This is a genomic window from Pseudomonas sp. P4_C8 (genome assembly GCF_056401975.1).
Genome location: NZ_JBFUIH010000035.1, coordinates 1 through 54,118 on the forward strand (window position 1 = coordinate 1; position 54,118 = coordinate 54,118).

At 59.5% G+C, this 54,118-nt stretch carries 60 protein-coding genes and 1 pseudogene (1 of these 61 cut by a window edge); 30 read left to right on the forward strand and 31 right to left on the reverse strand.

Going from position 1 to position 54,118, the window contains the following annotated elements; translation table 11 throughout:
- Positions 1-320: 320 nt before the first annotated feature.
- On the reverse strand, positions 321-770 hold the full coding sequence (locus AC1DWM_RS21035) for a cupin domain-containing protein (protein WP_223515924.1): 450 nt from the start codon (positions 768-770) through the stop codon (positions 321-323).
- Positions 771-1,012: 242 nt separating this feature from the next.
- Between AC1DWM_RS21035 and AC1DWM_RS21040 the strand changes: the two genes are divergently transcribed.
- Positions 1,013-1,459 (forward strand): hypothetical protein, encoded by a 447-nt coding sequence (locus AC1DWM_RS21040; protein WP_452626048.1) that lies wholly within the window; start codon positions 1,013-1,015, stop codon positions 1,457-1,459.
- Between the two features lie 71 nt (positions 1,460-1,530).
- Here the strand turns inward: AC1DWM_RS21040 and AC1DWM_RS21045 are convergent, their stop codons facing one another.
- Positions 1,531-2,061 (reverse strand): winged helix-turn-helix transcriptional regulator, encoded by a 531-nt coding sequence (locus AC1DWM_RS21045; protein ID WP_477796027.1) that lies wholly within the window; start codon positions 2,059-2,061, stop codon positions 1,531-1,533.
- 100 nt (positions 2,062-2,161) lie between these two features.
- On the opposite strand from AC1DWM_RS21045, the gene AC1DWM_RS21050 reads away from it, so the two are divergent.
- Together AC1DWM_RS21050 and AC1DWM_RS21055 are read left to right on the forward strand one after the other, a co-directional pair.
- Positions 2,162-2,797, forward strand: coding sequence for a cysteine hydrolase family protein (locus AC1DWM_RS21050; protein ID WP_477796028.1), 636 nt, complete (start codon positions 2,162-2,164; stop codon positions 2,795-2,797).
- Positions 2,794-4,359 carry an aldehyde dehydrogenase (NADP(+)) gene (locus AC1DWM_RS21055; protein ID WP_477796029.1) on the forward strand — a complete coding sequence of 522 codons (1,566 nt, stop codon included), beginning with the start codon at positions 2,794-2,796 and terminating at the stop codon, positions 4,357-4,359. The genes AC1DWM_RS21050 and AC1DWM_RS21055 overlap by 4 nt, the downstream gene beginning before the upstream one ends.
- A gap of 16 nt (positions 4,360-4,375) precedes the next feature.
- Here the strand turns inward: AC1DWM_RS21055 and AC1DWM_RS21060 are convergent, their stop codons facing one another.
- The 3 genes from AC1DWM_RS21060 to AC1DWM_RS21070 all read right to left on the reverse strand — a co-directional run bounded on the left by AC1DWM_RS21060 (position 4,376) and on the right by AC1DWM_RS21070 (position 7,431).
- Complete coding sequence (locus AC1DWM_RS21060) at positions 4,376-5,311, reverse strand: Ppx/GppA phosphatase family protein (RefSeq protein ID WP_477796030.1); 936 nt, start codon at positions 5,309-5,311, stop codon at positions 4,376-4,378.
- Positions 5,312-5,504: 193 nt separating this feature from the next.
- A complete protein-coding gene (locus AC1DWM_RS21065; protein WP_223515932.1) occupies positions 5,505-5,855 on the reverse strand; it encodes a BON domain-containing protein in 351 nt (116 codons plus the stop codon).
- Positions 5,856-5,928: 73 nt separating this feature from the next.
- Positions 5,929-7,431, reverse strand: a complete 1,503-nt coding sequence (locus AC1DWM_RS21070; protein WP_477796031.1) for an aldehyde dehydrogenase family protein — start codon at positions 7,429-7,431, stop codon at positions 5,929-5,931.
- Positions 7,432-7,785: 354 nt separating this feature from the next.
- Here AC1DWM_RS21070 and AC1DWM_RS21075 point away from each other — a divergent pair, with 354 nt between their 5' ends.
- From AC1DWM_RS21075 to AC1DWM_RS21085, 3 genes are read left to right on the forward strand one after another with little or no spacing between them, the layout of a single operon-like run.
- Entirely contained in the window at positions 7,786-7,989 is a 204-nt protein-coding gene (locus AC1DWM_RS21075; protein WP_223515938.1) for an HvfA family oxazolone/thioamide-modified RiPP metallophore, read from the forward strand.
- Positions 7,990-8,046: 57 nt separating this feature from the next.
- Complete coding sequence (locus AC1DWM_RS21080; RefSeq protein ID WP_223515941.1) at positions 8,047-8,562, forward strand: HvfX family Cu-binding RiPP maturation protein; 516 nt, start codon at positions 8,047-8,049, stop codon at positions 8,560-8,562.
- Between the two features lie 55 nt (positions 8,563-8,617).
- Positions 8,618-9,316, forward strand: a complete 699-nt coding sequence (locus AC1DWM_RS21085) for a dienelactone hydrolase family protein (RefSeq protein WP_223515944.1) — start codon at positions 8,618-8,620, stop codon at positions 9,314-9,316.
- A gap of 53 nt (positions 9,317-9,369) precedes the next feature.
- On the opposite strand, the gene AC1DWM_RS21090 is transcribed toward AC1DWM_RS21085, so the two are convergent.
- From AC1DWM_RS21090 to AC1DWM_RS21120, 7 genes are all read right to left on the reverse strand, one after another.
- Positions 9,370-9,732 carry a copper-binding protein gene (locus tag AC1DWM_RS21090; RefSeq protein WP_223515947.1) on the reverse strand — a complete coding sequence of 121 codons (363 nt, stop codon included), beginning with the start codon at positions 9,730-9,732 and terminating at the stop codon, positions 9,370-9,372.
- Positions 9,729-12,887: an efflux RND transporter permease subunit gene (locus AC1DWM_RS21095; RefSeq protein WP_477796032.1), complete on the reverse strand. Its 3,159-nt coding sequence runs from the start codon at positions 12,885-12,887 to the stop codon at positions 9,729-9,731. The genes AC1DWM_RS21090 and AC1DWM_RS21095 overlap by 4 nt, the downstream gene beginning before the upstream one ends.
- A complete protein-coding gene (locus AC1DWM_RS21100; protein WP_477796033.1) occupies positions 12,884-14,104 on the reverse strand; it encodes an efflux RND transporter periplasmic adaptor subunit in 1,221 nt (406 codons plus the stop codon). The genes AC1DWM_RS21095 and AC1DWM_RS21100 overlap by 4 nt, the downstream gene beginning before the upstream one ends.
- Positions 14,101-15,357: a TolC family protein gene (locus AC1DWM_RS21105; RefSeq protein ID WP_223515956.1), complete on the reverse strand. Its 1,257-nt coding sequence runs from the start codon at positions 15,355-15,357 to the stop codon at positions 14,101-14,103. Before AC1DWM_RS21105 ends, AC1DWM_RS21100 begins: the two co-directional genes overlap by 4 nt.
- A gap of 95 nt (positions 15,358-15,452) precedes the next feature.
- Positions 15,453-15,794, reverse strand: a complete 342-nt coding sequence (locus tag AC1DWM_RS21110; RefSeq protein WP_223515958.1) for a hypothetical protein — start codon at positions 15,792-15,794, stop codon at positions 15,453-15,455.
- 285 nt (positions 15,795-16,079) lie between these two features.
- Positions 16,080-17,048 carry a nitrilase-related carbon-nitrogen hydrolase gene (locus AC1DWM_RS21115; RefSeq protein ID WP_477796034.1) on the reverse strand — a complete coding sequence of 323 codons (969 nt, stop codon included), beginning with the start codon at positions 17,046-17,048 and terminating at the stop codon, positions 16,080-16,082.
- A 104-nt stretch (positions 17,049-17,152) separates the two neighbouring features.
- A complete protein-coding gene (locus AC1DWM_RS21120; protein ID WP_263288252.1) occupies positions 17,153-18,109 on the reverse strand; it encodes a GlxA family transcriptional regulator in 957 nt (318 codons plus the stop codon).
- A gap of 292 nt (positions 18,110-18,401) precedes the next feature.
- Here AC1DWM_RS21120 and AC1DWM_RS21125 point away from each other — a divergent pair, with 292 nt between their 5' ends.
- On the forward strand, positions 18,402-18,896 hold the full coding sequence (locus AC1DWM_RS21125; RefSeq protein ID WP_477796035.1) for a PaaI family thioesterase: 495 nt from the start codon (positions 18,402-18,404) through the stop codon (positions 18,894-18,896).
- Between the two features lie 27 nt (positions 18,897-18,923).
- Here AC1DWM_RS21125 and AC1DWM_RS21130 read toward each other — a convergent pair whose 3' ends face one another.
- Complete coding sequence (locus AC1DWM_RS21130) at positions 18,924-19,544, reverse strand: cell wall hydrolase (RefSeq protein WP_477796036.1); 621 nt, start codon at positions 19,542-19,544, stop codon at positions 18,924-18,926.
- Between the two features lie 139 nt (positions 19,545-19,683).
- Here AC1DWM_RS21130 and AC1DWM_RS21135 point away from each other — a divergent pair, with 139 nt between their 5' ends.
- A complete protein-coding gene (locus AC1DWM_RS21135; RefSeq protein WP_223515970.1) occupies positions 19,684-20,544 on the forward strand; it encodes a CAP domain-containing protein in 861 nt (286 codons plus the stop codon).
- A gap of 22 nt (positions 20,545-20,566) precedes the next feature.
- Here the strand turns inward: AC1DWM_RS21135 and AC1DWM_RS21140 are convergent, their stop codons facing one another.
- Positions 20,567-20,803: a phage GP46 family protein gene (locus AC1DWM_RS21140; RefSeq protein ID WP_223515973.1), complete on the reverse strand. Its 237-nt coding sequence runs from the start codon at positions 20,801-20,803 to the stop codon at positions 20,567-20,569.
- 202 nt (positions 20,804-21,005) lie between these two features.
- Here AC1DWM_RS21140 and AC1DWM_RS21145 point away from each other — a divergent pair, with 202 nt between their 5' ends.
- Together AC1DWM_RS21145 and yghX are read left to right on the forward strand one after the other, a co-directional pair.
- Entirely contained in the window at positions 21,006-22,769 is a 1,764-nt protein-coding gene (locus AC1DWM_RS21145; RefSeq protein ID WP_477796037.1) for an L-lactate permease, read from the forward strand.
- Between the two features lie 102 nt (positions 22,770-22,871).
- Complete coding sequence (gene yghX / locus AC1DWM_RS21150; RefSeq protein WP_223515979.1) at positions 22,872-23,759, forward strand: YghX family hydrolase; 888 nt, start codon at positions 22,872-22,874, stop codon at positions 23,757-23,759.
- 47 nt (positions 23,760-23,806) lie between these two features.
- Here the strand turns inward: yghX and AC1DWM_RS21155 are convergent, their stop codons facing one another.
- Entirely contained in the window at positions 23,807-23,950 is a 144-nt protein-coding gene (locus AC1DWM_RS21155) for a hypothetical protein (protein WP_223515981.1), read from the reverse strand.
- A gap of 8 nt (positions 23,951-23,958) precedes the next feature.
- Entirely contained in the window at positions 23,959-24,747 is a 789-nt protein-coding gene (locus AC1DWM_RS21160; RefSeq protein ID WP_477796038.1) for a DeoR/GlpR family DNA-binding transcription regulator, read from the reverse strand.
- Between the two features lie 112 nt (positions 24,748-24,859).
- Here AC1DWM_RS21160 and AC1DWM_RS21165 point away from each other — a divergent pair, with 112 nt between their 5' ends.
- From AC1DWM_RS21165 to AC1DWM_RS21175, 3 genes are all read left to right on the forward strand, one after another.
- Positions 24,860-25,738, forward strand: coding sequence for a serine hydrolase domain-containing protein (locus AC1DWM_RS21165; RefSeq protein ID WP_223515987.1), 879 nt, complete (start codon positions 24,860-24,862; stop codon positions 25,736-25,738).
- A gap of 118 nt (positions 25,739-25,856) precedes the next feature.
- Positions 25,857-26,663, forward strand: a complete 807-nt coding sequence (locus AC1DWM_RS21170; protein ID WP_223515990.1) for a DUF2092 domain-containing protein — start codon at positions 25,857-25,859, stop codon at positions 26,661-26,663.
- Positions 26,660-26,845 carry a hypothetical protein gene (locus AC1DWM_RS21175; protein ID WP_223515993.1) on the forward strand — a complete coding sequence of 62 codons (186 nt, stop codon included), beginning with the start codon at positions 26,660-26,662 and terminating at the stop codon, positions 26,843-26,845. The genes AC1DWM_RS21170 and AC1DWM_RS21175 overlap by 4 nt, the downstream gene beginning before the upstream one ends.
- 31 nt (positions 26,846-26,876) lie before the next feature.
- Here the strand turns inward: AC1DWM_RS21175 and AC1DWM_RS21180 are convergent, their stop codons facing one another.
- Positions 26,877-27,545: an ATPase gene (locus AC1DWM_RS21180; RefSeq protein WP_477796039.1), complete on the reverse strand. Its 669-nt coding sequence runs from the start codon at positions 27,543-27,545 to the stop codon at positions 26,877-26,879.
- A 173-nt stretch (positions 27,546-27,718) separates the two neighbouring features.
- Between AC1DWM_RS21180 and AC1DWM_RS21185 the strand changes: the two genes are divergently transcribed.
- The 3 genes from AC1DWM_RS21185 (at position 27,719) to AC1DWM_RS21195 (ending at position 29,808) form a co-directional block, all read left to right on the forward strand.
- Entirely contained in the window at positions 27,719-28,213 is a 495-nt protein-coding gene (locus AC1DWM_RS21185; RefSeq protein ID WP_223515999.1) for a hypothetical protein, read from the forward strand.
- A 384-nt stretch (positions 28,214-28,597) separates the two neighbouring features.
- Positions 28,598-28,846, forward strand: a complete 249-nt coding sequence (locus tag AC1DWM_RS21190) for a hypothetical protein (protein ID WP_477796040.1) — start codon at positions 28,598-28,600, stop codon at positions 28,844-28,846.
- A gap of 221 nt (positions 28,847-29,067) precedes the next feature.
- A complete protein-coding gene (locus AC1DWM_RS21195; RefSeq protein ID WP_477796041.1) occupies positions 29,068-29,808 on the forward strand; it encodes a hypothetical protein in 741 nt (246 codons plus the stop codon).
- A 39-nt stretch (positions 29,809-29,847) separates the two neighbouring features.
- Here the strand turns inward: AC1DWM_RS21195 and AC1DWM_RS21200 are convergent, their stop codons facing one another.
- Both AC1DWM_RS21200 and AC1DWM_RS21205 read right to left on the reverse strand, forming a co-directional pair.
- Positions 29,848-30,651, reverse strand: coding sequence for a hypothetical protein (locus tag AC1DWM_RS21200; protein WP_223516009.1), 804 nt, complete (start codon positions 30,649-30,651; stop codon positions 29,848-29,850).
- 190 nt (positions 30,652-30,841) lie between these two features.
- Positions 30,842-31,042 (reverse strand): YbdD/YjiX family protein, encoded by a 201-nt coding sequence (locus AC1DWM_RS21205; protein WP_477796042.1) that lies wholly within the window; start codon positions 31,040-31,042, stop codon positions 30,842-30,844.
- A gap of 419 nt (positions 31,043-31,461) precedes the next feature.
- Here AC1DWM_RS21205 and AC1DWM_RS21210 point away from each other — a divergent pair, with 419 nt between their 5' ends.
- The 4 genes and pseudogenes from AC1DWM_RS21210 (at position 31,462) to AC1DWM_RS21225 (ending at position 33,881) form a co-directional block, all read left to right on the forward strand.
- Positions 31,462-32,067 (forward strand): SCO family protein, encoded by a 606-nt coding sequence (locus AC1DWM_RS21210; RefSeq protein ID WP_477796043.1) that lies wholly within the window; start codon positions 31,462-31,464, stop codon positions 32,065-32,067.
- Complete coding sequence (locus AC1DWM_RS21215; RefSeq protein WP_477796044.1) at positions 32,067-32,540, forward strand: copper chaperone PCu(A)C; 474 nt, start codon at positions 32,067-32,069, stop codon at positions 32,538-32,540. The genes AC1DWM_RS21210 and AC1DWM_RS21215 overlap by 1 nt, the downstream gene beginning before the upstream one ends.
- 332 nt (positions 32,541-32,872) lie before the next feature.
- Positions 32,873-33,073: pseudogene (locus AC1DWM_RS21220) on the forward strand (PLD nuclease N-terminal domain-containing protein); the annotation flags it as partial.
- Between the two features lie 496 nt (positions 33,074-33,569).
- Positions 33,570-33,881 (forward strand): fructose-bisphosphate aldolase, encoded by a 312-nt coding sequence (locus AC1DWM_RS21225; RefSeq protein ID WP_477796045.1) that lies wholly within the window; start codon positions 33,570-33,572, stop codon positions 33,879-33,881.
- A 91-nt stretch (positions 33,882-33,972) separates the two neighbouring features.
- On the opposite strand, the gene AC1DWM_RS21230 is transcribed toward AC1DWM_RS21225, so the two are convergent.
- The 5 genes from AC1DWM_RS21230 to AC1DWM_RS21250 all read right to left on the reverse strand — a co-directional run bounded on the left by AC1DWM_RS21230 (position 33,973) and on the right by AC1DWM_RS21250 (position 40,307).
- The gene (locus tag AC1DWM_RS21230; RefSeq protein WP_477796046.1) at positions 33,973-34,590 is read right to left on the reverse strand and encodes a LysE family translocator; all 618 of its coding nucleotides are present in this window, start codon (positions 34,588-34,590) and stop codon (positions 33,973-33,975) included.
- Positions 34,591-34,839: 249 nt separating this feature from the next.
- Complete coding sequence (locus AC1DWM_RS21235) at positions 34,840-35,388, reverse strand: cupin domain-containing protein (protein ID WP_007946335.1); 549 nt, start codon at positions 35,386-35,388, stop codon at positions 34,840-34,842.
- Positions 35,389-35,893: 505 nt separating this feature from the next.
- Positions 35,894-37,177 carry an NAD(P)/FAD-dependent oxidoreductase gene (locus tag AC1DWM_RS21240; protein WP_452629069.1) on the reverse strand — a complete coding sequence of 428 codons (1,284 nt, stop codon included), beginning with the start codon at positions 37,175-37,177 and terminating at the stop codon, positions 35,894-35,896.
- 72 nt (positions 37,178-37,249) lie between these two features.
- The gene (locus AC1DWM_RS21245) at positions 37,250-38,740 is read right to left on the reverse strand and encodes an aldehyde dehydrogenase (protein ID WP_223516030.1); all 1,491 of its coding nucleotides are present in this window, start codon (positions 38,738-38,740) and stop codon (positions 37,250-37,252) included.
- 190 nt (positions 38,741-38,930) lie between these two features.
- Complete coding sequence (locus AC1DWM_RS21250; RefSeq protein WP_223516033.1) at positions 38,931-40,307, reverse strand: glutamine synthetase family protein; 1,377 nt, start codon at positions 40,305-40,307, stop codon at positions 38,931-38,933.
- A 284-nt stretch (positions 40,308-40,591) separates the two neighbouring features.
- Between AC1DWM_RS21250 and AC1DWM_RS21255 the strand changes: the two genes are divergently transcribed.
- From AC1DWM_RS21255 to AC1DWM_RS21275, 5 genes are all read left to right on the forward strand, one after another.
- Complete coding sequence (locus tag AC1DWM_RS21255) at positions 40,592-41,353, forward strand: gamma-glutamyl-gamma-aminobutyrate hydrolase family protein (RefSeq protein ID WP_452626013.1); 762 nt, start codon at positions 40,592-40,594, stop codon at positions 41,351-41,353.
- A gap of 331 nt (positions 41,354-41,684) precedes the next feature.
- On the forward strand, positions 41,685-42,827 hold the full coding sequence (potA, locus tag AC1DWM_RS21260; protein WP_477796047.1) for a polyamine ABC transporter ATP-binding protein: 1,143 nt from the start codon (positions 41,685-41,687) through the stop codon (positions 42,825-42,827).
- Between the two features lie 29 nt (positions 42,828-42,856).
- Positions 42,857-43,738: an ABC transporter permease subunit gene (locus AC1DWM_RS21265; protein ID WP_477796063.1), complete on the forward strand. Its 882-nt coding sequence runs from the start codon at positions 42,857-42,859 to the stop codon at positions 43,736-43,738.
- Positions 43,735-44,619, forward strand: a complete 885-nt coding sequence (locus tag AC1DWM_RS21270) for an ABC transporter permease subunit (RefSeq protein WP_223516040.1) — start codon at positions 43,735-43,737, stop codon at positions 44,617-44,619. Before AC1DWM_RS21265 ends, AC1DWM_RS21270 begins: the two co-directional genes overlap by 4 nt.
- Before the next feature lie 217 nt (positions 44,620-44,836).
- Entirely contained in the window at positions 44,837-45,934 is a 1,098-nt protein-coding gene (locus AC1DWM_RS21275) for a polyamine ABC transporter substrate-binding protein (RefSeq protein WP_223516043.1), read from the forward strand.
- Between the two features lie 254 nt (positions 45,935-46,188).
- Here the strand turns inward: AC1DWM_RS21275 and thpR are convergent, their stop codons facing one another.
- Positions 46,189-46,728, reverse strand: coding sequence for an RNA 2',3'-cyclic phosphodiesterase (gene thpR / locus AC1DWM_RS21280; protein WP_477796048.1), 540 nt, complete (start codon positions 46,726-46,728; stop codon positions 46,189-46,191).
- Positions 46,729-46,788: 60 nt separating this feature from the next.
- Between thpR and AC1DWM_RS21285 the strand changes: the two genes are divergently transcribed.
- Positions 46,789-46,983 (forward strand): hypothetical protein, encoded by a 195-nt coding sequence (locus AC1DWM_RS21285; protein WP_223516048.1) that lies wholly within the window; start codon positions 46,789-46,791, stop codon positions 46,981-46,983.
- A gap of 14 nt (positions 46,984-46,997) precedes the next feature.
- Here AC1DWM_RS21285 and AC1DWM_RS21290 read toward each other — a convergent pair whose 3' ends face one another.
- Both AC1DWM_RS21290 and AC1DWM_RS21295 read right to left on the reverse strand, forming a co-directional pair.
- Positions 46,998-47,351 (reverse strand): DUF1428 domain-containing protein, encoded by a 354-nt coding sequence (locus AC1DWM_RS21290; RefSeq protein WP_223516051.1) that lies wholly within the window; start codon positions 47,349-47,351, stop codon positions 46,998-47,000.
- A gap of 2 nt (positions 47,352-47,353) precedes the next feature.
- Entirely contained in the window at positions 47,354-48,442 is a 1,089-nt protein-coding gene (locus AC1DWM_RS21295; protein ID WP_223516055.1) for a hypothetical protein, read from the reverse strand.
- 421 nt (positions 48,443-48,863) lie between these two features.
- Here AC1DWM_RS21295 and AC1DWM_RS21300 point away from each other — a divergent pair, with 421 nt between their 5' ends.
- Positions 48,864-49,133 carry a hypothetical protein gene (locus tag AC1DWM_RS21300; RefSeq protein WP_477796049.1) on the forward strand — a complete coding sequence of 90 codons (270 nt, stop codon included), beginning with the start codon at positions 48,864-48,866 and terminating at the stop codon, positions 49,131-49,133.
- Here AC1DWM_RS21300 and AC1DWM_RS21305 read toward each other — a convergent pair.
- From AC1DWM_RS21305 to AC1DWM_RS21315, 3 genes are all read right to left on the reverse strand, one after another.
- Positions 49,130-49,768 carry a Vgb family protein gene (locus tag AC1DWM_RS21305; RefSeq protein WP_223516061.1) on the reverse strand — a complete coding sequence of 213 codons (639 nt, stop codon included), beginning with the start codon at positions 49,766-49,768 and terminating at the stop codon, positions 49,130-49,132. The two genes, AC1DWM_RS21300 and AC1DWM_RS21305, sit on opposite strands and share 4 nt — an antisense overlap.
- A gap of 36 nt (positions 49,769-49,804) precedes the next feature.
- The gene (locus AC1DWM_RS21310) at positions 49,805-51,016 is read right to left on the reverse strand and encodes a helix-turn-helix domain-containing protein (RefSeq protein WP_477796050.1); all 1,212 of its coding nucleotides are present in this window, start codon (positions 51,014-51,016) and stop codon (positions 49,805-49,807) included.
- 87 nt (positions 51,017-51,103) lie between these two features.
- The gene (locus tag AC1DWM_RS21315) at positions 51,104-51,934 is read right to left on the reverse strand and encodes a cupin domain-containing protein (protein WP_477796051.1); all 831 of its coding nucleotides are present in this window, start codon (positions 51,932-51,934) and stop codon (positions 51,104-51,106) included.
- Between the two features lie 135 nt (positions 51,935-52,069).
- Here AC1DWM_RS21315 and AC1DWM_RS21320 point away from each other — a divergent pair, with 135 nt between their 5' ends.
- From AC1DWM_RS21320 to AC1DWM_RS21330, 3 genes are all read left to right on the forward strand, one after another.
- Entirely contained in the window at positions 52,070-52,588 is a 519-nt protein-coding gene (locus AC1DWM_RS21320) for a carboxymuconolactone decarboxylase family protein (protein ID WP_477796052.1), read from the forward strand.
- Positions 52,589-52,618: 30 nt separating this feature from the next.
- The gene (gene grxC / locus AC1DWM_RS21325; RefSeq protein WP_477796053.1) at positions 52,619-52,870 is read left to right on the forward strand and encodes a glutaredoxin 3; all 252 of its coding nucleotides are present in this window, start codon (positions 52,619-52,621) and stop codon (positions 52,868-52,870) included.
- A gap of 115 nt (positions 52,871-52,985) precedes the next feature.
- Positions 52,986-53,417, forward strand: coding sequence for a nuclear transport factor 2 family protein (locus tag AC1DWM_RS21330; protein WP_477796054.1), 432 nt, complete (start codon positions 52,986-52,988; stop codon positions 53,415-53,417).
- Between the two features lie 65 nt (positions 53,418-53,482).
- Here AC1DWM_RS21330 and AC1DWM_RS21335 read toward each other — a convergent pair whose 3' ends face one another.
- On the reverse strand, positions 53,483-54,118 hold the 3' portion of the coding sequence (locus AC1DWM_RS21335) for an NAD(P)/FAD-dependent oxidoreductase (RefSeq protein WP_477796055.1). It continues 567 nt past the right edge of the window; the window shows 636 of its 1,203 coding nt (coding positions 568-1,203); its start codon lies beyond the right edge, outside the window — the gene reads right to left on this strand; its stop codon occupies positions 53,483-53,485.

Consider the following 54,118-nt stretch of genomic DNA (forward strand, 5'->3'; position numbering starts at 1 on the left):
CCCCAGGTCAGACCCCAGGTCAGACCGTCGCGGATTGATGCCTGCGCTCCTACCGGCCTTCGAGGCCTGAATGTAATCGGCATACCGTGAGCTCAACCAATGTTGGCCAGAAGCCAAAGATGGCTTCCTCGAATAGGCCTTATACATAGATGCAACCGGGTAGCAGTGTTTGAAAAGCAGGTAGACAGTGGGGGCGAGTCCATACATAGGAGTGAGCCTGCTCGCGATAGCGGTGTGTCAGTCGATATCAATATTGAATTATGAATCGCCATCGCGAGCAGGCTCGCTCCCACATTTGCAGCGCATCAGGCAAACACTGCTTAGTCCTCCAGCACCAGCAGCGGCGTGCCTTTCTTCACAATGTACGTCGCCAGCTCTGACGCCTTGCCGCCACCAACGTTCTTCGCCAAATGCGCCGTACCCGCGGGGATGTACAGCGAATCGCCAGCCTTGAGCGTGACCGGTGGCCGGCCTTCCAGTTGGTACTCGAACGTGCCGTCGATGACGTATGCCACTTCCACGCCTGGATGCGAGTGTTTCGGCGAGACCACGCCCGCGTCGAAATCAACACGTACCTGAATCACCTCACGCTCAGCGACGTCCAGGTCCTGGCGCACCAGGTCTGTACGATGAATGCCTGACTGCCAGCTTTTGCCAGGCTGCGCTTCATGGCTTGCCTCGGCAGCCTGCGAAAAGCTCGCGAAGGTAACCAGTGTTACAGCGGCTAGCGCGATGCCGAGCCGGGTGTGACGGGAAGTGATACGGGACATCGCAATTCTCCAATGATGACCGCCGATGCGGTGTGTTCATTTAGAGGGCGCGGTGTATCCCGCTCGTGTCGCATAACCCATGGTTTTGTATGCCAAGTTGGCTGTCGGCACAGGAGATACGTTGCGATACAAGCACCCGTGTGCGCCAGGACCGACTATCCGAAGAAATGTCCTCTGTCACCGGACAGCTAAAATTGACAGGGGGATCACTTCAACGCGTCCTTACAAGCGGGAGTTTCACGATGAAAATCGTATCTTCGCTGGCGTCGGTGGTGGTGGCGGTCGGGTGGCTCTGCGGGTGTTCGACGGTGCCTGACAGTCAGATCACCAACGTTCCCCTGCACGCTACGCCCGTCAATGCCGGGAATATCGCCCGGCCCATCATGATGCCCAACGGCAATACGACGGAGTTCTGGTTTGCCGTCAGCGGTGAAACCATGGGCAGCGCATTACCCGGTCGTTTGTCGGCTTACATCTATCCCGGAAGCTGTGCCAATTTAGGTTCAAAACCGGCCTATGACCTGAACGACGGACCGAATGCGCGGTTCTATTCAATGGCATCGATGCAGTACTTCTGGAAAAGTGCGCCGGTGTCTGTCGAAACGCTTCGAGCCGGCGGCTATGCCTTGGTGGTGCGTGAAAACCCGGCCGATGGTCATCAAAACATTTTCTGCGGCAATCTGAGCTGAAGCCATTGGACTTCCCTGCGTTCCCGCCTGTTGTGCGGGAACGTTTTTTTCAGCAATTGCCACAGGTGCTGTCACTGGTCCTGAGCCGCGACCGGGTCCGCCCCGCGACCACCCTTGAAGGCGTCACGCCGGGCTTTTCGTTCAGCGGCGTAGGCTTCGCTGGGCGTGCTGTTCAACTCCCCGCGACGCAGCGGTTCGCCGCAATGCGCGCACAACGGCCCCAGCCCGGCGGGCTGGCGACAGGTGGTGTGGGTGTAAACGACCGCCAACCCCTCCTCCTCTGACTTGCACCAGGTTTCCCCCCAGGCACGCAACGCCAGCACCACGCAATAGAAAGCGTCGCCTTTGGGCGTGAGGTGGTACTCGTAACGCGGTGGCCGCTCGCTGTAGGCGCGACGGACGACCAACCCGTCAGCCTCCAGACGCTTGAGGCGTGTGGCGATCATTTGCGGAGTCCCGGCGGTCTGCGCCTGGATCTCGTCGAATCGATGGCTGCCCATGAACAATTCGCGCAGCACCAGGACCGTCCAGCGGTCGCCGACGACGGCCTCAGCCCGCGAAATCGGGCACAGGGTTTCGGGAACAGGTGTGTTTACCGACATGCGGTCTTGCCTCATTTACAGTTACTATGATTATCATATCAACGTGATGCACGGACAAGCCCCGAACATCGGTCACTCAACATTCCTGGAGAACACAGCCATGTCAGAAGCGCTCTATCCCCTTGGCAGAACCGCTTATCTGTTGGTCGATCCTTACAACGATTTCCTCAGCGAAGGCGGCAAAGTCTATCCGCTTATCGAACCGATCGCAGCGCAAGTCGGCCTGCTCGACAACTTGCGCGCACTCGATCGCACCGTTCGCGCCCTCAACATTCCGGTGGTCATCGTACCGCACCGCCGCTGGGAACAAGGCGACTATGAGGGCTGGGATCACCCAAGCCCCACCCAATGCAAAGTCATGCACATGCATCACTTTGCTCGCGGGGAATGGGGCGGCGACTGGCACCCGGATTTCGCGCCAAAGGAGGGCGATATCGTTGTTCAGGAACATTGGGGATCGAGCGGTTTTGCCAACACCGACCTTGATTTTCGTCTCAAGCAGAAAGGCATCACCCACGTGATCATCGTTGGCCTGCTGGCCAATACCTGCATCGAGGCCACCGCCCGATACGCGGTGGAACTGGGCTATCACGTGACACTGGTGCGCGACGCAACGGCCGCCTTCAAGCCAGAAATGATGCACGCGGCGCATGAGCTGAACGGCCCGACGTTCGCCCACGCCATTGTGACCACGCCAGAACTCATCGCCACCCTGACCCAAGGTGAGCGCCCATGACATTGACAGGCAAACTCATGATCGGCGCCCGCGATGTCCCCGCAATTGAAGGGACGATGAAGGCGCTAAACCCTGCCACGAACCAATTGATCGAACCGGACTTCGCCCTGGGTGGCGTGGACGACGTCGACCGGGCCGCAACCCTCGCCGATGAAGCGTTCGATGTTTACAGCCACACCTCGCTCGCCCGGCGCGCATCGTTCCTCGACAGCATTGCCGACAATCTGGATGCAGTCCGCCAGGCGCTGGCGGCCAGAGCAGCACTCGAAACCGGTGTGCCGCAGGCGCAACTTGAGGGCGAAGCGATAAAAGCCGCCACCCAGTTCCGTCAATTTGCCGAGGTCGTGCGTAAAGGCCGCTTCCTGCAACTGGCCATCGATCCGGCACAGCCTGATCGTCAGCCGCGTCCGCGCATGGACCATCGGCTACAGAAGATCGCCCTCGGCCCGGTGGCGATTTTCGGCGCGAGCAACTTTCCGATTGCGTACTCGGTCGCAGGCGGCGATACCGCATCGGCACTGGCCGCCGGCGCGACCGTCATCCTCAAGGCGCATAACGCGCATCCCGGCGCTTCGGAAATTCAGGCGCGGGCCATTCGCGACGCCATACAAGCGCACGATCTGCCCGAAGGCGTGTTCTCGATGGTGCGCGGTGGCGGTAACGCCATCGGTGAAGCCCTGGTCGATCATCCGCTGATCAAAGCGGTGACGTTCACCGGTTCGGAACGTGGCGGCATGGCGCTGTATCGCCGTGCGCAGCTACGCCCCGATCCAATTCCGGTGTTCACCGAGATGACCAGCGTCAACCCCACATTCATCTTGCCCCATGCACAGGCGGCGAAAGGCGCGCAGATCGGTGACGGCTTTATCGAGCGCATGCTGGTCAACGTCGGGCAAGCCTGCCTCAAACCCGCGCTGCTGATCGCCATCGAAGGGCCTGGTTTTGAGGCGATGCGCGCCGCGATGGTCAAACGCGTCGACGAAGCCCCAGCGCGGCCGATGCTGACACCGGGCATTCACGCGTCGTATGTGAACGGTCTCGAACTGATGGAGGACACAGGGGCACGGCGCATTGCCGAGGGCTCGGCGGCCAGTGCAGTACTGGAGGGTGTATCCGCGTTGCTGGAAGCCGATGGCGCGCAGTTCCTGACCGAAACACTACTGGCCGAAGAGGTGTTCGGCCCGTCAGCGCTGCTGGTGAAGGTCAAGGATGAGGCTGAAATGCTCGCCGTTGCTCGCTCGCTGCGTGGCCAACTGTCGGCGGCCATGCACCTTGAGGACGAGGATTTGCCCTTGGCACAGCGCTTGTTACCCGTGCTGGAGCGACGTACCGGGCGCATCGTCATCAACGCCTTCGCGCATCCGCAGGAAGTGACGTTTGCCACCGTTCACGGCGGGCCGTTTCCGGCCACGTCGGACAGCCGTTTCACGTCGGTCGGCATGAGCTCGATTGAACGTTTCTTGCGCCCGGTGGCTTACCAGGGTTTTCCGCAAGCGTTGCTGCCTGACGTGCTGCGAGACGCAAACCCGCTGGAGTTGCCTCGACTCATTGACGGAGTATAGAAAAGGGGTTCGGGGGTCAATGTCTGGACATCAAGCCATGCAGGACCCCGAACCTCAAACCCGCCTCCGAAGGCGTCATCTGCAAGATCCCGAAGACCTTGAACGCCGCCAGCATCACCACCAGCCCACCCGGCAAGGTGCTCAAGCGATGGTTTTGCAGACCGGCCAGTTTGAGCTGTTTGACATGCCCCACTTCCAACAGTCGTAACGACAGGCGCAGCAGACCGCTGTAAGTGATACCGCTTTCGCCGTCGTCGTTCATCCCGTTGGCCTTGAGCACCTTGGCGAGCATCCGTGCCGTCCCCGAAGACCCGATGGCCTGTTGCCAACCCAAGGCCCGGTAACGCCGCGCCACTGTTTCAAATTGCAGCGTGGCCACACGCTCCGCCTCCAGCAACGCCGGGGCGGTGATGCAGCCACCGGAAAAATACCGCGCGCCAAAAGTACCGCTGCCAATGGCAATGCTTTCGGTCAACAGCGGTTGAGCGCCCTGCCCCAGAATCAACTCGGTGGACCCGCCACCGATGTCCACGACCAGTCGCATGCTTTGCGGGCTGGGGATCGAATGGTTGACACCGGCGTACACCAGCTGAGCCTCTTCGTGCCCGGAGATGACGTCAATCCGGAACCCGAGGTGGCGCTCGGCGCTGTTCAGGAACAGCTGCGCATTGTCGGCCTCGCGCACAGCACTGGTCGCCACCGCCCGCACCCGGCCGGCTTCAAAGCCGCGTATTTTTTTGCCAAATCGCGAAAGCGCCTGCCATCCACGATCCAGCGCCATTTCGTCCAGCGCACCGCCCTGAAAACCTTCCGACAAACGGACAGGTTCACGCAGGGTTTTCACCTCGTGGATCATCCATTTCTGGTTCCGTTTGACCGATTGGCCAATCATCATGCGAAACGCATTGGAGCCCAGGTCAATGGCTGCAAACAGGGAGGCGTCTCCTTTCATGGCGGGGATTCCTGGCAATTTCATCGGCCTGCGGAGGGAGTTCCGCGAAGCGTTCAAGATGGTTTGCAAGGATGCTGCCATGGGTTAGGTGACACCAAGATGACACCGCCGTTTTTTCTACGCCCCGGAGGCCAGCCGCCCCCCCGGGCAGCGCTTCCGGTTTACAGAAGCGCTGCTTACAGGGTCGCCTTGGTCATTTGTCGTCCGGTTTGGTTGACGATTGAGGCCGCTGTTCAGCGCTTTCTTCGGCGTTGGGCGGTTCGGGATAACTGCCTGGCATGAACACGTGAGTCAGCAATTCCCTGGCATCGACGTCGACAACGCCCTGAACTGAACGGGTCACTGCAACAACCTGCTCACATTGCCGATGGGTATTGACCCGGCCACTCAACGCCACCGTACCCGCATGGGTCTTGACGTGAATGTGCATGGCAAGGGTGGGCTCGGCCATGGCCAGGGCCGACTTCACCCGGGCCGTCAGCCATGTATCGTGAGCGACCGCTTCCAGTTGATGAGAATACTGCTCGAAGGAACGAAGTTTCATGGTGGATCCCTCTTTCAGAACGAAGGAGCAAACACCTTAATTATAGTGCGCCCCCCGCCTGCGGTCGGGATACCTAGCGTTTGACCGACAAATCGGTCTGCGTCATGCGACTACGAATAGTAAACACGCCGTCTCCGGAGAGAATCGCGCTGCGAGCAAACAGCCGACCGCTCTCCCAGTTCGAAAGACCCAGCTCCGGCTTGTTCAGCGCGTACTGTCCATCGACCCAGCGAGTAATCCCGTTGCCGACAAACGGAGCGTTGACCGCGTTGTAGAAACGCTCATGCGCAGCGTCATCCGCACTGATCAACGACACTGTGAACTGCGGGCTGTAGCGATTGAACAAGGCAATGGCACAGTCCAGATCGACGACGATCATCAGGCTGACTTCCGGGGTTTCTTCCCATTCCCACTCGCGGCCCAATTGATCCTCTGGCAATGGCTCGACCATTGCCTCGGTCCGGTAGCCTTCGGCGCGGTATACCTCGACGTTTGCACCCAACCACTGAGCCGGCAAGTCCCCCTCGCTGCCTTCGACAATATGCAACTTGCAGCCCTGGCCCCGTGCGTTGCCGGCCTGTTGCAACGCATCGAGAAACAGCGGCACCAGTTCGGCGGCACGGTCGCGCTGGATCAGGCAGACGTTCAAGGTGTTGCAGACCTTGCGGTCCAGAGAGTTGCGTACGACGGCGGCGAAGCGAGTCGCGTCGGCATCCTTGTCGGCGATCAGCCAGGCACCGCCGGTGCCGTGCAGGCTGACGGCGGTGCCGGCCTGTTGGGCGATGCTGCCCAATTGGCTGACCGCACGCCCCGAACCGCGGGCCACGGCCAGGGACAGACGCCGGTCGGCGAACATCGCCCAACCGGCCGCGTGGTTGACGCTTTCGACCAGCGACACCGCGCCGACCGGCAACCCGGCGTCGCTCAGTGCCGGATTCAGGGCATGGGTGACGATGGCTTGGGCGGTGCTCAATGCATCGCTGCCAATGCGCAGCACGGCGGTGTTGCCAGTGCGTAAGACACCGGCAGCGTCGGCGAACACATTCGGTCGGCCTTCAAAGACAAACGCGACGATGCCCAGCGGCGACACCACTTGTTCGACTTTCCAGCCGTCATGCTCAACGCAACTGATCACCTTGCCCCGTGTGGCGGGCGCATCGCGCCAGGCGCGCAGGCCGGCGATCATGTCACTGCGCATGCGTTCATCCGCCAGCAAGCGCGTGGTGGAACGCCCACGGGCCTTGGCGCGTTCGATGTCGGCGAGGTTGGCGGCCGCGATCAAGTCCCAGCACTGCGGGGTTTCCAAGCGCTGGGCAAACAGATCGAAGAAGGCGCTGATTGCTTGATCCGACACCGCCGAAATCGCGCTGAACGCCACTGCTGCACGTTCGATCGCAACGCTGGCCGCTTGCTGGTCAGCCACCGGAATCAGCAACAATTCGCCGCTGACCTGTTCTACCAACAGGTGGTCTCCGGGCTGAAAGCGCGCGGCCAGTTCGGGGCTGACCACCGTGACACGATTACCGGCAAAAGGAATCGGCGTGCCAGCGACTAGACGTTCGAGCGCAAGAGACATGAAGCGGTTCACCATGCAGGGGGCGGCTGGAAAATGTATAGGAAATTTTCCGGAGCGTCATTCACCACTAATCCCCTGTGGGAGCGAGCCGGCTCCGGGCGGCGTTCCGACGAATGCGGTGTGTCATTCGACGATGATGCTGACTGATACACCGCTTTCGCGAGCAGGCTCGCTCCCACAGGGGTTGTGCGCCGGGCTTGTATCAGTGTGTATACAGCCCGCCTCCTGACACACCCCGCCCATAAAACCCCGCCGCAAAGACACATCGCAGATACACCGTCTTGATGAACTACGCCTGTCGATTGGCCAAGCCGATCAAAGCGCTCAACTCACTCAATGCTACGGAGTATCACCATGTTCAAACTCTCAACGTCCTCCCTGACCCTCGGCCTGCTCATCGCCGGTGGCCTGGCCTTGTCAAACGTCGCATCGGCCTCCGAATCCGAAGCCTTCAGCATGAAACAACTGGCCCACGGCTACAGCCAGGTCCAGGCCGACACCGCGGAAAAACCCGCCGAAGGCAAATGTGGCGAAGGCAAGTGCGGCGCCGGCGAGTAACCCATCGCGCGGGGCACGCCGTGGCCCCGCATTCCTGCCCCAGTGGAGACCAAACCCATGAACACCTCGCTCTCGTCGGCCGTCAAAAGCCTGCACCTGAACCTCGACCGTGCCGGTAGCTGGCTCGCGCCCCTGACCTTGCGGTTGTTCATCGCCTGGGAGTTTTTTGAGTCAGGCCGGGAAAAATGGAATGGTGAAAACTGGTTTGCCGACATCCAGGACCGTTTTCCGTTTCCATTCGACCACGTGCCAGCCACGCTGAACTGGGAGCTGTCGATGGGGGCCGAGCTGATTGGCGCGCTCGCCATTCTGCTGGGCCTTGGCACACGGCTATCGGCGATCATGCTGATGGTGGTCACGGTGGTCGCCACCGCTGCCGTTCACTGGCCGGCCGATTGGTCTACATTAAGTGAGCTTGCCCAGGGTTACGCCATCAGCAACAAGGGTCACGGTAACTTCAAACTGCCGCTGATCTACCTCGCCGCCCTGCTGCCGTTGTTGCTCTCGGGTGCCGGCAAGCTGAGCCTCGATACGCTGCTGGCGCGATTTTTCTGGCGCCGTCACAATCGTTGAGATGCTACCGTGGCAAGCTTGACTCTTCACCTCACTTGCGTAGACAGGAGCCACCATGAGCGTGACCACCCAATGGATCGAGATCGACGGCGACGAAGGTACATTCGGCGCTTACCTGGCCATTCCGCATACCCAACGAGGCCCGGGGATCGTCTTGATCCAAGAGATCTTCGGTGTCAACGAGCACATCCGCTCGGTCGCCGAGCAATACGCCGCTGACGGGTATCTGGTGATCGTGCCAGACCTGTTCTGGCGTAGCGGCCACCGCATCGAACTGACCTACGACGAAGCCGGCTGGAAACGCGCCGTCGAGTTGATGAACGCCACCGACATCACCAAGGCGCAGGCCGACATCAAACTGGCCATCGACGTGCTCGATGCACAGCCGGGGCTGGATGGTGGCATCGCTTCCATCGGTTATTGCTTTGGCGGCTTGCTGTCTTACCTCACCGCTACCAACGGGCTGGTGGATGTGGCGGTCGCCTACTACGGTGGCGGCATCCAGAATCACCTCGACCGCGCCGATGACATCCAGGTGCCACTGCTGATGCACTTCGGTGAGCAGGACAGCCACATTTCGCTGGAAGCCGTAGAGAATATCGCCGAACGTTTCGACACTAACGACAATGTGGAAATTGTCGTGTACCCAGAGGCAGAACATGGTTTCAACTGCTCGCACCGCGACAGCTACAACCAGCGCGCAGCGGCTGAGGCACATGGTAATACGTTGATTTTCCTGGGCCAGGAGCTCTAATTCAAACGGGCCGGCGGTGCGAATGACCTTCGCACCGCCGGGCTCGCCAGACGCTACTTCGCTACATCAATCGATACGAGGGTCGCCGTCGCCCCTTGCAACTGAAACTCGAAGTTCACCTGATCTCCCACCTTCACCGCAGCCAGTTGCGCCTCTGTAGCCTTGAACCCCATGGTCATCGGCGGCCATTTCACCGCCGGCACGGCACTGTGGGCGATGGTTACCGTGTGTTTCGCACTGTCGATGGCCTTCACGGTACCTGCCGCCTTGGCAACCGGAGCTTGCGCTGCTTGCTCCTTCATTGGCTTACCGTCCATGGCCTTGTCGTCCATCTTCATGCCCGACATATCCTCTGCCTGAGCCGAAAAAGAAAGGGCAATCACGGTGCTTGTCGCTGCGATCAGAGTCAGTTTCATTGGGCGTTTCCTTGAGAGTGAGTGGTTTGTGACAGGAGCTGACGGCGACGCATCAAGCGATACGCCGCCGGAATGACAAACAGCGACAGCAACGGCGCGGTGATCATGCCGCCGACCATGGGCGCTGCGATGCGGCTCATGACCTCGCTGCCAGTGCCGCCGCCCAACAGAATCGGCAACAGGCCGGCAATGATCACGGCCACGGTCATGGCCTTGGGTCGAACACGCTGCACTGCGCCTTCACGAATGGCGGCGACCAATCCGAGTTCCGTGCGGTCGCCCGCGTCTTCGCGCTCGGCCCAGGCATTTTTCAGGTACAGCAGCATGATCACCCCAAACTCGGCGGACACCCCGGCCAGCGCAATGAAGCCGACGCCCGTGGCCACCGACAGATTGAACCCCAGCCAATAGAGGAACCACGCACCACCCGCAAGGGCAAACGGCAGCGTGGTCATAATCAGCAAGGCCTCGTCGAAACGCGCGAACGTCAGATAAAGCAGCACAAAGATGATCAGCAGCGTGGCCGGCACCACCAATTTGAGCCTCGCGTTGGCCCGCTCCAGAAACTCGAACTGCCCGGAGTAACTCAGGCTCATGCCGGGGTGCAACGTGACCTGCTCGCTGACGACCCGGCGCAGATCGGCGACCACCGAAGCGATGTCCCGCCCACGCACGTCGATGTACACCCAGCCCGACGGACGCGCGTTTTCGCTCTTGAGCATCGGTGGCCCGTCCGTGACCTTGACCTTGGCCACCGTGCCGAGGGTGATCTGACTGCCCAGTGGCGTGTAGATCGGAAGTTGCTCCAACGCACCAAGGGAGTCACGCCACTCTCGCGGATAACGCACATTGATCGGGAAGCGCGCGCGATCTTCGATGGTTTCTCCGACGTTTTCACCGCCGATGGCGCCAGCCACGATCGACTGCACATCGGCGATATTGAGCCCATAGCGAGCAGCCGCCTTGCGGTCGATATCCACGTCGATGTAACGCCCACCGGTCAAGCGCTCGGCCAGCGCGGAACTGACGCCCGCAACATTTTTGGCCGCCCTTTCGACGCTTTGTGTCACCGCATCGATCTGCGCCAGATCGCTGCCGGCCACCTTCACCCCGATCGGGCTTTTGATGCCGGTGGCCAGCATGTCGATGCGGTTGCGAATCGGTGGAATCCAGAGGTTGGTCAACCCCGGCACACGGACCACGCGGTCCAGTTCTTCCACGAGTTTTTCCTGGGTCATGCCCGGTCGCCACTGGTCATGGGGCTTGAACTGGATCGTGGTTTCGAACATCTCCAGCGGTGCCGGATCGGTGGCGGTTTCTGCACGCCCGGCCTTGCCGAAAACGTGTTCGACTTCCGGTACGGTTTTGATCAGGCGATCCGTCTGTTGCAGCAGTTGCGCAGCTTTCTGCGTCGACAGGCCGGGTAGCGCCGATGGCATATAAAGCAGATCGCCTTCGTCCAGTGGCGGAAGGAACTCGCCCCCCAGACGCGACATCGGCCACAACGCGCTGGCAAAGACCAGGAACGCGACCAGCAGGGTGATTTTCGGACGACGCAGAACGGCATCCAGTGCCGGTTGGTAGAGCCTGATCAGCCAACGGTTCAGCGGGTTTTGTTGTTCATTGGGGATCCGACCGCGAATCCAGTAGCCCATCAACACCGGCACCAAGGTTACCGACAGCCCCGCCGCAGCCGCCATGGCGTAGGTTTTGGTGAACGCCAACGGGCCGAACAATCGCCCCTCCTGCGCTTCAAGAGTGAACACCGGAATGAACGACAGGGTGATGATCAGCAAGCAAAAGAACAACGCCGGCCCCACTTCCACCGCTGCATCGATCATGACCTGCCAGTGCCGCTCGCCCTTGAGTGCTTCCCCTGGATGAGTCGTGTGCCAGGCCTCGATCTTTTTGTGGGCGTTTTCGATCATCACCACGGCAGCATCGACCATGGCGCCAATGGCGATGGCGATCCCGCCCAGGGACATAATGTTGGCGTTGATCCCTTGATGGCGCATCACGATGAAAGCGATCAACACCCCCACCGGCAACGAGATGATCGCCACCAATGCTGAACGCAGGTGCCAGAGAAAAATCCCGCACACCAACGCCACCACGATGAACTCTTCGATCAACTTGTGGCTGAGGTTTTCCACAGCGCGATCGATCAACTTGCTGCGGTCGTACGTGGTGACGATCTCCACACCGGCCGGCAAGCTGCTTTTGAGCTCTTCAAGCCTGGCCTTGACCGCTGCGATGGTTTCCTTGGCGTTCTTGCCGCTGCGCAGGATCACCACGCCGCCGACGGTCTCGCCTTCGCCGTCGAGTTCAGCCAGGCCCCGGCGCATTTCCGGTCCCAGCTGAATCGTTGCTACATCGCCAAGGGTGACAGGCACGCTTCCCACGCCGAGCTTGAGAGGAATCGCCCGAAAGTCATCAAGCGTCTTCAGATAACCCGAAGCCCGTACGACAAACTCGGTTTCCGCCAACTCCAGCACCCCGCCACCGGTTTCCTGATTGGCCTTGCCAATGGACTCGGTAATTTGTGCCTGGGTAATCCCCAGATTGGCCATTTTCAAAGGGTCGAGCTGGACCTGATACTGCTTGACCATGCCGCCGACGGTGGCCACTTCGGCGACGTTGGGCAAGGTCTTGAGTTCGAACTTGAGGAACCAGTCTTGCAGCGCGCGCAGTTGCGCCAGATCGTGGCCGCCGCTGCGATCAACCAATGCATATTGGAAGATCCAGCCCACCCCGGTGGCGTCCGGTCCCAACGCCAGTTTGGCGCTGGCAGGCAGACGGCTCTGGACCTGGCTCAGGTACTCCAACACCCGTGAACGTGCCCAGTACTGATCAATGCCATCCTCGAACAACACGTACACAAAGCTGTCACCGAAAAAGGAGTAGCCGCGAACGGTCTTCGCCCCGGGCACAGACAACAGGGTGGTTGCCAGTGGATAGGTCACTTGGTTCTCGACAATCTGCGGTGCCTGGCCTGCGTAAGGTGTGCGAATGATCACCTGGACATCGGACAAGTCCGGCAGCGCATCGATGGGTGTGCTTTGTACCGACCACACGCCCCAAGCCGTGACAAACAGCGTTGCCAGCAGCACCAGAAAGCGGTTGGCCACGGACCAGCGGATCAGTGCGGCAATCATGGCTGGTCTCCGGTTTTTTCCAGCGGCTGGGCCACAATGCCGTTAAGGCTGGCTTCGGAGTCGAGCAGGAACTGCCCCGACGTGACCACCTGCTGCCCCTCCTTCAGGCCATTGAGTACCGCCGTTTGACCATCGCTTTCCGGCCCGGCCTGCACCTCGACCGGACGGTAGCGCCCGCCCTCTTCGGCCAGCATCACCAACACACGCCGCCCCGTGCGAATCAAGGCTTCGCTCGGCACCTGCAAGACTGTTTCGGTGGTGCTGTGCAAGCGCACCTGTGCTGTCAGCCCAGGGCGCAAGCGGCCGTCAGGGTTGGGCAGTTCCACCCGCACGCTGACGGTGCGGCTGTCCGCATTGGTTTGCGGCAGGATCGCGCTGACCGTCCCGTGAAGAACCGTCTGCGCAGAACCCACAAGGCTGGCTTCCACGGTTTGACCTGTCTGGATTGCCCCCGCAACCGCCTCCGGCACCGCTACTGTCAACCAGACACTGTTCAGGCCATTGACCCGGGCCAGCGTTTCTCCAGCGGCCAGGGTCATGCCGACGCGCACGTTCAGTTCCTGCAAGGCACCGGCAATCGGCGTGGTGATCGTCTGAATCAACTGCACTTTGGCACTACGTTCGACCTGGGCGATCAAAGTGGCCGGCATCCCGGTCAGGCGCAATCGCTGTCGGGCAGCGGCCAACAGGCCGGGGTCGCCCAGCCGCTTGAGCACCAGAAACTCCTCCTGAGCGCCAGCCCATTCCGGCACCAGAATGTCCGCCAATGGCGCCCCCGCCTTGAGCACATCGCCCGGTGCACGGGCGTATACCCGTTCGACGAAACCCGCTGTGCGCGCCTGAATCACCGCCACGTCCCGTTCGTTATAAGCCAGCACACCTGCTGCCTCGAGGCTCGAGGCCTGAGCGCCACGGCGGACCTTGGCCAACCGCATACCGAGATTCTGCGCCACGCTCGGATCGATCTGGATAGAGGCCGTGTTGGCTTCGGCGTCGGCGTAACGCGGCACCAGTTCCATTTCCATAAAGGGCGACTTGCCGGGTTTGTCGAACTTCTGCTGCGGGTACATCGGGTCGTACCAGTACAAGGCTTTGGGTTCTCCTCCTGCCATCGCGCCTTGATTGATCGTTGCCGGTTGATGGGCAAGCCAATAGCCGCCGACGCCGCCCAGCGCCATGGCGCACGCAACCCCTGCCACGCTTTTTAAACGGCTCATTGGCCATTCTCCCCGTAGGCGAAATACAGCCGCGCGCTGGTCAGTGCTTTCTGTTCGTTGATGTCGATCTGCTTCAGACGGGCCTCGATCAGCTCACGCCGGGTGGCAACAACCGCCGACACATCGCTTTTGCCCGCCCGATAACTGGCGAGGGTCAACTCGGCCTTTTCTTTGGCCAACGGCAATACACTTTCCTGCGTGCGCCGCACTGCACGCTCCAGTCGCTGGTAGTCGGCCAATTGGTCTTCCAGTTGCTGGGTGTGCTCACGAACCAACGCCTCACGCTCGGCTTCGAGTTGATTGAGCTCAGCGCGTTTGGCGGCGATCTTCGGGTTTTGCCGCGACGCGGGAAACAGTGGCAGGTCGAAGGTGAATTGCACGCTGACCATGTCGCCGAACTCACGCCCACGCTTCTGGTAATCGAGCTCCCAGCTCCAGTCGGATTGTTTGTCGGCTTCGGCTTCGCGGACTTTGGCCTGCGCTTGCCGGGTCATGGGCGCGAAGGCCACCAGTTCCGGGTGATGCTCAAGTTTGTGGGCGTAACGGGTGGTATCGATGGGCCATTGGGGCCAGTTGCCGATGGGTTGCTCATTGGCAGCGGGACCGATCCAGCGTTTGAGGGCGGCGCGTGCCTGGGCTCGCTGGAGCGTCAACTGGTCTTGCTGCTCTTCCAGTTGCGCCGCTTCCTGCTTGGGCGTCACCGCATCGGCGGGTTGCGCGCGACCGCTGGCGATCTGCGCGCGCACGGTGTCGGCCAGCAAACGGTTCTCGCGATAAAACTCCTGGAACAACACGTGTTTCAGCTCGACGGCATAGCTGTCGATCCAGGCCAGCGCAGTGGCCTGACGCACCGCCAGGCGCTCGACTTGAGCTTGCGCAGCGGCCACGTCTACGGCCGCGTCGGCGACGTCAGTACGCGCCCGGCGCTTGTCGCCATTGGGCATTTCCTGCATTACGCCGACCATCTGCATGGTCATGAAGTCGTGATCCAGCGTGCCGCGATCAGGGCCGCCCACCGGAAAGTTTTGCACCCCCAGCAACAGCTTGGGGTCAGGTAATTCCCCGGCGGGAATCGCGGCACTGCGGGCCGCCTGGAGTTTTTCTGCTTGAGCGGTGAGCGACGGCGCGTTGTCATCGGCCAATCGCAAGGCTTCATCGAGGGTCAGTGGGGCAGCAACGCACGGCAACGCCAATACGCTTGCGGCCAGGGCAGCCGCGAGCGGCCACCCCGTGCAAAAGCACGTGGGTTTCATGTCTGAAATTCCTGTCATGATCCGCTGCGCGCGTTTTACGGCGCACAGCAACGCCATCCCGCATGGGCGGAATGGGGCTCAACGTGGAACAGGAATCAGGCGCGAGGGGGGCGCCATACCCCGGACGGGGTCTGGACAGGCATCACGTCCGCGAAGAACGTGGCTACCACAGGGCTGAACAGGTTGACAGGAGGTTTGATGATCGAGACTTGCAGCATGCCACCGGTTTTGCATTCCTGACCGGGCTTGCAAGGTTTGCCATGGTCGGGCGCGGTGCTCATGTCCTGGCAGCAGTCCTGATCCATGTCACCCATCATCGCCATGCCCATGGTTTTCATCGGGCAAGGTTCTGCGGGTGCTGAAACGCCCGCCATCCCACTCAAGGGAAGCGCGAGGCTGATCAGGAAAATCAGGCAAAACCGCAGATAGCGTTTCATGGGGCTGGAGTCTAGCGGAGGTAACGGCGCTTTCAAATACCGGACAGCAAAATGAAGTGCCAACGCAACCTGTAGCAGCTGGCGAAGCCTGCGTTCGGCTGCGAAGCAGTCGTGAGACCTGAGTTTGCGGCTTTCCTGAAACACCGCATCGTCTGATTTCACGACTGCTGCGCAGTCGAACGCAGGCTTCGCCAGCTGCTACAAGAATTGCGTTACCGCAGAAATTTCTTAACTGACCGGGGCTTCTCACTTTCGGAGCCCTGGCACGCCAAAACGTTTACTTGATCAAACCTCTTCCGCTTGCGCAGCGACGGCCAGTTTCGGCTGAGCATTGCGCTCATGAACATGGCGATGGGGCGTGCGGTCGATGTTCAAACTCAGAATCTCCGGACGGCTGTAGTGGCCACGGCCGTCCATTTGGCGCTTGCGGATCTCGATCTCGAACAAGTCGATGTCAGCAATCACTTCGCCTTCGCCTTCGGTCAGCGCACCGACCACTTCACCTTGTGGGTCGATGATCGCGGTGTAGCAACCGCCGGAAATCGGACCGATCTCGCAACCGGTATCGGCCATGATTTGGGCTTGCTGTTCCGGGTACAACCAGGCGGTCGAGTTGACCACGAAGCACGCCGATTCCAGCGCATGCATGCGGATGCTGACTTCCATTTGACGGGTGAACCGTTCGCCGGCAAACGAGCCGGGGTACATCGAGGCGTGAATCTGTTCACCGTCTTCGATCAAGGCATACCGCGCCAGCGGGTTGTAATGTTCCCAGCAAGCCAGTTGACCGATGCGCCCTACCGCGCTGTCGGTGGCGCGCAGGCCGGAGCCATCGCCCATGCCCCAGATCATGCGTTCGTGATAGGTCGGCGAGATCTTGCGACGCGCCTGAATCAGCGTGCCGTCGGCATCAAACAGCAGTTGCGTGTTGTACAGCGTGCTGCCATCGCGCTCATTGACACCGATGGACACCACCATGTTGGCTTCCTTGGCGGCTTTGCCGATTTCATCGGTGGTCGCCGAAGGCACCACCACGGCCTGATCCAGCAACTTGTAGTGCTCGGAACCCATTTTGAAAGGCGCCTGCACAAAGGAGAAATACGGGTAATACGGTACGACGGTTTCCGGGAAAACGGCGAACTGCACACCCTTCTCGCCGAGTTCGCGAATCTTGTTAACGACCTTTTCTACCGTGCCCTCACGGCTGTAGAGCACGGGTGCAATTTGGACGGCAGCGGCTTTGACGATGGTCATGGCGGTAATCTCACTGAGGGATTGGGCTTCAACGAGAACAAGATTACGACAATCATATTTTGTCTTAAATGTCGAATACACCACCTTTCAGGACATACCGGACATCACACTCGATTAGCCCGCTGAATCACCTGCGGCGGTTGCCCGAACGCACGGATAAAGGCCCGACGCATGCGCTCCCGGTCGCCAAAACCGGTTTCGGTCGCCACCACATCGATAGCATGTCGACCGGTTTCCATCATCAGTCGCGCGGCTTCCACCCTCAGGTTTTCGATGGCTTTGGCCGGCGATTGACCGGTTTCGGCGTGGAACACCCGACTGAATTGCCGGGGACTCAGATGGGCGGCGCGGGCCAACTCCTCCACCGACAACGCGGACTTCAGATGCTGTTTGGCGTAGGTCAACGCCGCCTGGATGCGGTCGGTCTTCGGTTCGAGTTCCAACATCACCGAAAACTGCGACTGACCACCCGCGCGGCGGTGGTACACCACCAATTGCCGGGCCACCGTGCGCGCCACGTCGGCACCGAGGTCCTTTTCCACCAGCGCCAGGGCCAGGTCGACACACGCGCTCATGCCGGCGGCGGTCCAGAGATTGCCGTCGTTGATGAAGATGCGGTCCTCTTCGACCAGCACCTTTGGAAACGCTCGCTGCAAGGCCGGCGCATGACACCAATGAGTGGTCGCCCGCCGACCATCCAGCAAACCCGCTTCGGCCAGTGCAATCGCCCCGGTACAGATCGAACCCAGACGCCGCGTGGACGCGCTGGCACGGCGCAAAAACGCAACCATGCCCGGCGACGTTGGCCGGACCAGGTTGTCGCCCATCACCAGCAGCGTATCGAACGCGCGCTGATCGAATGCGCGGGTTTCCACACCGAAACCGGCGGAAGTCTGCACCATGCCACCCTGCTCGGACAGCAGCGAAAGGCTGTACACCGGCTCGTCGGCGCTGTTGTTGGCCAATTCGAAGGTAGCGCACATGGCGAGGCCGAGAACCTGGAAGCCGGGGTAAACGATGAGTCCGATGTTGAGCACGGCAGTTGTCCGTAAACGTGGCATGACAAGTTTCAAGCCATTCGAGCAGGACTTTACTCTGCTGTGGACTGCACCGGTAATGAAAAAAAGTACCTGGCTGGACTAATGGCGATCTTTAAGGCAAGGCGCAAAACCTGTGGGAGCGAGCCTGCTCGCGATGGCGGACTGTCAGGCAACGCAATGTTGACTGTGCCACCGCCATCGCGAGCAGGCTCACTCCCACAGGGATTGCGGCACTCCCCGAATGGCGCAATGGACTTCACCTCGTTCCGGCGTTTTAATCTCAGCGGACTTCAAAGCACCACAAGGGACAACCATGCTCGACATTTCCATGCAGGACAGCGCAGCCCCAGAGGGCGTGTGTTACGGCTGCGGCAGCCGCAACCCTCACGGGCTACACGTCAAAAGCCACTGGCATGCCGATGGCATCCACGTCGTCGCCGAGCATCTGCCCGACGCCAAATACTGCGGCTGGCCAGATCTGGTGTACGGCGGATTGATTGCGATGTTGGTGGATTGCCACTCGAACTGGACCGCCATGGCTTACCACTACCGGGCAGAAAACCGCGAGCCGGGATCACTGCCGCGCATCGACTGCGTCACCGGCAACCTGGGCATCAAGTTCATCAAGCCGACGCCGATGGGCGTTGCGCTGACCTTGCGCGCCAAGGTCGAGGGCGATGTCGGGCGCAAAAGCCGGGTCATTTGCGAGGTGTACGCCGACGGCGTGCTCACGGCAGTGGGGGACTCGGTGTTTGTTCGGGTCGATACCGGGCAACTGGCCGCTGCCGCGCATGGTCGTGAGGTGTAAGGGTTTTATAGCTGAGAGTTGGGCGACCTACTTCGCCGACCCATCGTGCGGCTTGTAGAACACAAACAAGCCGATACTCGCCGTTTTGATGTACTTCCTGGCCCAGACAGGCTTCACCGTCTTGTCATGGAAGTACATCGCGCCACCGGTGCGATCCGGCAGCTGCTTGTTCAGTGCCTTGCGCGCGATTTCCTTGGCCAACTCATATTGGGTTTCTTCCTGGACCGTGTCCGGGCGCCCGTCGCACCACCAGGAAAACTGGCAGCTTTTGGTTTCGGAGCCTTGCTTGACCACCCCGCACACGGTGTCAGGAAAACCTTCGTGGCCGAGACGGTTCATCACCACGTTGGCCACCGCTTCCATATCAGCCATGTTCTCGCCTTTGGCTTCCCAGTAAATGGAGCGGGCCATGCAAGTAATCGCATCGTCCAATGGAGACTTGCCGGCCGGGTCGACAGCCTGGACTTCGGACGGGGTGATGGCCTGGGACTTGGGCACTGAGACGTTGCTGCCCTTCTCGGCCGCCTTCTGTTCAAGCACCTGCGCCTTGTCTTCCGCCACGTCCTGCTTTTGTTGTTGATCGTCCGCAATAGCCTGACCGGTGAGCAGTGAAACGGCGAGGTACGCGGCGATCCATTTGACGGGCATGGCGCAAACACTCTGGGAGGCGTCGGTTCAGTTTAGTAGCCAAATCATGTCAGCTACTGAGTCACAAACTGCAAAAAGCCATTGCCTTGTACGGGGGGAGTTCGCGCATCATGGGCTCAGTCCGTCCAAGGGGGTTTTCATGCACGTCTTATCATCCGCTATGCGCTTAGCAGGGTTGTCGCTGGGTTTGGTGCTTGCCACTACGGCCATGGCGTCCGAAGAAACGCAGCTGACCGACTCGATCAACGCCTTTCGCAGCCTGGCGCAGCGTTGCGCCGGTCAGGTCTCGCCGGAGTTGCCACCGCTGAACAGCGATCCGCGTCTGGTATTGCCGGCCAGCGGACCGGTCGATTTGCAGCAGGCCATGGTGCGTGCGTCGTATCCGATGTTCAATGTGCAAGCGATTACCTTGACCGGCCCGCGTGATGCGCAAGCGGCGATGATGGCGGTGCAGGAAAGCTTCTGCCAGGTCGTGCTGGACCCTAAATTCATCGACATCGGTGTCAGCCGCCAAGGCAGCGATTGGCGTATTGTGCTCGCCCGTCCCCTGTTACCCGCGCGCCAGGGCGATGCCGCCGCCGAAGGCCAGAAGCTGTTGGTCGAGCTCAACGCCGCGCGCACCCAACCCCGTCAGTGCGGCGGCCAGGCGTTTGCCGCGACCACACCGCTGGCGTGGAACGCCTTATTGGCGTCAGCCGCCGAAACCCACTCCCGGGCAATGGCCAACGGCAATTACTTTGATCACAAGGACCGCGACGGCCACATGCCCGGTGACCGCGCGGAACTGGCGGGTTACAACTTTCAGCAGATCGGCGAGAACATTGCCGCCGGGCAAGACACCGTGCACAAGGTGGTTAACGGCTGGCTGGCCAGCCCAGGTCATTGCGCCAACCTGATGAATCCACAGTTCCGTGAGCTCGGCGCCGCTTACGCGGTGGACCCGAAGAGCGATGCGGGGATTTACTGGACGGCCATGTTCGGTACGCAGTTAGGACAATGATCAGAGCGGTGATAAGCCGCTCTCACAGCGTTTGCTGACTGTTGCCGACGGTTTTGGCTTTTTCGATGGCCCACGCCATCGCTGCCTCGAAGTCCAGCCGATGCGGGGACGGATGGTGGTCCTCTTCAATCACCGAGCCGTCCGGCCGGTACACACCGATCAGCATTTCCAGGGAGCCGTCTTTCAGTATTTCGGCTGTGACCTTGATCGAGCATCCGTTGGAAAGCGTCTCCTTGTGTTCCTCATGGCGTTCAGTCATCGCTGTCTCCCTCTCGTGGTGCATGGGGGCGGGTCAGTTATCCTCTCTCAGCGTAGTAGAAGTTCGCCCGGGATCTCGCTGACCAAGTCACCTTTCAATGATGACGAACCTCCCCGAGTCAGCGGCGTAATGCCACCTATACTCCTTTCCACCAACCCCGCCCGGGGCCTGCACTACCGACAATAAAAAGCAGAGGTGGAACATGGTTTGGCAACAAGTCTACGATCCCTTCGGTAATCCGGTCATTTCAACCCTCATGGCAGCCGTGCCGGTAGTGGTGATGCTGGCCTCCCTGGCGTTTTTCCACATCAAGGCGCACATGGCGGCGTTGCTCGCACTGGCGTCTGCCTTGCTGATCGCGATCCTGGCTTTCGGCATGCCGGCGAACATGGCCGGCTCGGCGGCGTTATTCGGCGCTGCCAACGGCTTGCTGCCGATTGGCTGGATCGTGCTCAACATCATCTTCCTGCACCGACTGACCACCGAGAACGGCTCGTTCAAAGTGCTGCAGGATTCCCTGGCGCGCATCACCGACGACCGACGTTTGCAATTGCTGCTCATCGCCTTCTGTTTCGGCGCGTTTTTTGAAGGCGCGGCCGGCTTCGGTACGCCGGTGGCGGTGACCGGTGCGATCCTGATCGGGCTCGGCTTCTCGCCTTTGGCTGCCTCCGGCCTGGCCTTGATCGCCAATACCGCGCCGGTTGCGTTTGGCGCACTGGGTACACCGATCATTACCCTGGCCAAAGTGACCGGGCTGGATGAAATGGAGCTGTCGATGATGGTCGGTCGCCAGCTGCCATTTTTCTCGGTACTCGTGCCGTTTTGGTTGATCTGGGCCTTCGCCGGCTGGCGCAAAATGCTGGAAATCTGGCCGGCGATCCTCGTGGCCGGGGTCAGTTTCGCGGTACCGCAATTCCTGGTGTCCAACTACCACGGCCCGATGCTCGTGGACGTGATCGCCGCGCTGATTTCCATGGCCTGCCTGACAGGTTTCCTCAGGGTCTGGAAACCCGCCACGGTGCACACCTCGGCCGCCTTGTCCGGACGCGTCGACCACTCGAAGATCGACGCCGAACATGAGCAGGCACCGACGGCGAGCGCGACCTTTTCCAATGAAGCCAAACCGGCGGTAATGCGCGCGTGGATGCCGTGGATCATCCTCACGGTCTTCGTCTTCGCCTGGGGCACACAGAGCTTCAAAAACTTGTTCGATACCCGCCCGGCGATCGATCCGGCTACCAGCTCGGCCAAGCTCGACCCGCAAGGCAAACCGATGCGCGAAGCGAACCCGATCTTCGCCCCGATCGTGACCTTTACCACCCTGCACCAGCAGGTTGAAAAAGTACCGCCGGTGGTGCCTGCGCCTAAAACCGAGGACGCGATCTACAAGTTCACCTGGTTCACCGCCACCGGCAGCGGCATCCTGCTGTCAGCCATCCTCGGCGGGCTGCTGATGGGCTACTCGATTCCGCAACTGATACACCAATACTTGCGAACGCTGTGGGTGGTGCGCTACTCGTTGATCACCATTGTGGCGATGCTGGCCTTGGGTTACCTCACGCGCTACTCGGGACTGGACGCCACCATGGGCCTGGCCTTCGCCGCGACCGGTATTTTCTATCCCATGTTCGGCACCCTCCTCGGCTGGCTCGGCGTGGCCTTGACCGGCTCCGACACGGCCTCCAACGTGCTGTTCGGCGGCTTGCAACGGGTGACCGCTGAACAACTGGGGATCAGCCCGGTGCTGATGGCGGCGGCGAACAGTTCTGGCGGGGTCATGGGCAAAATGGTCGACGCGCAGTCGATTGTGGTGGCGTCCACGGCGACGCGCTGGTACGGGCATGAAGGGGAAATTCTGCGGTATGTGTTCTTCCACTCGATTGTGCTGGCGATTCTGGTCGGCGGGTTGGTGACGTTGCAGGCGTATGTGGCGCCGTTCAGTCACATGGTGGTGGGTGGGCATTAGTCCGCACGTCCCCCTGTTTGCCACAACCCGGACGAACTGTCCGGGTTGTGCGCCAAACGCTGCTTTACTGGATTAAATCCTGATCAAACGGGAAGCGCCCCGATGGAACGTCTCACCGCCAAAGATTTCGCCCCCGAACTGCTCGAACTCTACGATTACTACGTCCATGGCAAGATCAACCGCCGAGAGTTTCTTGATCGCGCAGCGTTGTTCGCCCTGGGCGGTTTGACTGCCAGCGCACTGCTCGCGTCCCTGAGCCCCAACTATGCGCTCGCCGAACAAGTGGAATTCACCGACCCGGACATCATCGCCGAGTACATCACCTACCCCTCACCCAAGGGCCACGGCAATGTGCGCGGCTATCTGGTGCGCCCGGCCAAAGCTACCGGCAAAGTGCCGGCTGTGGTGGTGGTGCATGAAAACCGCGGGCTTAATCCTTACATCGAAGACGTCGCCCGACGCGTCGCCAAAGCCGGGTTCATTGCGCTCGCCCCCGACGGTCTGAGTTCGGTCGGCGGCTACCCAGGCAACGATGATAAGGGCCGCGAGCTACAGGCGAAGGTCGATCCGGAAAAGCTCATGAATGATTTTTTCGCCGCCATCGAGTGGCTATCGAAAAACGACGCGACCACAGGAAAAGTCGGCATCACCGGCTTCTGCTATGGCGGGGGTGTCTCCAACGCGGCGGCCGTGGCCTATCCGGAACTGGCGGCGGCCGTGCCTTTTTATGGCCGCCAGCCAAAAGCTGAAGATGTGGCCAGAATCCAGGCGCCATTGCTGCTGCATTACGGCGAGCTGGACAAGGGCATCAATGATGGATGGCCAGCGTACGAATCCGCGTTGAAAGCAGCCGGCAAAACCTATGAGGCCTATATTTATCCAGGTTGCAATCATGGTTTCCATAACGACTCGACGCCTCGCTACGATGAGGCCGCTGCCAAACTGGCGTGGGACCGTACGATCGCGTGGTTTCGCAAGTATCTGGTTTAGGGGGCGTGCTGTAAGCGCAGGCAGCAGGTATCAATTCCTTCGATCATTCACATCACGAAGCCGAATTTTTTATTTTCCTCCGACGTATTCAAGATGGCGACATCTCGAATACGTCGGACGACATCTTCATGAACCTGAATTTTGCCTTTGCCTGCTTCATCGTTGTGTCGTTTGCGATTGCGCTGGGACATGGTTGAGCTCAGGCGTCTACCTGAACCACCTCAATACCCAACCGCTGATAATCCTCAACGTTGCCCGACGCCACCTGTTGCTCGGTGATCAGCGTGTGGATGCGATTGCACGGTGCGACAACGAACGGCTCCACCGCGCCCAGTTTGTCCGCCGTGGTCACGGCCACCACGTGCGACGCGCTGTCGATCATCGCCAGTTTTACTGGCACCTCATCGAAATGCAGCGAGCTGATGCCGACTTCCGGGTGAATCGCACAGATACCGGTGAACAGCAGATCAGCCTTGATGCCCTCGATCAGCCGAAGGGTTTCATGCCCGCTGGCCGACATCGTCGCGCGATTGAGTTGCCCACCGGCAAGGATCACTTTGATGCCTGTGTATTCGGCCAAGGCAATAGCGATCATTGGCGACGCAGTAATGGCCGTGATGGCAATGTCCGAGGGCAGCGACCGCGCGATCTGCAGCGTTGTGCTGCCTGAATCGAACATCACAATCTGGCCATCCTGCACCCGGCGCGCGGCAAGTTGGGCCAGCTGCGTTTTTACCTCATCGGTTTCACTGACCCGGGTGAAGAAATCCTTGCCCGTGTCTTTAGGTCGCGGCAACGCACCGCCATGCACCCGTTGCACCAACCCTGCGGTCGCGAGTTCGGACAGGTCGCGGCGAATGGTGTCTTCGGAAACGGCGAAATGCTGACTCAGCTCGGAGGCCATGACCTTGCCGTCGCGCTCAAGGAGCAGGAGGATTTTTTGCCGGCGCACCGACGGTAGCTCGGCTGCGGCGTGCTGATCGTGCATGTTTTTGCCTGATATTGCGGGTTTATGCGAGATTAGCCAAGCCACCGATAAAACACAATTGAGCGTTTCTGGCACACTTCCACGGCACCTTCATCCAAAGCAGCCATCACCCATGCCATTTGCCCTTGTCTCAAACGGTTCACCGCTCACGCCTGCACAGCCTGATGTGACGGTTCCCTGGTGGAGTTTTACCAAGACCGTGCTCTGCGCCGCCGCCCTGTCGCTGGTGCGTGATGGCCTGGTCGATCTGGACGATACTCTGCCGGAAGGACCGTTCACCCTGCGCCAAGTGCTGCGGCATGAAGCCGGCTTGGCGGATTATGGCGAGCTGGCGGAGTACCACACCGCCGTGGCGCGCAACGAAACGCCGTGGCCCGCTGATGACATGTTGCGACGCCTGGAGGCGACCCGATTGCGCTACGCACCCGGCGACGGCTGGCGGTATTCGAACGTGGGTTACCTGTACGTGGCCAGGTTCATCGAGCGCYTGACCGGTCTGGCGCTGGAAGAGGCGCTGACCCGACTGGTTTTTTCACCCCTCGGTTTGTCACGTGTGCGCCTGGCCACGACGCGAACCGATCTGAAGGGCGTGACCATGGGCGCTGCGCAAGCGTATGACCCGGGCTGGGTGTATCACGGCCTGTTGGTCGGCCCGCTGAATGAAGCCGCGCTTTGTCTGGATCGTCTACTGGCCGGCCAGACCTTGCCGTCATCGTTACTGCGGGAGATGCAAACGGCCCGCGTGCTCGGCGGGCCGATGGCCGGGCGACCCTGGGTTGCGCCTGGCTATGCCCTGGGCCTGATGCAAGGCGCGGTCGAGGGCGGGCTGGTCTTGAGCGGGCACACCGGCGGCGGGCCGGGCAGCGTGATCGCGGTCTACCGCTGCACGAAAGGCGACGACTCCGCGAGTTGCGCGGTTTTTGCCGAAGGTGGCGCCGATGGGGCTGTTGAAGCAGAGGCTGTCAGTCACTTGGTGAATTGCCTTAAATGACTCGGACCTATGCGCTAAAAAATCAGCTCGGATGAGTGGTCATTCATTGCGTGTGTGATGGGACTAACGTTGTAAGTCCACACCGGGCAATCCGGTATTCTCACAGCGGTGAACTTCCATGGACAAGATCGCCCGACAGTTAATCGACTCTTCGACAATCCGCTTCGCTGGCGCCGGATTGGCATTAATAGTGGGATTGAGCATTCCGAACGCCGCCCATGCCGATGAGGCGTACGCAAAAAATTTACTCAAGAGCATGTCCGACTACCTGACCGCGCAAAAAAACATATCGTTCAACTACGACACAAACTTTGAAGTCATCACCAAAGAAAAACAGAACCTTGCGCTGGCCGCTTCCGGCACGACAGTCATCAGCCGCCCCGACAAGATACGCAACATGCGCGCGGGTGGCTTTGTCGACATGGAAGTGCTGTTCGACGGCACCACCCTGACCTTGTTCGGCAAAAACACCAACACGTACACGCAAGTGGCTGTGCCCGGCACACTTGATCATTTGATTGATGAACTAAGGGAAAAATACGACCGACCGGTGCCTGGCGCCGACCTGTTCGTGTCCAACCCTCAAGAGTCGTTGATGAACGGCGTGACCAACATAAAGGACTTGGGCAGTGGCGTCATTGGAGGCGTCGAATGCGATCACCTGGCCTTCAGAAGCAAAGCCGTGGATTGGCAGATCTGGATCGCCCAAGGCGAGCGTCCTTACCCTTGCCGCTATGTCATCACCTCAAAACAGGTCGCGGGCGGGCCGCAATACAGCATTCAGTTTAGTAACTGGAAGACTGGTGATGAGGTCGCCGCCGACGATTTCACCTTTAACAACTCGACGAATGCGCAGAAAATCGACTTGAAAGACCTCCCCGGCGATACGTTGCCAAAGAACTTTGTGCGAGGACCTGGCAAATGAACCTTTTGATAAAAACAGGCGGTTTGCTACTGGGCGGCTTCGTGCTGATCGCAGCGCTTGAACTCGGTGAAACCCTGTCGATCCCGGGCGTACACAGCGTTATATCCCAGGCCGAAGCGGTTGTCGGACGCCCTCTCACCCCGGTCAGCGTGGCCGGGGTGGCGCGGCGTAGCAATCGGTGATGACAACCCAGGCTTGAACGCGGGAGCTGCGTCAGTTACTGGCAACGTGCGCCACACTGTCCGACTTCACCAACGCCTTCAGCGAAGCATCAAATTGCTTCAGCGCGCTCACTTGCAACTCGGTTTGCTGGTCGATTTGCGCAGCAATTTCCGGCGCTGCTTTGCCATGCACCCAGACCGAAGGCATTTGCTGTGCGCGTGAGCCTTCGGCCTGGCCGATGTACTGCCGGTTTGCATCGTAGAACTTGGCCATGAAGCGCGCTTCGACCTGATTATTGCGCTTGGACACCAGACGGCTGTAGGTATCCAGCATCACCACCACGTCGGGATGGGCTTGCACCAGTGCGTCGAGGTTGTCGTAGACGGTCACCGAGCCGAACTCTTTTTGCAGCGAGCCCTTGAGCCAGTTGATCGCAAGCTTCGGATCGGAGCTGTTGACGAACGCGTTGCTGATGCGCGAATCCAGCTGAGGATTCTTCGCGCCGTTCACCGCTACCGCATGGTACTGCTCAAGGTATTGGAGGGTGTTGAGGGTATTTTCGCTGTAGAGCACGCCCACCGATTGGGCATGCTGCAGGCTGGTTGCGCTGTCAGCGATCGGTAGGAAATGGCAAGACGGGTCAGCCGCGTAAGCCGGCACAGTCGCGGCGACGCTGCCGGTGAATACGGCGATAAAAGCCACCAAGGTAGACATTCTCATCGCGCAGGTTCCTTCAAGGGCGAATTCGGTATGTAGCTATCCTCCTCCCTTGGCGAAAAAACAGAACTTGCGTTCCTTGATGGTAACTATTGATTAAACCAATGGTGGCGCGATGAGCCTGGGCTACGCTGTTCTGATGCCCTTGTTTCTGCCCTCACCCATGGAGCCCAAACGTGCATCGAATTTCCTCTGCCGCTATCGCCTTGACCCTGTTATTCGCCTTGACCCTGTTATTCACCTTTTCAGATTCAGCCTCTGTGGATACCCCCGCCCTGAATGAAGCCCGCACCCTCGTCGCCAAAGCCCACATGGGCAGCAATCTCCCGGCCCTTGCACTGTCGACGGCGCAGGGAACGGTCTCCTACTCGGTGATCGCCGAGAAACTGGGGGCTGACGATGCCAGGCGCATCGTGTCCGAGGAAATCACCGCATTGCTGCCCAAGTATCAGCCGGAATGGGATAAGAACCTGGCGCGGGCCTATGAAAAGTCGTTCTCTGAAGAAGAACTGTCATCGCTCGTCGCTGATGGGCCGGCCTCACCCTACGTGGAAAAAGTAAAAGCACAGCTAGCCACCGTCGGTGCAGAGATGCGCTCGACTTCAGAACCGATTGTGACGGCACTGGTGACTGAGGCGCTGAAGGCGACCATGGAAAAGCACGTGCCTTAAGGCGGATGCCCTCGTAAGCGGTCTACGCTGCTTCAGGTACGCCACTTCCCACGTGTACCCTGGAGACACCGTCATGCTGCGCACCCTGCTGACCGCTTCCTTGCTGCTTGCACTCAGCCTCCCGGCCCTGGCCGGGGTGACGCCCATTCAGGCGATTCGCGATTTCATTGCACAGTGACGCGAGTGCTGGGGAATGCGCGCCAACATTGGTTGATACACCACTGTTACGTGGCTGATTCCGACGACATCGCCGCTGTTACCTTACCGACCGTGTTGTCACTTCTGCCGGCTTCGGCAGGCCAATAGAGTAGTGCCTTCGGTGTGCAGGCACAGACTTTCGGCCTTGCTGCCCGCCGATCCCCCCATCACGGAAGAGGTGACACCATGAGTTTCGTCATTGTTGAGAAGAACCAGAGCAGCGTCCCATCGGAAGCCGATCTGAAAAAGGCCATGGTCGAGTCCGGCGGTAAACCGGGTGAAGTGACCGGCACCAATGCCAGCCGAAAAATGACCTACACCGGCCTGGTCAATCACACCGTGTTCGAGAACAAGCTGATCGAGGTCGCCAAAGGCAGACGAACCAGCTGGCACTTCAGCTGGGCTGACGCGATGGTGAGTGCGCCGGCGCACTGAGGCCACGGCGGGGCGGTCGAATGGACGCCCCGCTGCTTTATCGATTGATACAACCCCGTTACGCAGGCTGTTACCTACCGGGCCAAAACAGGGTTGATGACCCCGCTGACTGTAACGCCAAGACACTTCGCCGCCCTGCTCCGCCCGCCTACAGTGAAGCCGTCAATGAGCTTAACGGGCCATTGATTGCCCGACACACCACACCAAGGAATAGGAAAACCATGAGCAAATCAGCCGCAGTGAGCAGTAAAAGCCTGCAACTTCAAAATGAAGTGCAAGAAGCTGTCAAAGCGATCCTGGGCACTTCGACGGACTTGAAAACCACCGACTACAGCAAGGTCCTGACGTCGACCCTGGCCGCGACCCAAAAGTCAGTCACAATCGAAATCGCCGCCGATGACCTGACCCTGCTGAAGAAGTCTGGCTACAAGCTGTGCTTTGCGAAAAAGGTCGGGACCGAAGACTACAACGTGGTCTGGCAGTCCTATGTTCAATACCTGAGCAGCAACGACTTCAGCTGGACGCCGCAGTATCAGTTATTTGGCTCCAACAATTTCCAGGCGAACGTCGCGGTTAAAGTTTCGACCAACATCGTCAACATCGGCCTGGGACAAATGTCAGTGCTCGCCGACTCCGGGCTGTTGGGTCAGGCGGTCACCGGTGGCCCTGCTACCTCGATCACCCTGGACAACGAATACGGTCCGATCCACCCCGGTATCAATCAGTTGTCCACCGGCATCGATGGCAATCAGGTCAGCACCCCCATCTACGTGGCGGCAGCACAAGTGGTAACCGGCAACACCGTGTTGACCCCGGTCGAAACGGTGCTCGTCTGGTTCGAACAAAACGTACAGACCAGCACCATGTTCAGCACCTCGCGTTCCAAAGCCATCGAGATCGACTTGACCTTCTCTAACGATGCAACCCGGCTCTATGAAGCCGGTGTATGGAAAACGGTGTAACCGTTCTGTCCGGGGCAACCTTGCGGTTGCCCCGTCTACTCAAGCGTCACCGCCACCCCGGGCGAAATACCCGGTCAATGACTGGCAGATGGATTGCGCCAGATCTTCCTGAGTGGCAATGCCGTAAGGGCGATTGCGATCAAACTGTTCTGACCAGCGAATCCGCCCCTGAGCGACATCAATCAGGCGCACCGAGGCCCGGACCCGGGACGATTCAACCCGTACGCTGCCCTCCAGTGAATAATTGCCGCGCCCGACCCGCACAAGGTCCGAGGCTTTGACGCTGTTGCGCGGCACCTTCATCAACACGTGGTTGCCATGGCTTTGCGTCTGCTCGAACGACTCGAACAGCCGGCAGCTCAGCTCTTCACACAAGCCCCGGGCAAAGTCATCGCCGTCGCGAGTGATGCAGGTGAACGGCTGAATCTGCAGCACCGGATGGCGCGTCGCGATCGCTTTGGGCCGGAGTCGTTGATAAGCAAGCCGATAGCACCCGGCCGGAATGCTCAGGCGTACCGGGTCTTGCTGACCGGTGGTGGTGTAATGGGTCGCGAGTTTGCGTCGCAGCCGCCCCACCTGCACGCGCACCACCGGATCGTCGCCGGTGCAGTAAATCGCCGGATCACGGCGAAACACCGCCAGGCCGATAGCGTGCTCGGTGAGCGCAATGCCCGGAGATTGAAGGTCATGCTCGAGCAGATAGCGCAGCAGATCGCCCATCCGTCGGGACTTGGCAAACACCGGGCTGGACAACAGCTGCGCCAGCACCCGCTCCATTTCTTCACGATCAAGTGGCTCGGGGACACCCTCGGCACTCGAATTGCTTACGTGCTTGATCACCATTGCCTGCCTCCGTGCAGGATACCGACAATCGCTCGCCACCTCTTTTGAAGTGGAATTGATACTGAAGTCGTACTCCTTGCCCTTGTGCAACGCCCACGCCCGGGAAGGCTCGGACGCTGCAACGTCGAAGCTTAGCAGTCGAAACGCGATAGCGAGAACATTGTGCTGATCGCGGCGTTCACAGAGGCGTTCAGCAGCAACGCGTCGTGCATTGCTTGCCGCCGTAGCGGGCCTCCTGACGCTCACGAATAAACATCGAATGGCTCATGACCGGCTGGTCCGGGTGTTTGAGCGCCATTTGCGCGACGTAGTTGTCGTAGTCAGGGACGCCGACCATCAAACGTGCGCTCTGACTGAGGAATCGGGCGGCTTGCTGCAATTTGCGGTACATGGCAATGCTCTCATTGTGGTGTTGGGCAGCCCATGAAACCGCACTTATGTATCTGCAATGTGTCCGCTGCAACGCCTCCCCTGTAGCAGCTGCCGAGCCTGCGAGGCTGCGTTCGGCGGCGAAGCCGTCGTAAACCCTGAGTGCACGGTGGGCCTGACACACCGCATTGACTGATTTCACGACGGCTTCGTCCGAACGCGGCCCGCACCGAACGCAGCCTCGCAGGCTCGGCAGCTGCTACATGGATCGCGTTATGGCTACTGATCCGTAGTTTTCTTCCGGTTCTGTCTCTGTACTGCAACCCGCGCCGGTCCGACAATGCGCAGCTCACCGCAACAGTTTGTTAATATCCACGCGCTTTTTTCGTCTGATTCATCAGCCGCCACAGATTTCACGTCGCTACACAGGATTTCCCCTCCATGAGTACGTTGTATAACCGTCGCACAGTCCTGCGCGGCATGAGCCTGTTGAGCCTCGGCCTGCTGGCCGGTTGCGATGACAGCAGCAAACTGTCGTTCAAACATGGCAAGGACCTCAGCGACAAGATCATGGGCCGTACCTTCAAGCTCAAGGACGCCGATGGCGAAACCCGGATGCTGACCAGCTATCGCGGGATGATGCCGATGGTTTTCTTCGGTTTCACCCAATGCCCGGCCGTGTGCCCAACCACATTGGCACGCGCCGCCCAAGCGAAAAAACTGATGGGCCGCGATGGCGAAAAGCTGCAAGTGATCTTCATCACCCTGGACCCGGAACGCGACACGCCGCAGATGCTCGACAAATACGTCAAATCATTCGACCCGACGTTCGAGGCACTGCACGGCACGCTGGAAGAAACCGCCGACACCGCCAAGGAGTTCGGCGTGTTCTTCGAAAAGGTTCCCAGCGGTTCGAGCTACACCGTCTCCCACACCGCGACCAGCTATGTCTTCGACTCCCGGGGCACTTTGCGCCTGGGTCTGTCTGCGTCCCTTACCGCCCAAGAGTGCGCAGAAGACCTGCTCACCGTCATGGAGGTCTGCTAATGACTTCAATATCCTTCAAACGCATCAAACAACTGGCCCTGGGCCTGTCGCTGATTGGCCTGGCCTTTCAGGTATCCGCACAAACCCAAGTCCACGACGCCTGGGTCCGCGCGACCGTTGCCGACCAACCGTCCACCGGCGCCTTCATGACCCTGCAAGCCGACAGCGACAGCACCCTGCTGAGCGTTCAGTCTCCGGTGGCTAAAACGGTACAGATTCACCAAATGAGCATGAAAGACGATGTGATGAAAATGGGAATGGTCGAGTCCGTCGCGCTGCCGGCAGGCAAGCCTGTGAAACTCGATCCCCATGGCTACCACGTGATGCTGATTGACCTGACCGCTCAGGTTAAGGAAGGCGAAAAAGTCCCGCTGACCCTGACCGTGAAAAACGCCAAGGGCGAGCAGGAAATTATCGAAGTGCAGGCCGAGACTCGGGCACTCGGCATGGCGGATCACAGCAAGATGCATTGATGCCCCGCCAGACCCGCCGCCCAGGCGGGTCTAATCTCTCTGCCGGTCAGGCTGGCGTGGCCATGAGTGAACACCTGAGCAAACTCGGCGTGCCTCACCTGTAAAGGATGTCTGCGGTTTAAAACGTAAAGGAAGTCCCCGGTTTCTACCTTTGCAACCCAATCCCCCTGTGGGAGCGAGCCTGCTCGCGAAGAGGCCCTGACCTTCAACATCAATTGAACTGCCAGCTCTAAATCGCGAGCACCCCGCTCACTCCGCCCAAAAAACCTGAAATTTAATGAACCCAGCCCACAGCGATTCACCTAACTGAATGACTATCAGAAGGGTGGCGAATGCAAACCGAAACAATCTGGATCGTACTCACAGCAGTTCTTCTACTGATCGAGCTATGGGCAATCAACCGAGTCCGAAAAGCCAAAGGCAAATCGAGCAACAAACTCCTGTGGATCGTAGTGATCGTGTTCGTGCCGCTGATTGGGGTCGTGGCATGGGCATTGGCTGGACCGAAACACACCGAACACAACCCGCATTCGCCGCAGGCCAGGCAGTGGGGCGAACGATCCGCAACATCGATTTTGGTAACTGCACAAAGTCCCGATGATTCGGGGCTTTGTCTTTTCTGGCCATCCGAAAAACGTGTAGGAAAGCGCCCTCTGTGGCGAGGGAGCATGCTCCCGCTGGGCAGCGAAGCCGCCCCAAACGCTGCCGCATTATTAAACACCCCCACATCCTGTAGCAGCTGGCGAAGCCTGCGTCCGGCTGCGCAGCAGCCGCAAATCCAGCAAGCAACGTCCACCTGACACTAAACAACCTCTGATTTCACGACTGCCGATCAACAAAACGTCGTCTTAACCATCCCCCCAAACCCGCATTTACGTCCTACAACCCCGTTTGCAGCCGCCAAAATCGACGCCTATATTCGACCCGTCGCTGACCGCAGTCAGCGATAGGGTTTCGCAGCCCTAAAGGAAGACACCAAGCGCCGCCATGTTTATGGCGGCTGTGATTTTCTTTTAAGGACTGACATTTATGACCAATCAGAACCCGCCCCGCCGCTTCACCCCAATGTCCCAACTCGCCACCGACTACCCCGTCCTGCTCATCGACAGCGACGCCCCACTGTGCGAACTCCACAATTGCGTCAGCGAGCGCCTCAACGCCGTCCTCAAATACCTCAACCTCATGGCCTGCACCAGCCTCCCCGACTACGCCGAAAACGACATCAACACCGTCACAAACATCGCCCGGATTCTGATCCAGGATGTGAGTGATGTGTTTCGGGTGATTGAGCAGCGTGGGTTTGATACGCCCAAGAAGCAGAGCGCTTGCTTTAGTCAGTAATAGGTGACCTGCAAAAGGTGACACCGCTATTTATTAAATAGATTTGTCACCTTTTTGAGAAAATCGCTCTGAAACGGCAAACATTCACAGATCAGCCAACCCCCAACAAAAGCCCCTCAGCCTTAATTAAACAACCTAATTTCCACATAGAGAATGTAATCAGATAAAAACCACTCAACCAGTTTAATATTCGAAAACTCACCCTTCCAGACAACATCCTACCCACAGCATCACCGCTTAACGCATAAACCATTTGGCAAACGAAGCTACCAATAAAAAAACCTGAAATAAATGCAGGAATATTGACCGCTACCCCACCTGAATGGTTGGCAAAAACGTAAGAAGTGATTGCAACGATGGTCAGTGGATTGGTCATCGTCAAAGCAAAAACAGAAATGAACCCAGCCTGTTGCGAAACCGACATATCGGGATCTGCATACTTCAGTATCTTTACCCCCAAATAAAACAGATAGACGATGGATGCAAAGACCAACAGGTTCCGATATTGCAACACGAACACACTCACAAGTGCTGCACCCAATAACGCAATCACGGCATATAAAACATCGGCGACTGCGGCGCCTAGTGCACTTGGCACCGCACTAAATCGGCCATGCAATATTGACTGCCGCAATATAATTAATGCAATCGGTCCGAACGAAATCGACAGCACCATCGAGAACAGCAGAGACTGCTGAAAATCGCGCACTTACTTTCCGACTTCCGTGAACATTTTTTTCTTGGTTCGGCAATAAGGATATTTAATGCCTGCTGCCACTTTGAACGCTTCCTGAATGTTCATCAGTCTCTCCGTTTATTCCTTGATTTTATTTTTGTCGATCCCTGTTGCGCTATCCTGCGCCGGAGAAATATTCAATCTCACAAAATAAATGTCAACCGTTTTTGGCTTCGGACGCAGCCTTCGGCAGCTGCTACAGGGCTGCGTCCATTTTTGGTATCAGAAGTTTGCCGGGGTATTGGCGCTGATGATTTCCGCTTCATCCTGGCCAATGTTGCGAAACTTGTGCGGCAGGGTTGTCGGGAAGTAGTAACCATCCCCAGCGTTGAGCACACTAATCTGCCCATCAACCGTCAACTCAACCGTCCCCCGCGTCACCAGCCCACACTCCTCCCCTTCCGAATGCACAATCGGCTCTTCCCCCGAACTTGCCCCAGGCGCGTACTGCTCGCGCAACAACCGCATCTGCCGACTCGGCACCGAAGCCCCAATCAGCAACAACCGCAGCCCATGACGGCCAAGATCCGGCTGTTCATTAGCCCGAAACACGTATTGATGCTCACGCGGCGGCTGATCAAAGGTAAAGAAGTCCGCCAGAGACATCGGTATGCCTTCGAGCAGTTTTTTCAGGGAGCTGACGGAGGGGCTGACGCGATTCTGTTCGATCAGGGAGATGGTGGCATTGGTGACGCCGCTACGCCGGGCCAGCTCGCGCTGGGACAGCTTGTAGCTTTCGCGTACTAATTTGAGTCTTGAGCCCGTGTCCATGACAGCCTTATGCGTGAATTACTTAAGGGGTAATGGGGGTGGATGGCGGGCGACTTTTGGCCGCGAAAAACACCGCTTCCCTGTCCCGGAAATTTGAAAGGCGGGTATTAAATCACGTTTGTTCGTGTTGCTCAGCAGGTTCGATAAGTGGTTGGGTAAAAAGGTTGTTTTGACCTGAATTCAGGGGGTTTGGCTGTGAAAACTGTAGGGGCGGTTGCTGTGTGTCAGCTGGCATTGATGGCGACGGGGATGGCCTCATCGCGAGCAAGCTCGGCTCCTACAGGGTAGTGGTGTGTCAGGTGGCATTGATGGTGGCTGATTTGGCGTCATCGCGGGCAAGCCCGGCTCCCACAGTTTTGACCTGAGCGAATACAAATTTTGTGCATTCCATAGATCTCTGTAGGAGCCGAGCTTGCTCGCGATGGCGGTGTGTCAGGCGACATCAATGTTGGCTGTGCCGCCGCCATCGCGAGCGAGCTCGGCTCCTACAGGGATTGCAGCAGGTTTAGATGCCGAAACGATCGCGCAGCGAGTAGTACACGGCGCCGAGGGCGGTCAACGGTGCTGAAAAGGTGCGGCCGCCGATCATTGGCATGTGTGGCAGGGAGGCGAACGCGTCGAAGCGTTCGGCGTCGCCGCGGATCATTTCCGAGATCAGTTTGCCGGCCAGGTGCGAGCAGGTGACGCCGTGGCCGCTGTAGCCTTGCATGTAGTAGGCGTTTTTCTCGATGCGGCCGAATTGCGGCATGCGGGACATGGTCAACAGGAAGTTGCCGGTCCAGCGGTAGTCGATTTTCACGTCCTTCAATTGCGGGAAGGTCTTGAGGATTTTCGGCTTGATCAGTTGTTCAATGTCGTCCGGTTCCCGCGCGCCATAGACCACGCCACCGCCGTACAGCAGGCGGTTGTCGGCGGTGAGGCGGTAGTAGTCGAGCAGGTAGTTGCAGTCTTCGACGCAGTAGTTGTTTTTGATCAGGCTGCGCGCAACCTTTTCGGACAACGGTTCGGTGACGACGATTTGCGAGCCGCACGGCATGCTCTTGCTGGTCACGCGATTGTCGAGGCCCTGCGGCAGGTAAGCGTTACCGGCGATCAGCAGGTATTTGGCGCGCACTACGCCTTTGGCGGTGCGTACGGTGATCGGTTCGCCGTAAGTGATTTCTACTGCCGCCGATTGTTCGTAGATTTTGCCGCCCAGACCGATGATGGCCGAAGCTTCGCCGAGGGCCAGGTTCAGCGGGTGGATGTGGCCGCCCTGCATGTCGAGCAGGCCGCCGACGTAGGCGTCGGAACCGACTTCACGCTTGATGTCAGCCGTGTCGAGCATTTTCAGGTTCTTGTTGCCGTAGCGCTCCCAGCTTTTCTTCTGCTCGGCCAGGCCTTTGAGTTGCTTTTTGTTCATCGCGGCGAAGATGCCGCCCGGACGGTAGTCGCACTGGATGTCGTAGTGTTGTATGCGCTGACGGATGATGTCGGCGCCTTCAAAAATCATGCTGCCGAGGACTTCGGCGGTTTTGTCGCCGTAGCGCTCTTCGATGACATCAACGTCGCGGCTGTAGGAGTTGACCAGTTGGCCACCGTTGCGACCGCTGGCGCCGAAACCGACTTTGGCGGCTTCCAGTACGGTGACGCTGTAGCCGGCTTCGGCGAGGAACAGGGCCGAGGACAAACCGGTGTAGCCGGCGCCGATGATGCAGACGTCGCATTCCACCAACTCTTCAAGCACCGGGAAATCGCCGGTGAAGTTGCGGGTGGCGGCGTAGTAGCTGTTTACGTGGGTTTGTTTCACAGAATCTTGTTTCATAGCTTTCTCCGATGGCCACCGGCAGCGTGCCGGCGACCGTCGCTTTTTTTATAGGTATTAGAGCTTGATCCAGGTCGCTTTGAGTTCGGTGTATTTGTCGAACGCGTGCAGCGATTTGTCCCGACCGTTACCCGACTGCTTGTACCCGCCGAACGGCGCGGTCATGTCACCGCCGTCGTACTGGTTGACCCAGACGCTGCCGGCGCGCAAGCCGCGAGCGAAGGTGTGGGCCTTGCTCAGGTTGCTGGTCCAGACGCCAGCGGCCAGGCCGAAGATGCTGTCGTTGGCGATGGCCAGAGCTTCTTCAACGGTGTCGAAGGTGATCAGCGACAGCACCGGGCCGAAGATCTCTTCACGGGCGATGGTCATGGCGTTGGTCACGCCGTCGAAAATCGCCGGTTCCACGTAAAGGCCGCCGGTGCTTTCGAGGGTGCGGCTGCCGCCGGCGATCAGTTGCGCGCCCTGGTCTTTGCCGACCTGGATGTAACGCAACACGTTGTCCAGTTGGCGCTGATCGACGACTGCGCCGACGGTGGTTTCCGGGTCCAGTGCGTGCCCCGGTTTCCACGCTTGCAGCGCTTCCACCAACAGCGGAATGAACTGCTCGCGGATCGAACGCTCCACCAGCAAGCGCGAACCGGCGGTGCAGACTTCGCCCTGGTTGAAGGCAATCGCACCGGCCGCCGCTTGTGCTGCCGCGCGCAAATCCGGCGCGTCGGCGAACACCACGTTCGGGCTCTTGCCGCCGGCTTCAAGCCAGACGCGCTTCATGTTGCTTTGCCCGGCGTAGATCATCAGTTGCTTGGCAATCGCGGTCGAACCGGTGAAGGCCAGCACGTCGACGTCCATGTGCAGCGCCAGCGCCTTGCCGACGGTGTGGCCGTAACCCGGCAGGACGTTGAACACGCCTTTCGGGATGCCAGCGTCCAGCGCCAGTTGAGCAATGCGAATGGCCGTGAGCGGCGACTTTTCCGAAGGCTTGAGGATGAACGAGTTACCGGCAGCCAGCGCCGGGGCGAACTTCCAGCTGGCCATGATCAACGGGAAGTTCCACGGCACGATGGCGGCGACCACACCGGCAGGTTCGCGGGTAATCAGGCCGAGTTGATCGTGCGGGGTGGCGGCGACTTCGTCGTAGATCTTGTCGATGGCTTCGGCGCTCCAGCGGATCGCGTTGGCGGTCGCTGGAATGTCGATGTTCATCGAGTCGTTGATCGGCTTGCCCATGTCGAGGGTTTCGAGCAGGGCCAGTTCTTCCCGGTTGGCCAGGATCAGGTCGGCGAAGCGGATCAGGGTGCGCTTGCGCTCGGCCGGGGCAAGGTTGGCCCAGATGCCGGATTCGAAGGTGCGGCGCGCGACGGCGACGGCCGCATTGGCGTCGGCTTCGTCGGTGCTGGCGACGTTGGCCAGAAAGCGACCGTCGACCGGGCTCATGCATTCAAAGGTGTCACCGCTGAGTGCCGGGCAATATTGGCCGTCGATGAATGCACGGCCTTCGAGTGTTAGGGACTGGAAGCGTTGTTCCCAGTCGCTGCGAGTGTTTGTCATGGTTGTGACTCGACGCAGAGGAATATTGGATATCGGTGTGTCAGACGACGGGGGCTGGCTGATCGACCGCCTTCGCTGGCAAGCCAGCTCCTACAGTTGATCCATGTCGCTCACAGATGCTGCGCCCGACACACAACCCTGTAGGAGCTGGCTTGCCAGCGAAGGCGGTGCATCAGGCGACATCGAAGAATCAGACAGTGTGCAAGTACCAGTTGTACTCAAGGTCGGAGATGGAGTTCTCGAACTCGGCCAGCTCGCTTTCCTTGCACGCCACGAACACGTCGATGTACAGCGGGTCGATGTAACGGGCCATGACTTCGCTGTCGTCCAGCTCGCGCAGTGCATCGCGCAGGTTGTTCGGCAGGCTCTGCTCGTTTTGCTCGTAGCTGTTGCCTTCCACCGGGGCGCCCGGTTCGATCTGGTTGGTCAGCCCGTGGTGAATACCAGCCAAAACCGAGGCCATCAGCAGGTACGGGTTGGCGTCGGCACCGGCGACACGATGCTCGATGCGCACCGAGTCCGGCGAACCAGTCGGCACACGCACGGCTACGGTGCGGTTGTCGATACCCCAGCTTGGCGAGTTCGGCACGTAGAACTGGGCGCCGAAACGACGGTAGGAGTTGACGTTCGGGCACAGGAACGCCATCTGCGCCGGCAGGGTCTCGAGCACACCGCCGATCGCGTGTCGCAGCGCGGCGTTCTGCTCGGGATCCTCGCTGGCAAAGATGTTGTTGCCTTCTTTGTCGAGAATCGAAATGTGCACGTGCAAACCGTTGCCCGCCTGACCCGGATACGGCTTAGCCATAAACGTGGTGTCCATCTCGTGGTCGTAGGCGATGTTCTTCACCAGACGCTTGAGCAACACCGCGTAGTCGCAGGCCTTGATCGGGTCGTTAACGTGATGCAGGTTCACTTCGAACTGCGCCGGGGCGCTTTCCTTGACGATGGCGTCGGCAGGAATGCCCTGCTCTTTCGCGCCTTCGAGGATGTCTTGCAGACAATCGACGTATTCGTCGAGGTCGTCGATCAGGTACACCTGAGTCGACACCGGACGCTTGCCGGACACCGGCGAGCGCGGCGATTGCGGACGGCCGTTCACGTTGTCCTGGTCGATCAGATAAAACTCGAGTTCGAACGCAGCGCAGATGGTCAGGCCCATGTCGTCGAACTTGCGCACGATATTGGCCAGCACTTCACGCGGGTCGGCGAAGAATGGCTGGCCTTCTAGTTCATGCATGGTCATCAACAGTTGCGCGGTCGGGCGCTTCTGCCAAGGCTCGATGCTGAGGGTGCCAGGAATGGGGAAACAGATCCGGTCAGAGTCGCCGATGTCCAGACCCAGGCCAGTGCTTTCCACCGTAGAACCGTTGATGTCCAGAGCAAACAGAGACGCCGGCAGGTTAATGCCTTTTTCGTAGACCTTATGAAGACTGGTGCGCTCGATGCGCTTGCCGCGCACCACGCCGTTCATATCCGCAATCAGAAGGTCGACGTACAAAACCTCAGGATATTTCTTAAGGAATGCGTTTGCTTCGTTGAGTTGAACGGCACGCAGAGGGACCGACATGATGCACCTATTTTTTAGCTGTTAATTATTATGTTCACTACCCTTTCACGAGCCCAGTCAACCCGAACGGCAAAGTGAAGTCAATAGCGAACACTTGACCCTTCAACCTTTATTTTCTGGCCTTTTTAGGGGACGAGAGTGCCAGATCGATCTTGCGCACCGTGTAATTGCTGGAGATCGGACGTGCGGCGTTTAGAATTTTTTACATGAGAGTTGTTAATTAAAATCAACAAGGCTAAGCTCCGGAAAAGCTCGTTCAAGTGTGAAACTTCGAGGTGATAAAAATGGCATTCAAGCCATTGATCGGCGTTACTGCATGCGTCAAACAGATTGGCCTGCACCCCTACCACGTCAGCGGCGACAAGTACTTGCGTGCTGTCAGCGTCGCGGCTTTGGGGCTGCCTGTGGTCATCCCTTCCCTGGGCGAACTGACTGAAATCGAGGATGTGCTCGCGCATCTCGACGGTCTGTTGCTGACCGGCTCCCCCTCGAATGTGGAACCTTTCCACTATCAAGGCCCGGCCAGCGCTCCCGGCACGGATCACGATCCGGCGCGGGACGCCACGACCCTTCCTTTATTACGTGCGGCCATTGCGGCCGGCGTGCCGGTGCTCGGCATCTGCCGGGGCTTTCAGGAAATGAACGTGGCGTTTGGTGGCAGCCTGCATCAGAAGGTCCACGAACTGCCGGGCATGCTGGACCACCGCGAAGCGGACAGTCCGGAGCTGGCGGTGCAATACGCACCGGCACATACGGTCACTGTGCAACCGGGCGGCGTGTTCGAAGCCCTGGAGTTGCCGGCGGAGTTCATGGTCAATTCGATTCACAGTCAGGGTATCGACCGATTGGCGCCCGGCCTGCGTGCCGAAGCGATTGCGCCGGACGGCTTGATCGAGGCGATTTCCGTCGACCACAGCCCAACGTTTGCAGTCGGCGTGCAATGGCACCCGGAGTGGCAGGTGCTTTCGAATCCTCCTTATTTGAGTATTTTCCAGGCGTTCGGCGATGCGTGCCGGCGACGGGCCGCGCTGCGTAAAAGCCGCTGACTGAATACACAAACAACTGATTACTGCCCCCGCGAGTCAGACGGGCGTGCCTTTGCGCGCCCGCCCCTCGCGACAGCAACACACTGCGATAACAACAAGTACTACCAGGCAGCCAGGACGGCGGCGCCGAATAAGCCAAACCGGAATGGGCAACCTGTAGGAGCCGAGCTTGCTCGCGATGGCGGCCGAACATCCAACATTGATGTCGGCTGTCAGGGCCTCTTCGCGAGCAAGCTCGGCTCCTACAGGGACCGTACCCGGTTCGGGCTTGCAATCAACTATTAAGTCAGGCCGCGTTGGCCCGACGACTGAAACCTGTTGGGAGTTTCACATGGCAAACGCCTCCAGCATTTACAGGAAGGCTCTTGAAGGTCACCAGGCATCGAAAAAGGTGCTGGTGAAAGTCGACCGCGTCACCAAGAAATTCGACGAAACCACCGCGGTGGACGATGTCTCGCTTGAGATTCATCAAGGCGAAATCTTCGCCCTGCTCGGCGGTTCCGGCTCTGGCAAATCGACCCTGCTGCGCATGCTCGCAGGCTTCGAGCGCCCGACCGATGGCCGGATTTTCCTCGACGGCGTGGACATCACCGACATGCCGCCGTACGAGCGGCCGATCAACATGATGTTCCAGTCGTACGCCTTGTTCCCGCACATGACCGTGGCGCAGAACATTGCCTTCGGCCTCAAGCAGGACCGTTTGCCCGCCAGCGAAATCGACGCCCGCGTTGAAGAAATGCTGCGCCTGGTGCACATGACCCAATACGCCAAGCGCAAGCCGCATCAACTGTCCGGCGGTCAGCGTCAGCGTGTGGCATTGGCTCGCTCCCTGGCCAAGCGTCCGAAGCTGCTGCTGCTCGACGAACCGATGGGCGCGCTGGATAAGAAGCTGCGTTCGCAGATGCAACTGGAGCTGGTGGAAATCATCGAGCGTGTCGGCGTGACATGCGTGATGGTGACCCACGACCAGGAAGAGGCCATGACCATGGCCCAGCGCATCGCGATCATGCACCTGGGCTGGATCGCACAAATCGGCAGCCCGGTCGACATCTACGAAGCACCGGTCAGCCGCATGGTCTGCGAGTTCATCGGCAACGTGAACGCCTTCGACGGCACGGTGGTGGAAGACCTTGAAGGTCACGCGATCATCCACAGCCCGGACCTTGAGCAGAAGATTTACGTGGGACACGGCGTCAGCACCTCGGTGCAGGACAAGTCGATCACCTACGCCATCCGCCCGGAAAAAATGCTGGTCAGCACAGTCAAGCCCGAGAACCGCTACAACTGGTCCCAAGGCAAAGTGCATGACATCGCTTACCTCGGCGGTCATTCGGTGTTCTACGTGCAACTGCCTGGCGGCAAAGTCGTGCAATCGTTCATGGCTAACGCCGAACGCCGTGGTGCACGCCCGACCTGGGACGACACCGTCTATGTCTGGTGGGAAGACGACAGCGGCGTGGTACTGCGCTCATGAAAACACTCAATCAGCAGTTCATGCGGCTGATGCCGAGTGGTCGAAAGCTCGTCATCGGGGTTCCCTTCCTGTGGCTGTGCCTGTTTTTCCTGTTGCCGTTCTTCCTGGTGATGAAGATCAGCTTCTCGGAAGCGGCGCTGGCCATTCCTCCTTATTCGGAGATTTACACCTACGCCGAACAGAAGTTTCAGCTGTTTTTGAACGTCGGCAACTACCTGTTGCTGACCGACGATGAGCTGTACATCTCGGCCTACCTCGGCTCGTTGAAAGTCGCGTTGTTCAGCACGCTGATGTGCCTGGTACTCGGTTTCCCGATGGCCTACGCCATTACCAAGGCCAACAAGGAAACGCAAAACGTCCTGATGCTGTTGATCATGATGCCGACCTGGACCGCGATCCTGATCCGCGTGTATGCGTGGATGGGCATTCTCAGCAACAACGGCTTGCTCAACGGGTTTTTGATGTGGACCGGACTGACCGATCACCCGATCGAGATCCTCAACACCAACACGGCCGTGTACATCGGCGTGGTTTACGCCTACTTGCCGTTCATGGTGTTGCCGCTGTACGCCAACCTGGTCAAGCACGATCAAAGCCTGCTGGAAGCGGCTTCAGATTTGGGCTCGAGCAACTTCAACAACTTCTGGAAAATCACCGTGCCGCTGGCCAAGAACGGCATCATCGCAGGCTGCATGCTGGTGTTCATCCCGGTGGTGGGTGAGTTCGTGATTCCGGAACTGCTGGGCGGCCCGGAGACCCTGATGATAGGTCGCGTGCTGTGGCAAGAGTTCTTCAACAACCGCGACTGGCCGGTGGCGTCTGCGCTGGCGGTGGTGATGCTGTTGATCCTGATTGTGCMGATTCTGCTGTTTAACCGCAGCCAGGCCAAAGAGATGGAGGCACGAGGATGAAACGTTTCGGTTTTTCAAAAATGATGCTGGTGTTCGGCCTGTCGTTTATCTACCTGCCGATGCTGATCCTGGTGATCTACTCGTTCAACGCCTCGAAATTGGTGACCGTGTGGGGCGGCTGGTCGTTCAAGTGGTACGCCGGTTTGCTCGACAACACGCAACTGATGGGCTCGGTGGTGCGCTCGCTGGAAATCGCCTGCTACACGGCGGTGGCTGCGGTTGCACTGGGGACCTTGGCGGCGTTTGTGCTGACCCGCGTCACGCGCTTCAAAGGTCGCACATTGTTCGGCGGCCTGGTCACTGCGCCGCTAGTGATGCCGGAAGTGATCACCGGTCTGTCGCTGTTGCTGCTGTTCGTGGCGATGGCGCAGTTGATCGGTTGGCCGCAGGAACGCGGCATCATCACCATCTGGATCGCTCACACGACGTTCTGTGCGGCGTATGTGGCGGTGGTCGTTTCCGCGCGCTTGCGTGAGCTGGACCTGTCCATCGAAGAAGCGGCCATGGACCTTGGGGCCAAGCCATTCAAGGTGTTCTTCCTGATCACCATTCCGATGATCGCGCCATCGTTGGCGGCCGGCGGCATGATGTCGTTTGCCCTGTCGCTGGATGACCTGGTGTTGGCGAGTTTCGTGTCCGGACCGGGTTCGACGACCTTGCCGATGGAAGTGTTCTCGGCGGTGCGTCTGGGCGTGAAGCCTGAGATCAACGCCGTGGCCAGCTTGATCCTGTTGGCGGTATCGATTGTGACCTTCATGGTCTGGTACTTCAGCCGCCGCGCCGAAGCCACCCGCAAGCGTGCGATCCAGGAAGCAATGGACCAGACCGCCAATGAGTCGTGGCAGCAACCTGACAAGCAAATGGTAGAAGCGACGGCTTAAGGGCCTGCAGCACGCACACTTTGTAGCAGCTGGCGAAGCCTGCGTTCGGCTGCGAAGCAGTCGTGAATTCAGACACTGCGGTTCTTTCTGGAAGATTGAATTCGCAGGTTTTACGACTGCTTCGCAGCCGGGCGCAGGCTTCGCCAGCTGCTACAAGGGGTGCGCCAAGACTGCAATTGTTTTGCGAATTTGAATAAAAAAGAATGGAGTTGTACCGATGAAAATGTTTGGCAGGACTCTGCTGACACTGTCCTTATTGGGCGCTATGGCTACCGGCGCCCAGGCCAATGACAAGGTACTGCGCGTCTACAACTGGTCGGATTACATCGCACCGGACACCGTCAAGAAGTTCGAAGACGAGACCGGCATTCGCGTGACCTACGATGTGTTCGACAGCAATGAAACCCTTGAGGCACGCCTGCTCGCGGGCAAATCCGGCTACGACATTGTCGTGCCGTCCAACAGTTTTCTGGCCAAGCAGATCAAGGCTGGCGTCTATCAGACACTGGACAAATCGAAGCTGCCGAACTGGAAAAACCTCAACTCTGTCCTGCTGAAAAACGCCTCCGCCAGCGATCCGGATAACGCTCACGCCTTCCCGTACATGTGGGGCTCGATTGGCATCGGTTTCAACCCGGTCAAGGTCAAGGAAGTACTCGGCGCCAACGCACCGACCAACTCCTGGGACCTGCTATTCAAACCGGAAAACGCGGAAAAACTCAAAGCCTGCGGCATCAGTTTCCTCGACTCGCCAACCGAAATGCTCCCGGCCGCCCTGCACTACCTGGGCTACCCGGTGAACTCGCAAGACAAAGGCCAGATCGCCGAAGCTGAAGCGCTGTTCATGAAGATTCGCCCTTCTGTGGCGTACTTCCATTCGTCGAAGTACATCTCCGACCTGGCCAATGGCAACATCTGCGTGGCGGTCGGCTATTCCGGCGACGTCCTGCAAGCCAAGGCCCGCGCCCAGGAATCGGGTAACACGGTGCAGATCGACTACAGCATCCCGAAAGAAGGCGCCGGCAGTTTCTACGACATGGTCGCCATCCCTCGGGATGCGGCGAACGTCGAGAACGCTTACCTGTTCATGAACTTCCTGATGCGCCCGGACATCATCGCCGAGATCACCAACAACATCGGCTACAGCAACGCCAACGCCGCAGCGACGCCGCTGGTGGATGAGGCGATTCGGGATGATCCGGGCTCGTATCCGCCGCAGGAGGTGATGGCGACGCTGTATGCGATTCCGGATATGCCGATCGGGATTCAGCGGGTGATGACCCGGGGCTGGACGCGGGTCAAGCTCGGGAAATAATCGCTGAATGTGAAATCGCTTTCGCGAGCAGGCTCGCTCCCACAGTGGTTTGTGGTGAGACACAGATTTGTGCACGACGCCAATCCCTGTGGGAGCGAGCCTGCTCGCGAAGAGGCCAGCACTGGCAACACAAGACTCAACCGTTTTCCGTTCCCGCAGCGCCTTACCACCGCTGCACGCTCCCAGCAGCAGAACGGCCTCACCTGGCTTCCTCGGTTAAGGTGAATTTGGGCGCTCTCCTCGGGCGCCATTTTTTATGCGGGAACGAGTGGCCATTCGGCCAATGCCCGATAACGTCCCTTATGCGATTCAAACAACGCAAAGCGATCAGCCCGCAGGAAAAACTCGGGCGGCGTCACGGACTCAGGCACCGGCAGCCGGTAGTCACGCATCAAGGTCAAATGCGGCCGAAACTCCTTCGGCGCATCCTCAAACCCAAACGGCAACATCGCCTGTTCCAGCGCATACACCAACCGCAATAACTCCGGCGGCGCTTGCTCGGGTGCGAGCACCAGCACGCCTGCCCTGCGCCAGACATCCAGCCGATCAAGCGCCAACTTCAACGGCCCACCCGGCACGCGAACCTTCGCGGCAGCGGTGCAGATATCGGCGATCTGCGCCACGCCCACCGCGCCCAAAAACTTCAACGTCAGGTGAAAGTTTTCCGCCAGCACCGGGCGCCCGCTGCGCAGTTCAAGCGCGCTACGCCATTGCGCAATCGCCTTGCGTTGCTCGGGCGGGCAGTTCAGGGCAAAAAACAGCCGTTTCAGCGGCTCATGGGATTCGTCGCTCACGCCTGGCACCTCCTGACATGCACGTTATAGTTGAACCAACCGAAAACAACGGGAGGGGCTATGCGGGAGATCATCAGCAAAGAGCCATGGTGGGCGATGCCACCGAAACCTGGGCAGGATGAGTCCGAGCTGGAATGGGGCTGGCTGGTTCACTATAGCGAAGGTGAGCCACGTTTCGAGTTCGTCAGGGAGCGGCCGACGGATAACGAGATCCGTAATCGCAAGAGTTGCAGGATCACCCCGACAGCGGAGTGATCCTGGGGTGTGTTTCAGGCCTGAGTGATGATGTTGAAGCCGCCGAAGATCATCCGCTGACCATCGAACGGCATTGAATTGACGTCCGGTTGCATGCGCGGGTCGGCCATCATTTTTTGCATGCCGGCATTGCGGGTCGGCTTGTCTGGCCAGACGATCCAGGAAAACACCACTGTTTCGTCTTCCTTGAGTTTCACCGCCATCGGAAACGAGGTCACTTTGCCGTCTGGCACGTCGTCGCCCCAGCATTCAACAATGCTCAAGGCACCGTTCTCCTTGAAAATCGCGCTGGTGATTTCGGCGTGCTTCTTGAATTGCTCGCGGTTGGCGGTCGGTACGGCAATCACACAGCCATCGACATAAGACATGGTCATTCTCCTGCAGGGGGGTGAGGGTCGAGCTGATGGTTAGTCGATTCCGTCGGGCTCCAATCGACAGGCCTGCTGGCCGAATTGACCGACGGTGGTTCGGCAGTTACCGCCAGGTTGCCCTCGATCTGCCCCGCCATGTACAGCGTCCCTGCCATCACGCCGGTCGTCGGATTTTGCACCAGCTTCATCCAGGCTTTGTCGAACGTATTGCCCAAACTGCTGCGAATCAGCGCCTCGCTGTCCGGCCGGTCGGCAGCCTGGATGAGCGCGCGAATCCCGGCCACGCCGACGGTGATCAAGCCCCCGGCGAGTTTCCCGGCGGCGGCGGCCACCGCACTGGCGGCCCCGCGAGGGGCCATTTCGGCTTCCATGCGCTGACTGGCGCGCTTGGCCACTGGCGCCATGGCAGTGTCCGTCGAACCGATCCCCTTGTCGCCCCCCGCCTTGTGGATCTTGTCAATCAACGCTGCGTAAGCCGGCAGTGAGTCCAACGGCTGCGTACGGACGACCTGGTAAAGCGAGGCATTGCGCGCGGGCGGTGGCCCGAGGGCGATGGCGGGGACTTTCTGGATGCGGCCATTGAGCTGCGCCATCGGTATGCCGTGACGCTTGGAGGTTTTCTGCAGTTCTTCCTGAAGAATGTCTACGTAGAACGCGGTGGACTGGCCGAGAATCGCGTCGGGATCAATCTCTACCGCTACCGGCGCCAGCACCCGTTCCTGATATTGCTCGAGCAGATAGCCCGCCAAACGCTTGGCCGAGGCATCCTGCTCGCCCTTGGCACTGAGGGTGTACCAGCTGACTTTCATCGATAGCCATTCCTGGGTCCAGTAACTGCTGAACCAGGGGATGAAGTTCTCTTCGGTCAATTGGTAGACCCGTGTGCGCCAGTATTCCATGGCCCCGCGCGAGTAGATTCTGGTCTGCTCGGTGGCCGATTGCGACGCCGCGACGATTTCGCGATCCACCTGCCGCCACGTGCTATCGGACACGACCACCACAACCGGCGCTACCACAGGGGCACGCTCAGGCGTGGCGCATCCCGCCAATACCACCAACACGGCGACGATCAGCGAACGCAGGTTCAAGATCGCGGTTTCCTACAGTCGCCCTTGGGCAGAATGCCCGAAACTCAAAGGCCTATTGGTTTGAGTATAGGTGGCGCAGTTTGTTCGCCGTGGGTTGGATGGAAGGTTCAAGGGCCTCTTCGCGAGCAGGCTCGCTCCCACAGTTTTGAACTCACCGCGATCCAAATGTGGGAGCGAGACCGGCTTGCCGGCGATGAGGCCCTCAAGAACACCATCACTACCATCGATATTCACCATCGCGACGAATGCCTTCCGCAATAAACCCCTCAGGCGCACGATCACCCCATTCCAACGCAAACCCCGCCTCGGAGGGCCACATCATGTTGATCCATCTCCTGACCTGCCTGGCCCTGACGGCCGTGACGCTGACGCTTTTTTCCCGTTTTATCCTGGACATCGGCCAGACCGAGGAGCGCCCATCATGATCCACTCCGTCAGCCTGGCCGTGAGTTTTCCGGTGTTTGGCAGCAACTACTACGCGCAAGAATTCGTGTCGCGCAAAGAGTTGTCACTGGTGTTCGACCCGAATTTTGAGGCGTTGCTGATGCCGGCAGCGGCCAACCACTTCAGTAACGAAGTGGTCGGTCTCAACGATCAATTCCGCTTTCTCAATGACGTGCTGGTTGAACACCTGCTGGAGATCGAGCTGGCCCAGAGCGCACCTCGCTCGTCGCGCCAGTTTACGTTCTAGGAAGACACGGGCCGACGAACGGCCCGCACTTTGCCGCTTTTGCCACCGCCACAGAAAAAACGCTCGGCGCCGTCTGACTCAAGGCCTGACACCCCCACCCCTGGCGGCATTTCGACAGTTTCCAGGACTTTACCGGTGATCGGGTCAATTCGTCGCAACTCACTTTCATCCTCCTCCCACGTGCCATGCCACAGATCGCCGTCCACCCAAGTCACCCCGGTGACAAAGCGGTTGGATTCGATGGTGTGCAGAATGGCCCCGGTATCGGGGTTGATCTGATGGATTTTGCGGGCCCGGTACTGACCGACCCACAGATTGCCTTCCGCCCACGCCAGCCCCGAATCAGCGCCACCGCCGGGTGCCGGGATGGTGGCGAGTACACGGCCGCTTTGCGGATCGATCTTGTGAATGTGTTTACCGGCAATCTGGAACAAGTGCTGGCCATCGAAGGCGGTTCCCGCATCAGCGGCGACGTCGATCGAGCGCAGCGGTTGGCCGCTCTCCGGATCCAGGGCGTTGAGTCTTTCTCCGGAGGCGAACCAGACCTGCCGGCCGTCAAACGAGACGCCATGCACACTGTCGACGTCGGGAAACGGGCCATATTCACGAATGATTTCAGCAGTTGATCGTTTCATGAATGCATCCTCTTCACTGGGTGTGTGGAGTGGATCCTAATCACCCGGCAACAAAGCCGTGAGTAACAAAGTCGTCGCGAATCCCGGCAGCGGTGGTGTCATCCAGCGCCGGGCCCGGCCACGGCCAAAGGTCTGCACTTTGCCGGCGACCGCCAGCGCATCAAGCGCCCGTTGCACGCTACGCTGACCGGTGCCCAGCGCCAGTGCCAGGGCCGAACTCGACCACGACTCACCGTCCGCCAGAAACGCCAGCAGCGCCGCGTGCTGCTCCTCGACCGGGCGCGCCAGCACCACGACGTCCGGCGACACCAGGGCAAAGCCACGCTTCGTCGCGGTGACCCCGGCCAACGGTCGAAGCGCCGCTCGCAGCCGTCCGACTTCGACGCGCAACCGCGCACGATGGGATTCATCACTGAGTTTCAAGCGAAAAGCATAGGCGATGAGTGTTTCCCGGGGGACATCAGCCGGCCAGGCTTCGGCCAATGCCCGCGCGAGGGTGAACAACACCGGGCGCCTGGCCAGGGACACCGACATGCCAGCGCCGCGCACCACATAACGACACGCGTCGACCACCAGCGACGTTGAGGCGAGCAGCGTTTCTACCTCATCCAGCATCAGCGGTCGCGCCTCGCCCCGGCTGATTAAGCGGGCTGCGGGGGTGTTCATGACGCGAGCTACAGTGTCGACTTCGGCGCTGAGCGCCGGGATCCCGGCCTCGCCTGCAAAGCGTTCGGCCCGCTCCAGCGCAGACCGCGCCTTTTTGATCTCCAGCCGGCGCATCGCGATGCCAGCCACCACCAGTTCATGCGCGGCACGCAGGGCCGGAGGCAAGGGCGCCGGGTCCAGCCGGGCGAGCCGTTCCTCGACCTGATCGAGATGCCCGATCAGCAACAACCGTCGAATCTGCAGATACCGCGCGTGCGCCGCATTCACCCAATCCCCATGGACTTCGAGCGTTGCCAGCGCCGTGTCGAGGGCTTTTTCCGGCCAGCTCAAATCGCGAGCCGCCAGGGCAATTTCCGCCTCAGCCACCACACAGCGCGCCCGAGCCATGGACTCTTTCGGACCAAATGCCCGCGCCGCCCGTTTGACCAGCGCTTTCGCGCGCTCCAGATCGCCGAGCTGGGCCATGGCGATACCGCGCAGTGCCAGCGCCGGCGCATCGTCGCGCAAGGCAATCCGGTTCAACGCCCCCAGAGGATCACCCGCGGCCAGCGCTCGGGCGGCAGCGGTAATCAGCGAGTCCATTTGCGTCGCGCCACAGAGGTCACTCCCATCGTTGGATGTCCGCTGGTTAGTCTATCTCACGATCCTCAAGCAGCTTGGCAGACGCGATCATCGCAGGCGTTTACCTGCCTGCACCCACTCGCGCGGGCTGACGCCGGTTTTTCGGCGAAAGGCCCGGGCCAGTGCCGAAGGGCTTTCGTAGCCGACTTCATCGGCGATCAGCGCAATCGACTTGCCTTCGCGCAGACGCTTCTGCGCCAGGCTGATGCGCCAACTCACCAGATAGTCGACCGGTGTCTGCCCCACCACCTGACGAAAGTGCTCGGCAAAACTGGCCCGGGACATGTTGGCCGCCGCTGACAGTTCGGCGACGGTCCAGGATTTTTCGGGCGCGTCATGCATCAGGCTCATGGCCCGCGCCAGACGCGAATCGGCGAGACCAGCCATCATGCCGGGGCCCTGATCGCGGTCGGTCAGAATGTGCCGCAGCAACTGGATCACCAGCAACTCGAACAGTCGATCCATCATCGCTTCACGGCCACAGGTGCCGCCGAAGGCTTCGTTGAACAGCCAGTCCAGCGTGCCGGCCATCGTCGGCACGCTGTCGAGTTTTAGCAGCAGGTAATCCGGCAGCGCGGCCGCAAGGGCATTGCCGGCGCCCCCGTCGAAATCCAGCGACGCGCACACCAGTTGGGGGCTCGACGCTTCGCTGGCGAGTAAACGATGACGGTACGGTCGCGGGAAAAAAATCAGCGTCGGCTCGGTGAGCAACCGGTCGGGTTCATCGGCCAATTTCAGCGTCAGTTCGCCCGCCTGCAACAGGTGCAAATGCCCCGTTGAGTGATCGCCATCAAAGACCACGGAGCCGCAAAAATGCCCGCTGTAGAAGGCCCCGGCACTGACGCCGAAGTGGGTGAGCAACGTGGACAAGCGATCCATGGAACGGCTCCCGGGCGAACTTCTGGACGATCTGTTGCATATCCTCGACGATTTGCACCCTAAAGGCCAGCGTCGCCCCATAGCATAGACCCCGTACCCAGCGCACACCGCGCTTGAATCTACGGAGCTGTACCCATGAGCCGCATCACTGCCCTGAGCCTTGAACACGCCACTGACACCACCCGCCCATTGCTGGAAGGCGTGCAGAAAAAAATCGGCTTTTTGCCGAATGTCTTCAAAACCCTTGCGCATGCCCCTGCGGTACTCGCGGCCTACCTGCAACAAAGCGCGGCGCTGGGCAAAACGTCCCTGAGCGCGACGGAAAAAGAAGCGATCTATCTGGCCACTTCACAGGTCAACGGCTGCGATTACTGCCTGGCGGCGCACACGCTGTTCGCCGGTAAAGCCGGGCTGTCCGCGCAAGACATCCTCAGCGCCCGACACGGCCAACTGAATGCCTTCGCCACCCTCGCCCGACAAATTACCGAAAGCCGTGGCCACCTGAACACCGAGCAGCTCGACGCAGCGCGCGCGGCCGGCATCAACGACGCCAAGATCATTGAAGTGGTGGGCCACATTGCGGCGCAGACCCTGACCAACTACCTCAACAACCTCGCCCTGACCGAGATCGACTTCCCCGCCATCGATGCGTGAACACGGTCAATAAATTCGGGAGTACCGACGATGAACAGCGTGACGATCTACACCACCGACACCTGCCCCTACTGCCGCAACGCCAAGGCGCTGCTCACCAGCAAGGGCATCGCAGCCGAGGAAATAAACGTCCAGTCCAGCCCCGGCAAATTCCAGGAGATGCTCAGCCGCAGCGGTCGTCGCAGCGTGCCGCAGATTTTCATCGGCGACACCCATGTCGGCGGTTTCGATGACCTGGCCAAGCTGGACCGTCAGGGCGGATTGCTGTCGATGCTGGCCTGAAACGCACAGCCCGAGCACGACCTTGAATACGGGTCGTGCCGGGTATTCTCTAAAATCTTTTTAGGTTGTACGATGACCGATGAGTCACTCAATCCATAACAACAAGGAAACACCTATGAAGAACGTCAAACTACTGGTCGGTTTTCTATGCCTCTTCAGCGGCTACGTAGCCGCAGCCCCAGCGCCGGGCGAGAAAGAGGTCGCCAGCGCCGTCGACCATCTGACCCAAGCCATGCTGCACAAGAACATTCCAGAACTGAAAGCGCTGACCGCAGAGAACCTGACCTACGGGCATTCCAGCGGCAAGGTTCAGGACAAGACCGACTTCATCGCCGATATCGAAACCGGCAAAAGCGCGTTCAAAACCCTGGAAATGCAAAACCAGACCATCAACGTCTCCGGTGACATAGCGCTGGTTCGCAATCATTTCTCGGCACAAGCGCTCAAGGGCACCGAAGTGGTCCCGACCGAAATCGAGAACTTCCAGATTTGGCAAAAGAAGGGTGGCAAATGGTTGCTGGTTGGCCGCCAGGCTTTCCGCATCTAGCTTTCTATATATAAAAAAAGATCCCGCTCAAGGTCACTTGAGCGGGATTTTTCAAGGCAGCGCTGTCAAGCCACCGGGATCATCGGATCCGCTGCTGCCAACGCACTGGCACGGTCGGCTGCCGGCGGGTAGATCCAGACGGTATTGATCTGAGTTTTCAGCTCTTTGCCTTCCTGCTTGACCAGTTTGACCTGACGATCCCAACCCTCGGTGTAAACCGCGCCCCAAGCGCCCAGATCCAGGCACGTCACATACTTGGGTTGGCTATAAGGCGTCGGGTCCACGCCCAGAATCTGCGCCGCCACGTTGTTACCGGCGTGGCGCCCCAGCGAGATGGCATGCTGGCAGGTCATCATTGCGTAGTTGCCGATGTCATCGCAGGCCGCGTAAGCCACATCACCCGTAGCAAAGATGTCGTCCTGGCCGATGACTTTCAGATGACTGTCCACGTGCAGACGGCCTTGGCTATCACGCTCAGCGGGGATCTGTTCAGTCAGCGAACTGGCGCGCACACCGGTGGTCCAGACCACGGTTTTGGCATCGATGCGTTGGCCATCGGCTAAGGTCACACCGTTCTTGTCAACGGCAACAACCGATGACTTCAGGCGCCATTTCACCCCCAGCTCCGTGCTCGCTTGAGCAATCGACTGGCTGATTTCGGCGCCCATCGAAGCCCCGACCTTCTCGCCACGGTCGACGAT

Bases quoted from the DNA above. Each gene is read 5' to 3' on its own strand.
- AC1DWM_RS21035 (WP_223515924.1), bottom strand. From the start codon at position 770: ATGTCCCGTATCACTTCCCGTCACACCCGGCTCGGCATCGCGCTAGCC.
- AC1DWM_RS21040 (WP_452626048.1), top strand. From the start codon at position 1,013: ATGAAAATCGTATCTTCGCTGGCGTCGGTGGTGGTGGCGGTCGGGTGG.
- AC1DWM_RS21045 (WP_477796027.1), bottom strand. From the start codon at position 2,061: ATGTCGGTAAACACACCTGTTCCCGAAACCCTGTGCCCGATTTCGCGG.
- AC1DWM_RS21050 (WP_477796028.1), top strand. From the start codon at position 2,162: ATGTCAGAAGCGCTCTATCCCCTTGGCAGAACCGCTTATCTGTTGGTC.
- AC1DWM_RS21055 (WP_477796029.1), top strand. From the start codon at position 2,794: ATGACATTGACAGGCAAACTCATGATCGGCGCCCGCGATGTCCCCGCA.
- AC1DWM_RS21060 (WP_477796030.1), bottom strand. From the start codon at position 5,311: ATGAAAGGAGACGCCTCCCTGTTTGCAGCCATTGACCTGGGCTCCAAT.
- AC1DWM_RS21065 (WP_223515932.1), bottom strand. From the start codon at position 5,855: ATGAAACTTCGTTCCTTCGAGCAGTATTCTCATCAACTGGAAGCGGTC.
- AC1DWM_RS21070 (WP_477796031.1), bottom strand. From the start codon at position 7,431: ATGTCTCTTGCGCTCGAACGTCTAGTCGCTGGCACGCCGATTCCTTTT.
- AC1DWM_RS21075 (WP_223515938.1), top strand. From the start codon at position 7,786: ATGTTCAAACTCTCAACGTCCTCCCTGACCCTCGGCCTGCTCATCGCC.
- AC1DWM_RS21080 (WP_223515941.1), top strand. From the start codon at position 8,047: ATGAACACCTCGCTCTCGTCGGCCGTCAAAAGCCTGCACCTGAACCTC.
- AC1DWM_RS21085 (WP_223515944.1), top strand. From the start codon at position 8,618: ATGAGCGTGACCACCCAATGGATCGAGATCGACGGCGACGAAGGTACA.
- AC1DWM_RS21090 (WP_223515947.1), bottom strand. From the start codon at position 9,732: ATGAAACTGACTCTGATCGCAGCGACAAGCACCGTGATTGCCCTTTCT.
- AC1DWM_RS21095 (WP_477796032.1), bottom strand. From the start codon at position 12,887: ATGATTGCCGCACTGATCCGCTGGTCCGTGGCCAACCGCTTTCTGGTG.
- AC1DWM_RS21100 (WP_477796033.1), bottom strand. From the start codon at position 14,104: ATGAGCCGTTTAAAAAGCGTGGCAGGGGTTGCGTGCGCCATGGCGCTG.
- AC1DWM_RS21105 (WP_223515956.1), bottom strand. From the start codon at position 15,357: ATGAAACCCACGTGCTTTTGCACGGGGTGGCCGCTCGCGGCTGCCCTG.
- AC1DWM_RS21110 (WP_223515958.1), bottom strand. From the start codon at position 15,794: ATGAAACGCTATCTGCGGTTTTGCCTGATTTTCCTGATCAGCCTCGCG.
- AC1DWM_RS21115 (WP_477796034.1), bottom strand. From the start codon at position 17,048: ATGACCATCGTCAAAGCCGCTGCCGTCCAAATTGCACCCGTGCTCTAC.
- AC1DWM_RS21120 (WP_263288252.1), bottom strand. From the start codon at position 18,109: ATGCCACGTTTACGGACAACTGCCGTGCTCAACATCGGACTCATCGTT.
- AC1DWM_RS21125 (WP_477796035.1), top strand. From the start codon at position 18,402: ATGCTCGACATTTCCATGCAGGACAGCGCAGCCCCAGAGGGCGTGTGT.
- AC1DWM_RS21130 (WP_477796036.1), bottom strand. From the start codon at position 19,544: ATGCCCGTCAAATGGATCGCCGCGTACCTCGCCGTTTCACTGCTCACC.
- AC1DWM_RS21135 (WP_223515970.1), top strand. From the start codon at position 19,684: ATGCACGTCTTATCATCCGCTATGCGCTTAGCAGGGTTGTCGCTGGGT.
- AC1DWM_RS21140 (WP_223515973.1), bottom strand. From the start codon at position 20,803: ATGACTGAACGCCATGAGGAACACAAGGAGACGCTTTCCAACGGATGC.
- AC1DWM_RS21145 (WP_477796037.1), top strand. From the start codon at position 21,006: ATGGTTTGGCAACAAGTCTACGATCCCTTCGGTAATCCGGTCATTTCA.
- yghX (WP_223515979.1), top strand. From the start codon at position 22,872: ATGGAACGTCTCACCGCCAAAGATTTCGCCCCCGAACTGCTCGAACTC.
- AC1DWM_RS21155 (WP_223515981.1), bottom strand. From the start codon at position 23,950: ATGTCCCAGCGCAATCGCAAACGACACAACGATGAAGCAGGCAAAGGC.
- AC1DWM_RS21160 (WP_477796038.1), bottom strand. From the start codon at position 24,747: ATGCACGATCAGCACGCCGCAGCCGAGCTACCGTCGGTGCGCCGGCAA.
- AC1DWM_RS21170 (WP_223515990.1), top strand. From the start codon at position 25,857: ATGGACAAGATCGCCCGACAGTTAATCGACTCTTCGACAATCCGCTTC.
- AC1DWM_RS21175 (WP_223515993.1), top strand. From the start codon at position 26,660: ATGAACCTTTTGATAAAAACAGGCGGTTTGCTACTGGGCGGCTTCGTG.
- AC1DWM_RS21180 (WP_477796039.1), bottom strand. From the start codon at position 27,545: ATGAGAATGTCTACCTTGGTGGCTTTTATCGCCGTATTCACCGGCAGC.
- AC1DWM_RS21190 (WP_477796040.1), top strand. From the start codon at position 28,598: ATGAGTTTCGTCATTGTTGAGAAGAACCAGAGCAGCGTCCCATCGGAA.
- AC1DWM_RS21195 (WP_477796041.1), top strand. From the start codon at position 29,068: ATGAGCAAATCAGCCGCAGTGAGCAGTAAAAGCCTGCAACTTCAAAAT.
- AC1DWM_RS21200 (WP_223516009.1), bottom strand. From the start codon at position 30,651: ATGGTGATCAAGCACGTAAGCAATTCGAGTGCCGAGGGTGTCCCCGAG.
- AC1DWM_RS21205 (WP_477796042.1), bottom strand. From the start codon at position 31,042: ATGTACCGCAAATTGCAGCAAGCCGCCCGATTCCTCAGTCAGAGCGCA.
- AC1DWM_RS21210 (WP_477796043.1), top strand. From the start codon at position 31,462: ATGAGTACGTTGTATAACCGTCGCACAGTCCTGCGCGGCATGAGCCTG.
- AC1DWM_RS21215 (WP_477796044.1), top strand. From the start codon at position 32,067: ATGACTTCAATATCCTTCAAACGCATCAAACAACTGGCCCTGGGCCTG.
- AC1DWM_RS21225 (WP_477796045.1), top strand. From the start codon at position 33,570: ATGACCAATCAGAACCCGCCCCGCCGCTTCACCCCAATGTCCCAACTC.
- AC1DWM_RS21235 (WP_007946335.1), bottom strand. From the start codon at position 35,388: ATGGACACGGGCTCAAGACTCAAATTAGTACGCGAAAGCTACAAGCTG.
- AC1DWM_RS21245 (WP_223516030.1), bottom strand. From the start codon at position 38,740: ATGACAAACACTCGCAGCGACTGGGAACAACGCTTCCAGTCCCTAACA.
- AC1DWM_RS21250 (WP_223516033.1), bottom strand. From the start codon at position 40,307: ATGTCGGTCCCTCTGCGTGCCGTTCAACTCAACGAAGCAAACGCATTC.
- AC1DWM_RS21255 (WP_452626013.1), top strand. From the start codon at position 40,592: ATGGCATTCAAGCCATTGATCGGCGTTACTGCATGCGTCAAACAGATT.
- potA (WP_477796047.1), top strand. From the start codon at position 41,685: ATGGCAAACGCCTCCAGCATTTACAGGAAGGCTCTTGAAGGTCACCAG.
- AC1DWM_RS21270 (WP_223516040.1), top strand. From the start codon at position 43,735: ATGAAACGTTTCGGTTTTTCAAAAATGATGCTGGTGTTCGGCCTGTCG.
- AC1DWM_RS21275 (WP_223516043.1), top strand. From the start codon at position 44,837: ATGAAAATGTTTGGCAGGACTCTGCTGACACTGTCCTTATTGGGCGCT.
- AC1DWM_RS21285 (WP_223516048.1), top strand. From the start codon at position 46,789: ATGCGGGAGATCATCAGCAAAGAGCCATGGTGGGCGATGCCACCGAAA.
- AC1DWM_RS21290 (WP_223516051.1), bottom strand. From the start codon at position 47,351: ATGTCTTATGTCGATGGCTGTGTGATTGCCGTACCGACCGCCAACCGC.
- AC1DWM_RS21300 (WP_477796049.1), top strand. From the start codon at position 48,864: ATGATCCACTCCGTCAGCCTGGCCGTGAGTTTTCCGGTGTTTGGCAGC.
- AC1DWM_RS21305 (WP_223516061.1), bottom strand. From the start codon at position 49,768: ATGAAACGATCAACTGCTGAAATCATTCGTGAATATGGCCCGTTTCCC.
- AC1DWM_RS21310 (WP_477796050.1), bottom strand. From the start codon at position 51,016: ATGGACTCGCTGATTACCGCTGCCGCCCGAGCGCTGGCCGCGGGTGAT.
- AC1DWM_RS21315 (WP_477796051.1), bottom strand. From the start codon at position 51,934: ATGGATCGCTTGTCCACGTTGCTCACCCACTTCGGCGTCAGTGCCGGG.
- AC1DWM_RS21320 (WP_477796052.1), top strand. From the start codon at position 52,070: ATGAGCCGCATCACTGCCCTGAGCCTTGAACACGCCACTGACACCACC.
- grxC (WP_477796053.1), top strand. From the start codon at position 52,619: ATGAACAGCGTGACGATCTACACCACCGACACCTGCCCCTACTGCCGC.
- AC1DWM_RS21330 (WP_477796054.1), top strand. From the start codon at position 52,986: ATGAAGAACGTCAAACTACTGGTCGGTTTTCTATGCCTCTTCAGCGGC.